Below are 57,671 nucleotides of genomic sequence, written 5' to 3'. Positions count from 1 at the left end.
TGCCAGGATATTTTAAATATAAAGTCGATCGGGACAGACGACAGCTACTTTGATATCGGAGTAACTTCCTTGCAGCTTGTTCAAATTGTGGACCAATTGGAGGATCAATTAGGGATTCATATTGAGGTGACGGACTTCTTTTCCTATCCGACCATCGCCAAGCTGGCTGCGTATATCTCCAGTCAAAATCTAAGCGGAGATGCAACTGCAACAGCAGAGTCCAAAGCCAAGGAAGAAGCAAATGTCCGAGATATCGCCATCATCGGCATGTCAGGCAGGTTTCCTCAAGCGGAAACATTGGAGCAGTTTTGGGCGAATGTAGCATCAGGCGCTGATAATATCGGCCCGTACAGCGACGAAAGAAGAAAAGATGCCGAAGCTTTTCTTTCGCGTCTGAATACGGAAGGACGGAATATGCAAATTGCAGAAGGCGGTTATCTGGATGAAGTAGACAAGTTCGATTACTCCTTCTTTAAACTGACTCCAAGAGAGGCTTCGCTCATGGACCCGAACCAACGGTTATTTCTAGAAACAGCCTGGAGCACGATTGAGGATGCAGGGTATGGAGGAAAACAACTGGCGGGCCAAAAGGTCGGTGTATATGTCGGCTTCTCCAAGACCAGCTTTGAATATGTGCGTTTGTTGTCCGAGGTAGAACCAGGCGCGCTGCCGAACTTTGCCATTGGTAATTTACCGTCCATTATTTCCAGCCGGATTGCATACTTGCTCGATCTGAAAGGTCCGGCAGTAACAATTGATACAGCATGCTCTTCTTCACTCGTGGCAGTGCATTTGGCCTGCAAGTCCATCCTTAATGGAGACTGCGACATGGCCTTGGCAGGTGGAGTGAAAACGATTTTGCTGCCGCTGAAAGCCGGTATTGGCATGGAATCCTCCGATGATCGGGCACGCGCCTTCGACGACCAGTCGGACGGAACAGGCTGGGGTGAAGGAGTTGGTGCTGTTTTCCTGAAACCGCTGCGCAAAGCGGAACAAGACGGCGACCACATTTTAGCCGTGATCAAGGGTAGCGCCATCAATCAGGACGGCAGCACGATTGGTATTTCCGCGCCTAATGCGCTGGCTCAGGCAGAAGTCATTTTGCAGGCGTGGCGCGATGCACGGACTGATCCTGAAACGATCAGCTATATCGAAGCGCATGGAACCGGAACCAAATTGGGCGATCCGGTTGAGATTGACGGCATTACCAAGGCTTTCCGCAAGCATACACAGCGTAAGCAGTTTGCGGCGATCAGCACGGTCAAAACGAATATCGGTCATTTATACGAAGCCGCCGGGATTGCGGGCTTGATCAAATCCGTGCTGTCCATGAGGCACCAGCAAATTGCGCCGCTTGTTCATTTTCGCACACCAAACCAGAAGATTCATTTTGAGGAATCCCCGGTATATGCCAATACGAAGCTGAGGGAATGGAGGACGGACGGATTCCCGAGAAGAAGCGGGGTGAGTTCCTTTGGATTCAGTGGGACGAACTGCCATGTGGTGCTGGAGGAGTATATAGAGAAGACAAAACCAGATCCAAGTCCAACGGGCAGCAACAATAAATCATCACCGCTGCTGTTGACCCTGTCGGCGCGGAGTGAATCCTCTTTGCGCCAGTTGGTCGGACGATACGCAGAACAGTTCGGGCGCGTGGAAGAGATCGTGATGGAGGATGTATGCTATACGGCTAACACAGGCAGAAGCCATCTGAATCACCGGATTGCTGTGACTGCTGCAGGAGCGGATGCGTTAAAAGCGAAGGTGCTTCAGTTGCATGAACAAGGCAGAGTCGTCGAAGGTGTATACACTAGAATAGCGGATAGCATAGGCAGCGCAGAGATGGTCACTGGAAGCTTGGACACGCTCCAATCCCTGGAGCAGCTGTCTGCCAAGTATGTGCAAGGAGCGCAGATCAATTGGAATGCCCTCTATGCAGGTAAGCGTTATAAAAAGGTTTCTCTGCCTACGTATCCATTCGAACGGAAAAGATGCTGGATTAACGTGCCTGAACAGGTTCGAGCGGAACAGAAAACGTCAGTTCATGAAAACTCAACAGTAAAGGAGTCTGGAATGATGGGGAACGAGTATTCAGCGCCAGCATCTGCTGCCGATGATCAGCATAAATCATCTATACTTCTAAAGCTAGCGAAAATGATCGGTAACGTGTCCCAGCTCAGCCTGGAAGAACTGGAGCCGCAGACACATTTTCTCGAGCTTGGGTTGGATTCCATTAATTTGTCCCAGGTTCGCCACAGTATCAAGGATACCTTCGGACTGGACATTCCAATGAACGAATTTTTCGAATCGTTGACCACGCTGGAACGGTTGGCCAGCTACGTAGCCGAACGGGCGAGCATTTCTACTTCTGTTGAACTCCCGGGTCAGTCTATGGAAAATCGTCCAGAAGCAACGCTGAAACAGTTTCATCATGCAGCTTTTCCGTTAAGCCAACCGACTCTTAAATCCGCCGTTCCGGCTGGACCCACACGGGCTCCAAACTTTCCAATCGCTACAGCTCCTACGGCTGTAGAGCGAATTGTGCAGCAACAGCTGCATCTGATGTCACAGCAGCTTGACATTCTCCAGCATCAGCCGGCTACATCCGTAATAGCTTCCGAGTCATTAAGCCCTCAAACAAGCGCCTCTCCATCGGGAATTAGTGAAAGCACGCAGATCATCCATACTGAACCGAAGCAGAAAGTTGCGGCTGGATTAGCACCAGTTCCATCCGTAAAGGCTGCTTCCAAGCAGGCAGGACATGAAGCCAAGCCGTATACGCCCTATAAAAAGCTGGATGTTAAAGCAAGTGAATTGCTTTCACTCCGTCAGGAACAACACCTGCAAGAGCTGATAGAGCGCTACACGGCCCGTACGTGCAGCACCAAAAAATACACTCAGCAATACCGCTCCGTATACGCAAATAACCGGAATGTGGCTGGCTTTCGGCCTGTTTTGAAGGAAATGGTGTACCAAATTGTATCCCAACGTGCAGACGGGGCTAAAATCTGGGATTTGGATGGCAATGAATATGTCGATTTGACGATGGGCTTTGGCGTAAATTTGTTCGGGCACAATCCGGCCTTTATTCGTGAAAAAATTGAGGAAGAGCTGAAGCACGGCATGTGTATCGGCCCCATGTCCAACATAGCCGGACAGGTGGCCGAGCGAATATGCAAGATGACCGGGGTGGAACGGGTTGCCATGTATAATTCCGGCACCGAGGCCGTTATGGTCGCGCTCCGTTTGGCGCGTGCTGCCACAGGACGAGCTAAAGTCGTCATTTTTGCTGGCTCGTATCACGGTACATTCGACGGGGTGTTGGCACTGGGGAGTGCGGGTGACAACAAGGAACATTCGACGCCTCTAGCTCCAGGCATCTTGCAGCATATGGTAGACGATGTCGTCGTGCTTCCTTATGGGACGGACGATTCCCTGAATTATATTCGCACTCATGCGCATGAATTGGCCGCGGTCATGGTGGAGCCGGTGCAAAGCCGCCGACCCGATTTTCAGCCCAAAACTTTTTTACAGGAAATTCGCCAGATTACGGAACAGTCGGGCACTGCCTTCATTTTTGATGAAGTCATCACAGGCTTTCGAATTCAGCCTGGAGGGTCTCAAGCGTGGTTTGGAGTACATGCGGATCTCGTGACCTACGGTAAAATCATTGGCGGTGGGCTACCTATTGGGATCGTTGCCGGAAAAGCCGCCTTTATGAACGGGATTGACGGAGGCACATGGAGATTCGGGGACGATTCCTATCCACAGCATGAGCAGCAGCGAACCTTTGTCGCAGGAACTTTCTGCCATCATCCGCTGGCCATGGCTGCATCTTTAGCGGTGCTGAACCATTTGGAGAAAAATGGCGAGCAGCTGCAAAATCGCTTGAACAGCCTTACCTCGGCGTTAGCGGCGGAGCTAAACAGCTATTTCACTGACGAACACGTACCTATGAAGATCGTTCACTTTGGCTCCCTTTTCCGCTTTGTGCTCAAGGGCGATCTGGAGTTGTTCTTTTATCACATGCTGGACAAAGGCATCTATATTTGGGAAGGACGCAACTGCTTCATGTCCACGGCCCATACCGAGGAAGATATAGCGAGAATCGTACAAGCCGTCAAGGATAGCGTGGACGAGCTGCGCAAAGGTGGCTTTTTACCGGACCCGCCCCCGAATGGGAACAGCCCGGGGCCGGGCAGGCAGCCTATAATGGAACCTGCAGAATCTTCAGCTGCAGACACTGTTATTGCGTTAACGCCAGATCAAAAACAGCTTTGGTTCGCCTCTGTTTCAGAACGCGGCGATTCTCTATCTTTACACGAAACCGCCTTGTTGCGGTTTCGTGGTACGCTTCAGCAGCAGGCGTTCAACGAGGCTGTCCAGACCATTGTAAACCGTCATGAAGCCTTACATATCTATATGAGCGGAGATGGAGAAACTCAGGTGATCGCTCCTGAGATGAAAGTGGAAGTCCCGCTCTATGATTTTACCACTCACCATCCCGATGAACAGGAGCAGCATCTCCGGGCATGGATGATCAAGAACAGCGAAACCCCGTTTAACATGATACCAGGTGAGCCACTATTCCGGATTCACCTACTAAAAATATCAGATGAGGAGCATCTGAGTGTCTTTACGTTCCATCACTTTATCGCGGATGGTTGGTCAATCGGTGTATTTATTGAGGAACTGGAACACATCTATTCTGCGCTTGTCCGGCATGCTGACTACAACCTTCCTGAACCGATACCTTTTCGGAAATATGTGGTTTGGCAGCAGGACCAGTTGAAAGCAGGAAAGGAAGAGGCGTTGGCTTTTTGGTCGGCGATGCTGGAAAAACAGCAGCTTGTCCTCCAGCTGCCATCTCCAGTGAGGGGAATGCAGATTCTGTCCTCTAGAGGAAGCAGACATACCCTAATTCTTGAGGCGCCGCTTGTTAAACAATTGAGGTCCGCTAGCATAAAGCTTGGCAGCAGTCTTTTTATAACGCTGTTATCCGCCTTTCAGATTTTTCTGCATCGCCTTACAGGGCAACGGGAAATAACGGTGGGGGTTCCCACCGCAGGACAATCCCATATGGACGCATTCTCTTTGATCGGCAACTGTGTCAACCTGCTTCCGGTCATCAGCGAAGTGCGTCCTGATTCTACTTTTATGGAGCATGCTCACACGGTCAAAAAGCGCATGAATGAACTGGAAAGCTATCAAAAGTACAGCTTTGCCGGACTCGCTCAGCTGGGGCTAAAACATTTGCCTGTCATAAAGGCTGTATTCAATATGGATCGACCGATTCCGCGTTTTCAATTCCATAAACTGGAGACGAAGCTCGTTGAACATGAGGTATCATTCAGCAAATATGAGTTGTTTTTGAACGTGACAGAGGCGCAGAAGCAATTACGTCTTGATTTTGACTATAATGCAGATCTTTTTCAGCCAAACATAATCTTGGCCTGGTCAGGATATTTCCTGAATCTGCTGCATTCCCTTGTAGAGGAAGAAGGGGCTCGCGTTTCCGCGCTGACGTTACTCCGTGCGTCGGAGACCGAACAACTTCGAGCCGCATGGGCAGCGAATACCGATGCCACCGGGAACTATCTTTGCGTTCTTGATGCGTACAAGCATTTGGCGCCTGTCGGGACAGCAGGGGAGGCATATCAAGCCTCAGCAGCAGGTCTGCTGGGAACGACCCAGGAATGGGTTTATGTAGAGAACGATGGCAAGCTGCGGCATATCGGAAATTTGAATCGGGTCATCCATATTCACGGGCATCAGGTTAATCTGGAGCAGTTGGAGAAGCACCTGCTGCAGGTTTTCCAATTGGAGTCCTGCGTCATTACACCGCAAACGGACGAAACTGGAATCGTCTCATATATAAGCGCCTATGTGGTGGCAAACGCATCGAAGCCTTGGGAAGCAGACGCATTAAAAAAGGCTGTAATTGAAATGCTTCCAGATTATACGCAGCCCCGTTTTTGGATTCTGATGGATCATATTCCTCTTCTGCCGAATGGCCAGCCTGATCTACAGGCTTTGCCAGCACCGGGACAAGCAGGCGTATTCGCTAAAACAGGCATCGCTTCAGAGAACCGAGGTATGGAAGATCAACTTGTGGACATTTGGAAGGACGTTCTGAATGTAACGGATATCAGCCATGACGATAACTTTTTTCAACTGGGCGGTGATTCGCTAAAAGCGACGGTTATTCTGTCGAGAGTCGGTAAGGAATTGGGGGTACACATTCCGCTTAGCCGCATTTTTGAGCTGCAAACGATTGCTGATCTGACTGCATATATTGCGGGTGGGAGCAAGAGGGCCTACGAACCGATTGTAGCTGTGAACACACAAGCCTTTTATCCGGTATCTTTTGCCCAAAAGAGAATGTACGTGCTTGAACAGCTAGGAGCCGGAATGGCCTATCATGTCCCTGGCCAGCTTTTCATAGAGGGAGCTCTGGAGGTTCCCCGCTTCATTGAAGCCGTTAAGGAAGTTATTTCTCGTCATGAATCTTTTCGGACATACTTCGATCTGGAAGACGGGGAAGTGGTGCAAAAAGTTCGGGACACCATTCCATTCGATATCCCGCATACCCGTATTTCCAAGGAAGAAGCAAAACAGGCCAGGACCTTGTTTGTTCAGCCTTTTCAGCTGGGAACAGCTCCTTTATTCCGCGCCGAACTGCTCGAATTTATCGAAGGTGGCTTCAATCTGCTCGTGGATATACATCATATCGTGTCTGATGGTTTTTCCATGGCTGTACTGCTTAATGAAATCATTCAACGGTACCAGGGTAGACAACTTGCGAACATTCAGCTTCATTATAAAGACTTTGTTGCTTGGCAGAAGCAGCAAATAACTGATGAGGCATGGAAAGCGCATGAATCATATTGGCTTCAGAACTTGAATGGGGAGCTTCCTATTCTAAATATGCCAACAGACTTTCCACGTCCGCAAGTACAAAGCTTTGAAGGTGACAGCTTGACCGTCACATTGGAATCCAAACTAGCGAGCAGACTCTATAAATTGGCCCAGGATACAAAGTCCACGATCTTTATGGTGCTTTTGGCGGCTTATAATGTCCTGCTGGGCAAATATGCGGGTCAAGAGGACATCATCGTAGGTACACCTGTTGCCGGAAGACGGCATGTAGACACGCAAGCGATGATTGGCATGTTCGTCAATACGCTGGTGCTTCGTAACCAGCCGCAATCTTCTTTAACGTTCCAATCCTTTTTGCAGGAGGTTAAGCAAAACTTGCTGCTGGCACTGGAGCATCAGGAATACCCGTTTGATAAGCTTGTAGACAAGCTGGAGCTGGTACGCGATGTAAGTCGAAATCCGATATTCGATACGATGTTCAGTTTGCAAAATGTCGGCACAGATGTTGTGGAAGCAGGAGGTATTCGTTTTAAACCGGAGGAATTCAACGCGGGCATATCCAAGGTGGATTTTTCATTGCATGTGACCGAAGAAAAAGAACGATTGTCCTTCACTTTAGAATATGGCACAAAGCTGTTTAAACCGGAGACCGTCCGGCAGCTGGCAGAGCATTTTGTACGAATTTTGGAAAAAGTAACGCAGGATGCCGGGATGCGGTTGGCCGATATTACGATTATTTCAGATGAGGAGAAGCAATTACAGCTAACCGTATTTAATCGTACCGTCGTACCTTTCCCGTTTAATGAGACAGTACACGGGCAGTTTGAAAAGCAGGTTGAACAGACGCCGAGTCATACAGCATTGGTGTTCGGAGACCAGCGTCTGACCTACCGGGAATTGAATGAACGTGCTAACTCACTGGCACGGGTGCTTCAAGCGAATGGTGTAGGACCCGATAAGCTAGTCGGTTTGATGGCGCCGCGTTCAGCGGAAATGATGATCGGCTTGCTTGCCGTGCTAAAAGCAGGTGGTGCTTATGTGCCTATCGACCCTGAATATCCGTCAGCCCGTATCGAATATATGCTGAGTGACAGTGAGGCTGCCGTACTCCTGACCAGCCACGATCTGGCAGGAGAACACCATTATAACGCCAACATCCTGTTTATTGAAGATGAGGAATTATATCAAGGAGAAAAGACCAATCTGGAAGTTACGACTCAGCCGGAGCATTTAGCCTACATTATCTACACCTCTGGCTCAACCGGAAATCCGAAAGGAGTGATGCTCCAGCATCGCTCGGTGCTGAATTTTATCACTGGGATGCGTGAAGTGATTGACTTTGCAGCGAATAAAACGATTTTATCGCTAACTACCATATCGTTTGACATTTTCGTTTTGGAAACGATTCTGCCCCTGTTGGGCGGCATGACCGTCGTGCTGGGCGATCGTCATCATCAGGTCGATCCTCAGACACTTGGCGAATTGATTACTACACTCCACGTTGACATGCTGCAAATGACACCATCCCGGCTGCAATTGCTGCTGGGCTATGAGGAAGCTTTCCGTGCGCTGCAAGGTGTGCAGGAGATTATGGTCGGGGGAGAAGCGCTTCCGTCTAGGCTGCTGGAAGCATTGCAGAAATTGAACGGTCCCCGCATTTATAACATGTATGGACCTACGGAAACAACAGTTTGGTCGGCAGTGCAGGAACTTACCCATGCCAAACAGATCGACATTGGGCGCCCTATCGCGAATACGCAAATGTATGTCATAGATGCGCAGGATAGATTACAACCCATCGGCATACCGGGCGAGCTATGCATTGCAGGGGAAGGGCTAGCCCGCGGCTATTGGAACCGCGAGGAGTTGACGGCGGAAAAATTTGTGGTTAATCCATTCTCCACAGGCACACGAATGTACAGAACGGGTGACCTGGCTCGCTGGAAAGCAGATGGGAACCTGGAGTTTATCGGCCGAATCGATCATCAGGTAAAAGTACGCGGATTCCGGATTGAGCTGGGTGAGGTTGAACATGCCTTGATGAGCCATTCTGCAATTCAGGAGGCTATTGTCACTGTCAATGAAAGCCAAAATCATGAATCCGTACTATGTGCCTACATTGTACTGAATACAGAAGAAGCACCTAGCTTGGCGGCCATTCATGAACATGCTGCCAAACTGCTTCCCTATTACTCGGTTCCGTCTCACTTGGTTTTTCTGGATCAGATACCGTTGACACCGAACGGCAAAACTGATCGAAAAGCATTGCCAGAGCCTGAAGAGCTATCCCGGCCGGGTGTGGCCTATGCAGCGCCACGAAATGATGTGGAAGAGGCTTTGGCCGCCGTATGGCAAGATGTTTTGGGACGCGATCAGGTAGGCATTCAGGATAACTTCTTCCTGCTCGGAGGCGACTCTGTTAAAGCCGTTCAAGTCATCGCGCGTATGCGTCTTCACGGGTATTCGCTGGATATCCGGCACGTATTGGAGCATCCGTCCATTGAAATCCTGAGCGGCTATGCAGAAGTACTGGCCCTTCCGATTGAGCAAAGCCCAGTAGATGGGGAGGCGCCACTGACACCGATACAACGACATCTAATCCATTGGTTCGAACGGTGTTCAGCATCCGAGGCACTTCCTGCTACAGCGTCAGTACTACTGTTAGCAAAGTCGGGCTTTGAAGAGCCGCCCTTGCGTGCCGCATTGAAGAAAATTGTAGAGCACCACGATGCTCTGCGCCTTGGCTTATTACAAGAGGCTGACGGATCAGTTGTGCAAACTCACAAAGAGTTGAATGAGGAGCTAATGACTTTGGAGGTGCTGTCGATAACGGGAACGGAAAGCGAAGCACGCAGCCAATTGGCAGCTGAATGTCAACGTCTTCAAAGCAGCCTGCGGCTGTTTGAAGGACCGCGAGTTCGAGCAGGGCTTTTCCGAATGGGTAGCGGTGATCATCTTTTCCTTGCTATAGACCCGCTAGTGGCTGACGCCATTTCATGGAATATTTTGCTGGAAGATCTGGAAACAGGCTACAGGCAAGCGCTGGACAAGGAAACGATTGTCTTACCGTACAAAACGAACGCTTACCAAACGTGGGCAGAGCATCTAGAGCATTATGCGAATAGCAAAGAGCTGCTCAAGGAGCAGGATTATTGGAACAAGATAGAGGTCTCTGAGTGGGGGACGCTTCCCAAAGACCATGGAGTCATTACGGATTCTGGATCGGAGAGACCGACACACCAGCTCCACCTGCAATTATCACCAGACGAAACCCGGCAACTGATGACACAAGTTAATCATGCCTACAACACCGTGCCAGATGAAGTGCTGCTGTCCGTACTAGGTCAGACAGTATCCGAATGGTCAGGACTAGAACGGATTGCGCTCTGCGTGGAAAAGCCGGTCCGAGAGCCGGGAGAACAGAGTTCGCTGGATTTCTCTAGAACGGTGGGGCAGTTTACGTCCGTGTATCCAGTTGTACTGGACATCAAATCTGCAGATGATATTTCGATGCTGCTCAAACGTGTGAAGGAGACCATTCGACAGGTTCCCAACCAGGGGCTGGGCTACGGTGTATTAAAATATCTGACCGAAGTCAGTAATCAAACGAATTCCAGCATTTCTCGTTATCCGGAAATCGGGTTCCGTTATATAGACTCCGTGGACCCGGAAACGGTATATTTTTCAACATCGCCGCTGGAAGCTGAGGTGGCATCAGGTTCCCAAGCTGCAAATAGCGCTTCACTTTATGCTCTCTATATAAGCAGCCGAATGGAAGATGGAAAATTAAACATCCGACTAACCTATGACCGAAATGCATACGAAGAGTGCACGATCAAGCAGCTTCTCTCTCGCTTTAAAACTCACCTGTTAAATGTCATCCGTCATTGCCTGGATCACTCCGGTCAGGAACTGACACCAACAGACGTAGGCGCGGATGATCTGGACCTGGAAGAGTTTGAAGAGATGAAGCACTTCTATGAAAGCCTATAATATTCGGCCGAGGGGGAAATCCGATGAGTAAAAGCCTTGAAATCGAAAAAGTGGCTAATTTAACGCCTTTGCAGGAGGGGATGCTCTTTCATACAGTGATGGAGCCGGAATCACAGGCTTACTATGAGCAAGTACGAATGACCATCCGGGGTGAACTGAACCTGGAGGCTCTGCAAAAGAGCTTCCAGACTCTGGTGCAGCGTCATGAGGCGCTTCGTTCGAATATTTATCATCAAAGCGCCTCCCGTTCGCGGCTCATCGTGTTTAAGGAGCGAAATGCGGTGCTTCGTTACGAGAATTTGATAAATATTCCCGAGGCAGAGCAAGCTGCAGCCATTCGCAGCTATGCAGACACAGATCGGAACCAGCGTTACGATCTGAGCAAGGATTTACTCATTCGTCTGACGGTGCTTCAAACCAAAACGCACGTATATACGCTACTTTTAAGCTTTCATCATATAATTATGGACGGTTGGTGCCTCGGCATCGTTATGGAAGAGCTGTTCGCGGCTTATGAAGCACTGAAAGCGGGTAAGACTGTACAACTGCCGACACCGCAGCCTTATACGGGCTATGCCCGTTGGCTGGATAAGCAGGATAAGAAGGCGGCGAAGGAGTACTGGCAGTCCATTCTGAACAGCTATGATCAGCCAGCCGTGCTGCCAACCCTGCCTGTAGCACATTCACTCCTGGCAGATACCGGGTACCTGCTACATGAGCATAAAATAACACTCACGGATGAAACAACCCGTCATTTGCGAACGGTGGCAGAACACAACGGCACAACCCTTAGCAGTCTGTTTCTGGCCGCATGGGGAGTGGTGCTTGGAGGATACAACCAAAGTGAAGACGTCGTTTTCGGCACCGTTGTTTCCGGTCGGCCGCCGGAGCTTGCAGGTGTAGAACAGATGTTGGGACTTTTCATAAACACCATACCGGTACGAATCAAATGGGATGCAGACCAGCCGTTTTCAAGTCTGCTTCGTGAAGTGCAGCGCAACATGGTTCAATCACGGGCATATGACTATTGTTCACTCGCTGAAATACAGGCCCAGTCTGTGCTCAAGCAGCAACTTATGGATCATTTTGTTGTATTTGAAAACTACCCACTGGAGGATATAGTTGGTCGGCCTGATTTGCAGGAACGGCTTGGATTTGTCGTAGAGGACGCCCAGTTATCTGAAGAAACGCCTTACCACTTCAATATCGAAGTAGAAGACGGAAAAGCACTGGGCTTTATGCTGTCCTACAACCGCTATGTCTACAGCGATGAAGCCATGAAACGGTTAGCCGGACATTTGGAGCACGTACTCGTTCAGATTGCACATGCACCTGAACTCCCGCTGGAGGACATTCGCCTGCTGACTGCTAGCGAGAAGGCTGAGCTCACCAATGTATGGAGCGGACCGGTTGCCGCCTATCCTGCTGGGACGTTCCATGGAATATTTGAGGCGCAGGCAGAACGTGTCCCGAAACGGACTGCTGTCATCTACGAAGATACCGCACTGACCTATCATGAGCTGAATGAGAAGGCCAATCTGCTTGCTCAAGCGCTACAAAGTCGCGGGGTCGAACACGAGCATCTCGTCGCCGTGATGCTTGAGCGTTCAGCAGATATGATTATCGCTGTGCTAGGCATTATGAAAGCGGGAGCTGCCTACGTACCTGTCGATCCGACCTACCCGAAGGAGAGAATTACTTACATGCTGCAGGATAGCGGGGCTACAATTATGCTCACGCAATCTTCCCTGACTGAACTACTGGCAGATGTGGATTTTGCAGGTGAAGTGCTGGATTTGCCAGTATTACTTCAACAAGCTTCACAAGCGGAGCAGGCCTACCAACAGGGGCCCACTTACACACCTATCCATGATCCTGAGGCTTTGGCTTACGTCATTTACACATCGGGAACGACGGGCAACGCCAAAGGCGTGATGATCGAGCATCGCCATTACGTAAATACGGCGTGGGGCTATAGAGAAGCTCACCAGTTAAAAGAATTTCCAGTCAAGCTCCTTCAGATTGCCAGTATGTCGTTCGATGTCTTTGCAGGTGATCTGGCCAAAACATTTGTGAACGGGGGCACCATGGTCATCTGCCCGCAGGATGTGCGCAACGATCCTCCAGCTTTGGCCCAGGTCCTCGAGCAGCATAAAATTACGACGGTTGAAGCTCCGCCAGCCTTGTTGACGCTGCTCATGGACTATGTATATGAACACGGTACAGATGTCAGTGCCATGAAGCTGCTTACTACAGGCGCGGACAGCTTTGGCGTTGATAATTATCGGACACTTTTGAATCGCTTCGGTGATACGATGCGCATCATGAATACCTATGGTGTAACCGAAGCGGCAATTGATTCCAGCTTTTATGAAGAAACTGCTGAGCGTCTGCCTTCATCCGGTATCGTCCCAATTGGAAAGGCACTGCCCAATCATAAAGTATATATCCTGGATGAGGCTTTGCGTCCGCTCCCGATCGGTGTAGCCGGGGAGCTGTGCTTGGGCGGTGCCTCAGTAGCCCGCGGATATTTGCACCGTCCTGACTTGACGGCGGAGAAATTTGTACCGAATCCTTTTGTGAACGGAGAGCGTCTGTACCGCACCGGAGATCTGGCACGCTGGCTGCCGGATGGCAACATTGATTTCATCGGCCGAGTTGACTTTCAGGTGAAAATTCGTGGCTACCGGATCGAACCTGGGGAAATTGAGTCGGCCTTACTCCAATTAGACGAGGTACGCCAAGCGGTAGTTACGGATAGAACGGATAAGACCGGACAAAAGTATTTGTGCGCCTACGTAGCAGGAACAGCCGACAAATCCTTCCTGCGGACAGAGCTGGCCAAGCAGTTGCCGAGCTATATGATGCCCCAACATATTATCGTGCTGGATCAACTGCCTTTGACCCATAATGGCAAAATTGATCGTCATGCGCTTCCGGAACCCGAAGATTTTGTGTTGACCGATACCGAATATGAAGCGCCGCGGAGCGAACTGGAGCAGACACTCGCTTCCATCTGGCAGGAAGTCCTTGGCGTTAAACCGATTGGCCTGCGCAACAACTTTTTCGAGCTTGGCGGAGATTCTATCAAAGCACTGCAAATTGCGGCCCGGTTGAATGCAAAGGGCCTCAAAATGGACATGAAGGATTTGTTCCGTCATCCGCAGATTGATTTGATCGTTCCTTATATTAAGACAATAACACGGATCATCCCGCAAGGGGCAGTCCAAGGTGCAGTGGAGCTGACGCCAATCCAGTGGGAATTTTTTGAGTATCATCAAACCGAACGTCATTATTACAATCAGGCTGTCATGCTCCAGAACACCGAAAGATGGAATGAAACCTGGCTGAGAAGCGCCATGGATAAGCTGACCACGCACCATGATGCCTTGCGAATTACCTTTGATGAGCGAGAAAAAGAACCTGTCGCCTATAACAGAGGCACAGCCGAAGGTGAATGCTTCACATTGGAAAGCTACAACTTATTACATGCTGATCAGCCTGAGGCAGAAATCTTACAATTGGCTGACGCGTTACGACGCGGCTTTGATTTGCGTAACGGCCCGCTTGTGCGTTTGGCTTTATTCCGGCTGCAGGAAGCCGACCATTTATTAATCGTCATTCACCATCTTGTCGTAGACGGTGTATCGTGGAAAATTCTGTTGGAAGACCTGGAAAAAGCCTATCAGCAGGCTGCTAACGGTCAAAAGCTACAACTGCCTGCCAAAACTGATTCCTATAAGGAATGGGCAGCACGTTTATCCAAGTACGCGCATAGCGCGCAGGTGCGTCAGGAAATAAACTATTGGAATGAGGTAGAAGCCCGTGAGATACGTCCTCTGCCAAAAGATCATGAGGTTTCGGTTAGCCTCATCCGTGACGTACACCAATCAGAAATGACACTCAGCCGGGCAGAAACCGAAAACCTGTTGAAACACGCGCACCATACCTACAATACAGAAATAAATGATATTTTACTGACGTCGCTAGGATTAGCTTTTTATGAATGGAGCGGACATGCTGAAATTGCAGTCCAGGTGGCTAGTCATAACAGGACGGATTGGATTAAAGACATTGACGTATCCCGTACAGTTGGCCGGTTTACGTCCGTATATCCGTTTGTGGTACATGTGAGCAAGCCCGAAGATCTGGCCTATCAAATCAAGCTGGTTAAAGACAATTTGCGGCGTGTACCCAACCAGGGTGCTGGCTATGGTATTTTACGCTATTTGACCAACAGGGAGCAGCAGGATAAAGCAACCCTTTTTTCTGCCAAGCCACCTGAGATCAGCTTTAGCTTTGACGAAGAAGCCAGAGAAGTTACAACATGGCGTACCTCGGCACTATCCATGTTTGCCGGTTCTGCAATCAGCCCTCTGACTGAAAAAGCACCCGGCTTTGGTATTCATGGTGTGGTGGCTAATGAAAGACTCAGCATTGTATTCGAATATAACGCGCGTGAATATGAAGCATCGACGGTGGCACAACTTACAGCCAGCTTTAAGAATCATCTGATCGAACTTATTCGCCATTGCTGTGCTAAGGAAACAGCAGAACAAAGCCCGACGGATTTTACATATGGGCAATTGTCTTTGGACCAGTTTGAAAATATTGCAAACCGCTTGACGGATAAGCTGTTAAACCACCAAGTGAAAGTTAAAGACCTCTATCCGCTTTCCCCGATGCAGGAGGGAATGCTATTTCATGCCATAGCTGATGAAAAGTCAGAGGCTTATTTCGAACAAACGATTATTACCATTCATGAAGCTATGGATACCAACCTAATCAGCCGAAGCCTACAAAGGCTGATTGACCGCTATGATATTTTCCGTACGGTATTCGTGTATAAGGAGACGGATCGTCCGCTTCAGGTTGTACTGGAGGAACGATCAGCTACTCCTGTGCATACCGAAGATGTGCGCGGTCTACCAGAGGCGGAAAAGCAGAGACGACTCCAAGCCATTTTACAGGAAGAGCGGCAGAGAGGCTTTGATCTGGAGAAGGAAGTACTCATCCGGTTAGCGCTTGTGCAGTGGGATGAGGATATCTCAAAGCTCATCTGGATTTCTCATCATATAATTATGGACGGCTGGTGCCTGCGAACGGTAGCCAAAGATTTTTTTGAAATTTACACATCACTTCGGGACGATACGCCTTTAACATTAGAGCCCGTCTATCCATTCAGTAGCTTTATTCAGTGGTTGGAAAGACAAAATAAAGAGGAAGCAGCAGCATACTGGAACCATTATGTGGATGACTTTGAAAATGAAACCGTCGTGCCCGGCTATACCCGCTCCGTTGATTCTTCGTTTCAGGCAGAGCAGCTCATATGCACATGGGGAGAGCAGCTGACCCAAGGCATGGAGCAAATGGCCAAGCAAAACTGTGTTACCGTCAGCACTTTATTTCAAACCGTATGGGGCTTGTTACTACAAGCGTACAACAATAGTAATGATGTCATTTTCGGGTCCGTTGTGTCGGGCAGACCTGATGAAATCCCTGGGATTGAAAATATGATCGGATTATTCATTAATACCATACCTGTACGTATTAAAAGCTCCGCAGAACTTCGGTTTTCCGACTTGCTTACGTCTATACAGGATTCCTTGATGGAGTCCAATCGGTATTCCTATTTTTCCTTGGCTGATATTCAAGCCCATAGTGTACTAAAACAAAACCTGATCCAGCATATTGTTGCATTTGAGAATTTCCCCGTTTCGGAAGAACTTGTGGACACGGAAGTAAAATCCAAATCTCTCCGTGTTGGTAAAGTTGAGGATATTGAACAGACCAACTATGATTTAAATGTAATCGTCATGCCTGGGCGCGAGCTGGAAATCAAATTTAGTTATAATGCATTGACGTATAACAAAAATGCGATCAAACAATTGGCTGCCCACCTCATCCAAATCATGGAGCAAGTGATTCAGAACCCAAATATCCGGGTTTCGGAGATTGATCTTTTGACGGCAGAGGAAAAACAACAGATTTTGTTTGAATTTAACGATACACGAAGACCGTACCCATCGGATCACACTATACATCGCGCCTTTAAAGAACAAGCAGAGAAAACACCGGAAGCAGTAGCGGTTGTATTTGAAGATTGTGAGCTAACCTACCACGAATTAAATATAAAAGCTAATCAACTGGCCTCGAAACTGCGGAAACTGGGCGTTGTGACGGATACCATCGTAGGCATTTTGACTGAACGTTCACCAGAAATGATTATCGGTATTCTTGGTATTTTGAAGGCGGGTGAAGCCTACTTGCCGCTGGAGCCTTCTTATCCGCAGGAACGGATTATGTTCATGCTTCAGGATAGCGGCAGCGAAATTTTGCTAACCCTGTCCGGCAAGGGAAAACAGATGAACACTTTCAATTTCTCCGGTATGGTTCTGGATCTGGCAGACATCAACTCCTACGATTCAGACGACTTCATTCTTTCTGAATCGATGACAGCAGACGACCTGGCGTATGTCATGTATACATCCGGTTCAACCGGGCGTCCCAAGGGTGTCATGATTGAACACCGGAATGTCATACGGCTAGTGAAGAACACCAATTACATGCCGTTTGCCGAGAACGAACGCATTTTGCTAACAGGGGCGCTCGTGTTCGATGCCTGTACTTTTGAAATTTGGGGAGCTTTGCTGAACGGATTGCGCTTGTACATTGTACCGGAATCCGTAATCTTGGATGCTGTTCAGCTTGGTGAAGCGCTGGATCGATATCATATTACAACGATGTGGATGACATCGCCTTTGTTTAATCAGCTCACCCAGCATAAACCAAATCTCTTTGCTTCGCTAAATCACCTGCTGGTGGGCGGGGATGTGCTTTTATCCGGGATCATTGATACAGTGAGATCACATTCTCCGGGACTGAACGTTATCAACGTTTATGGCCCTACGGAAAACACCACCTTTTCTACTTATTTCCCGATTGATAAGGAATATAACAGCATTCCTATTGGCCGTCCGATTGGCAATTCAACCGTTTATATTATGGATTCTTCAAGCAGGCTGCTGCCCATTGGTGCTCAAGGAGAAATATGTGTTGGCGGGGATGGTCTCGCGCGTGGCTACCTGAACCGGGATGATCTGACCCAGCTAAATTTTGTCCCTAATCCATTCATTCCGGGCGAAAAAATGTATCGGACAGGTGATTTGGGCAGATGGCTACCCGATGGCAATCTGGAGTATCTCGGACGGATAGACCAGCAGGTTAAAATCCGCGGATTTCGTATTGAACCTGGGGAAATTGAAACCCAGCTCATGAGGCATGATGCAGTTCAGGAGGCGCACGTAACGGTAAAAAGCACAAACGATGGTCAAAAAACGCTCTGTGCTTATATCTCAACCGACGTACCGCTATCTAAGAGTGATATGAAGACCCATTTGACTGGCCAGTTGCCGGATTATATGATTCCTGCCCAGTATGTGTTCCTGCGGGCTTTTCCTCTGACAACGAACGGTAAAATCGACCGCCAAGCATTGCCTGAACCAGAAATGGCCAGCGGTACCGATATGGAATATGTTGCTCCGACTAATGAAGTGGAACAACAGTTGGCGGACCTGTGGCAAGTAGTGCTTGGCGTTGAAAAGGTCGGCATTGACGACGGCTTTTTCGAGCTTGGAGGTCATTCATTGAAGGCCATTCAGCTGGTATCCAAAATGCAGGAATCGAACATTCCACTGGATATACATCAATTGCTGCGATATCAAACGATCAGAAACCTGGCCAAGCTGTTACAACGTGGTGAAGAGGGCGGAGAGAACACGGATACGCTTATTGCGAAAACTCAGGAGGTTGAGCAGGCAATTGCCGATGCGTTTGGTGTACAGGCATGGCTTCATTTCGTATCCGCCGATAAGCAAGACTACTTGTTCCTGCAAGTTAAGCCTTTTCACACAGAACAAGTTCAGGCAATCACAGCGTTTATCCAATCTCGTATCCATCCAGACCTTCATCCCCATTATATCGTTCGCTGGGGAACCGACGAACCAGATAGAATTTTTGGGACTCTACCAACTAACGAAGAACAAGAAACCTTACTTAAACTACAAGCCGATGAATGGCTTGCTAGCATTGCCGAGTCAAATATAAGCTGGAATACCAATATATTAAGTCTAAATGCTATTGGGTGCTATCCGCTTGCACCAGCTCAGCAGTATCATTTGCAGCATTTTACAGGCTCGGGCATGGCAATACAGTTAGATAGCTACTTGGACACCGAGCGTTTGACCGCAACAGTTCAGCGGCTTCTTCACCGCCATGAATTGCTAAGAAGTGTGCTTGTTCAATCGTCCGGAGCATGGGAATGGGAACTGCATCCAGCTCCAGAGCATCTTTCTTTACCGATTGTTGATCTCTCGGATCAGCCGATACAAGCACAACGCAGGCTACTTTTATCTATCGCTTCCAGCCTGTTTTTAGAACCTTATGAACTTACACAATCGTTGCAGTACCGGATTGTCCTGGTTCGCTTAAATTTGCGTGAACATCTGTTGTTATTTCCTTGCTCGCACATCATCTTTGATGCTACGAGCAGCGACATCTTACGCAGACAGCTTCTTGATGAATATCATCACCCGCAACAGGAATATACGACAGAAGAGGTGCAGTACCGGGATTATGTGAACCATATCCGTCAAGGCCCTCAAGGAATCAGGGATCAGGAAATCAGCGAGCAATTCGAACTTCAGAGATTTGGTGAGAATAATGAACGTATCCACGCGCTGACCGAAGAACGCAACTATGCTGACACTACTAGATATCGCTGTACGCTGAATTTAAGCGGAATTTCAGAGCAGCACGGCCCTGCGATGATGTGGGAGATTTCGCTTCAAATGGCTGTACGTTTTTTCAGCAGCTATTTCGAAGGCTCTGATGTTCCGCTTTGGCTTACTAATTATGGAAGGCAATATGGCGACCGGAATTATTTTGGAATCGTAGGCGAGTGTATTGATCATATCCCCGTTGTACTGCAGGAAGATGACATGGAACCCTATGAAAAGAGCATCCATACCCATCTGGACTTTGCTTCACGCTATCATTTGAACTTTTTCAACCTGATCTTCAATGCGGAAATGGAGGAAGCTTACCCAGTATCCAGTAGCTTTTTGAAAAAGGGACTTGGACAGCTGCCCATCGTATTCAACTATTTAGGTGAGGGACGCGATAATGCAGAATTGCTCGACAATCTATATACTGAAAGCACACAGACTAATGTCAACAAGGTTATTTTCTTCGAGTCAGAGCATGTAGGGGATATTCTGAAAATTTCACTTACTATTCCATATAAAGAAAACCGGCAGTATATCCATCAAATCTTCCAGACTGCTCGTGACAGGCTTTTGAATGCTTTGACTATTTTGCAGTAAGAAGATGAAGATGTGAATCTATTGTTTAAGGATAGCCGTTTTATCCGTTTCTTCGCATCTCGTACTTCTGCCAATATCGCGGATAGCATTTATTCTATCGTCCTGCTGTATTTTGTTCAGCAATCGACACAGTCGGTGGCGATGACCAGCTTCACGTATACGGCCGTATCTGCGGCGTCGATTTTCAGCTTTCTCGGGGGTCCTTTGGTGGACCGTTATTCACCGCCTTTGTTAGCCAGCATCGCTTTGTTTACGCAGGCTGTGTTAATTTTGGCCGTCTCGTTTCTCATTTAGGGCGGGATGGCCAATCTGGTCGCTATTCTTGTTATTGTATTCATTGCATCATGCTGCCGCAACTGGTAGACTCGCAAAAGTATATTAAAGCAGCTCGGAGGTGCAAAAGTGCAAAAAAAGATATTAATTGTAGATGATGATAAAGATATAGTAAAACTCATAACAAAGAGTTTAAGTTATGAGGGATTTGAAACGATTCCAGCATATTCTGGGAAAGAAGCCTTATGTGCATTGAAAGAAAATCACATTGATTTCATCATTCTTGATATAATGATGCCTGGTATGAATGGTCTTGATGTCTGCCGAAGCATCAGAAATTCTTATAATGCTCCAATTCTGTTTTTAAGCGCTCGGGATAAGGATATTGATAAAATCGTTGGGCTCGAAATAGGGGCAGATGATTATATGACAAAGCCCTTTAGCATTCAGGAGCTTACTTCCAGGATAAGGGCCAACTTCAGAAAAGTTGACAGGCTGCTTAAAGAGTGGAATGAACTTAGTCCCAATAGAGAAGGGACAGATTCTCCTCTCATCTTGAATGATAAGACCTTTGAAGCATTTCTAAATAACAGAAAGCTTAACTTATCAACAAAGGAATTTCAAATATTGTCCATGCTCATGCATAACCCCAATAATGTATTGACTCGTGAGCGGATATATGAATATGTCTGGGGAGACGAATACGGAGAATTAAATACCGTAACGGTTCATATAAAAAATATCCGTAAGAAACTTGGTCCTGAATATGACTTTATTAAAACAATTTGGGGCATCGGATATAAGTATAAGGAAAGAGAGTAATGGTATGAAACTGAAAATAAAGCTGCCTTTACTGTTCCTAGTGATGTTTATAGTTTTTATGGTTTCAATTGGAATCTATTTAAAGTTTATCTTTGCAGCATATTCACCTATATCCAGTTCATTACTGAATCCCTCATATATAGGATTACTCTTTCCTATATTTGCTATTGCCTGTTTCATCTTTATTATTTTGATTATGTATATTTATTTTTTTATAGAAAAACCAATCGGACTGCTTAATACCAGATTGGAAAGAATAAATATTGTGCATCCATTGCCTCCACTTGCATTAAGGAGTAATGATGAAATTGGAGACCTTTATAATCACTTTAATAAGATGGAAAAGAGGCTCCAACTAGCACACAAAGAGCAAACGGATATCATTGCTGCCATTGCTCACGATCTAAAAGCACCATTAACATCTATTAATGGTTTTGCTGAACTGTTAGCTATGCAAAAGGGTCTATCAGAAAATGAAAAGCAGGAATATTATGAGTTGATACAAAAAAAGTCAAAATATATGGCTGAACTCATCAATGACTTTGTAAGCTTCACCAAAGAGAAACAGGATTTAGAATCCATGACTGTGAAACCCGTTGATGCATCAAAATTATTTGAAAACATTGCCCTAGAATATGAATATGAGCTATCAGGACTTGACTGTGAGCTTGTTTACAAACATTTATTCACGGGAAATGTAATGCTTATGGTCAATGAAATTATGATTGGTCGGGTCTTTGGTAATCTCTTCAGTAATGTTGTAAGATATGGAGGAAATAATGAGTTGAAAGTGTATATGACTGGATACTCACAAGGTTCTTATGCCTATTTTGAAATTGAGGATAATGGGACTGGAGTGCCGGATAAGGATATCTCTTCACTATTTCTTAAATTTTTCACTGTGGATAAATCTCGGCAAATTGAAAATGGCGGGATAGGGCTTGGACTTGCAAGCTGTAAATCAATTATTGAACATCATGGTGGAGAAATCTATGCATATTCTTCTGAGTATGGCGGTCTGGGCATAAAGTTCAGCCTTCCACTTGCAAAACATTAATTTTATTTTTTTACAATAATTTAGAGGCCGCTGCTGGTTGAAAGTACAGAACATAGGCAGTGGTCTTTTTGCTTTTTAGTACTTTATGATTTTTTATATTCTCTTTATAAAGATTTATTTTCCTTTTAGAGAAGCTTTATTTTTATATCTTAAAATTTACTTGTAGCTTAAACACTACAAGTAAATTGATAGGAGGAAATGATATGGTAGAAAATTAAGTTTGCGGCACCGACATAGATAGGTGCTCATTTCGAAACATACACCCTTGTGCTTAATCAGAGAAGGATGGGAGTAATCAATAGAGCTAGAAAAGGAGGATACTGCAATGTCAATTGAATTCAGCCGTTGGCCAAACAACTATATGATGTCATATCAAGTAACTAAAGCTCTAGGCATGGCAAGTCTTGGTGCTACTGATGTCACCGAAATTTATGAAGCATGCAAAAAAATAGATCCCAATGATAAGGAAACATGGCATAGGGAATGGCTCATAACAGCAGAGGCCTTGGAAAGACACGGCAAGGAGGCAGAAGCTTTTGGAAACTGGTATACAGCACGTAACTGCTACATTCGTGCTTGCAATTACCACCGAATCGCTGAGTATGCTGTGATGGATAATGACACCGAGAAAATCCGTATATTTAGGAAGGTAAATGAACTCTTCGAAGCTGCCGGAAAGTACTTCGATGTCAAACCCGAGAAAATCCAAGTAGATTATGAGGATGTCAAGTTGGATGGGTACTTTTTCTCACCTTCTTGGATAAAAGGTCCGAAGCCCACAATTTTGGCTCTCAATGGTGGTGATGAGTGGTCAATTGAGAACTATTTCTGGCTAGGGCCTGCCTTTATTTCGTGTGGATATAACTTTATGGTCTATGACCAGCCTGGGACCGGTCTCTCAATGTACGAAAAGGGAAAGGGCAGACGAGCTGACAGCGAGGCTTTTCATTCAAGAGCAATCGACTTTCTTCTGACTAGATCGGAAGTGGATCCTAGCAAGATTATTGTCCATGGTGAGAGCTTTGCGGCATACGACTCCCTTAGATTTGCTTCCTTCGACCACAGGATTGCTGCCGTCATCTCTGACGGAGGCACCCACGCATTCGACTGGGAAGCAATGCTAAAATGGATGCCGCCGAGTTTGGCTGCTCACGGCATGAGAATCCTGGGTGCAAAAAGCTTGGATGACTTTGCGGAAAATCCTCGTTTTGCCTACAATCTCGAGGGCGTGCTTCACCAGATAGAATGCCCGCTTCTTGTGATGCACGGTGCGGAAGAGATATTAGTTCAGCCCAATCCACTAACGCAAGCTCTTAAAAATTACGAGCAGGCTGGTTCGAAAAATAAGACGTTCTTCGCCATAGAGGATAGAAGACTTGGCGGATTAGAACACTGCCAGGTAGACAACATCAACGTGCTGCACGAGGTAGTACTGAATTGGCTTTGTTCCATTGGTCTTGGCCCTTCTGCACCTAGACCAAGTGATTGCTAGGACATTTTTAAGTTAATTAGAAGGTGGATCTTATGAAACTTACATTAGTTACAGATGGAAATGTGTTTGTTAGAAAACATGTAGCGAGATATTTATAATTTAAGGATCATGAAGTTTAATATAAGGGGGCTCGCTAACATTTTAACCGTTCTATACGCTTATCATTAGCGGACATGCATTTTTGGCTGCAAATATGGAACAAGAGCATCAGCCCATTCCATCTGACATACCCAGGTATCTATTTCATTTAATTCATTAATGTGTGTCTCCATGATTTGATTCAATAAATCATATTTGTCCTGATAATGAAGATAAATCGTACCACGGTTTACGTTTGCTTGGTCTGCAATGTCTTGAATGGTAATGTTATCGAAGTTTTTTACAGCCGTTAGCTCTATAACAACAAGAAAGCAGCCGACCAATGTGATCAGCTGCTTTCTTTGTTTTGTTGCCCATGACGCCAGTCCGCTAGAAGGCTGCGGTTTCTATAAGTTAATTACACAGTATGGTTTGTTCTCGTTAATATGGTGCTCTAAAATGTAGGATATTGTCGATAACTTTGAAGGCAGATTACGTAAGAATGAACCTCTGTTTTGAAATCCGGATAAATTCGGACATAGCTGCAGTTTCATAAGTATCTTTACGACGTATGAATAGAGTCGGGGTTTTATAGAATTCTTCCGAGATTTCTTGAGATCGCAAGTTATATTGAACCGTGGCTCTTTCAACCACCGAGCGAGGTAAAAGGGATACTCCGAGACCAGCATGAATACATCCAAGGATTCCTTCCAATGTTCCGAACTCCATGATCTTAGCAGGAATAATTCCTTGCAAATGTAACCAATCCTCGAGTTTTCGTCGGTATGAACACCCAACACGAAATACTAGTAAAGTCAGATTTTGCAATTGTTCAGGCTGATCTATTGAGGGGAATTGTCCTCCCGATATAAACGCAAGTTCCTCAACCCCTACCTCAGTAATATCGAGCTCAGCATGATCAACTGGCGCAGCTACGAAAGCTCCGTCCAACTCGTATTTCAACACTAAATGGATAAGTTCTTCCGTCGTTCCAGTTTTTAATGCCAAATCCACCTCTGGATAGGATTTATGGTAATCAGTGAGAATAGATGGTAGCCGAATCGCAGCTGTGGTTTCAGGCGATCCGATCCGAAGCGGGCCTCTTGGGATTGAGTTATCTGCCACGACTCGTTCTGCCTCTTGAGTAAGAAAGACAATTTTCTCAGCATAGGACTTGAGTGTCTCTCCGGATGTTGTGAGCCGAACCCCTTGCCGGCCACGACGAAATAACGCTGTTTTCAGTTTCTTTTCAAGCTGCTGGATACGGATGCTTATACTCGACTGAACATATTCCATTTTTTCGGCTGCTTTGGTAATGCTGCCTTCGTTCGCAACCGCCAGAAAAATCTGCAAGTCCCGGATGTCCACCGTCATTCCTCCATTTTATTATTGATAATTTTGATATTACAAATCGTATAAATTCATTTTACACGATATTTTTGAGGAGTTACAATTAGTTTAGTAAACGGCAGGTCTTATGAAGAAAACAGGAGGTTATAGTATGAGGGCTTATCATTCATTAGAGATAGAAGGATTAAACGTATTTTATCGTGAGGCTGGTAATCCCAACAAGCCAGTCATTTTATTGCTTCATGGCTTTCCATCCGCAAGTCATATGTTTAGAGAGCTAATACCTATTTTAGAAAAAGACTACTATTTAATTGCTCCTGATTATCCGGGGTTCGGGAATACCTCATCACCTGACAGAGAAGATTTCCAGTATACATTTGACCATATTACTGAAATTATCGAAACTTTCATCGATAAACTAGGGCTTACTAAATATGCGTTATATGTCTTTGACTACGGAGCCCCTATTGGCTTTCGCATTGCCAAGCACCATCCAGAACGTGTAACAGCAATAATAAGCCAAAATGGCAACATTTATCTTGAAGGACTAGGAGGAAAATGGGCGGCACGAGAAGATTATTGGCGTTATCCTACACAAGAAAAAAGGGAAAGTTATAGGACAGCATTTGCGCCTAACACAATCAAGGGCCAATATGTTGATGGAACAAAGGAAAGTCAAGTTTCCCCAGATGGGTATACTCTTGATATTGCTTATATGTCCCGGCCGGGAAATGATGAGAAACAATTGGATTTAATTTTTGATTACCAAAATAATGTAAAAATGTACCCGGAGTTTCAACAGTATCTCCGTGAATATCAGCCGCCCTTGCTAGCAGTCTGGGGTGAAAATGATGTTTCCTTTATTCCGGCTGGTGCTGAGGCTTTTAAGAAAGATTTACCTAAAGCCGAGATTCATTTATTAGATACTGGGCACTTTGCATTGGAAACACATGCATATGAAATTGGAGAACTAATGTTGGATTTTTTAGGAAAACAATAGAATTTGAAGATTCAAAAGTTGGTAAATCCCGGATGGTGTCTACCGTCATTTCTTTGTTATAAGAATTGATTTTTTTAATGTTAACCAGGACTTATGTTCATATTAATTGATGTATTAAGAGGTAAATTGAATTTAGAAGGGTGACAGGTCAGTCTCATGGAGAATTCAGGAGCTAAAAATGCGAAATTGTTTAATTCCACAAAGACCATGATCGGTGGTTTAGTTATGCTCATTATTGCAATGGGAATCGGACGTTTTTCATATACTTCCATTGATGCAATCACAAGCTCATCTATCCGCTACGGAATCCGGATATTTGGCAGGGAGTAATAACTTGGGTTACCTTATCGCTGCCTTTGGTGCAGGTTTCATAACCTGGGGATCCCGAAGAGCCTATCATCTTCGGATGCAATTGGTACTCTGCATCATTTTAACGGGACTTATGGGAATCACTTCATCATTTTTGTGGTGGATGATTTTGCGCTTTCTTGCTGGAATTAGTAGCGGCCTTATTTTCGTTCTATCATCAAGTTTAGTGTTGGATGCGTTGTTTTCAGATAAGCGTGAAAATTGGGTAGGTATATTTTACGGAGGAGTTGGCGTTGGTATTGTTTTAGTTGGTTTACTTGCGCCTTTTCTTAGCATTTTCACTTGGAGGGGGCCTTGGATCGGCCTTTTGATCATTAGTATCATCCTTATCGTACCCGTTTGGTCATTTATCCACGATAAAGAGCCGAAACCTATAACTCAAAATGCTGAATCCCTGAGTTCATCAGCGGAAAATCCATCTATTTTCGGCTGGCTACTTATTGCTTATGGACTTGAGGGGTTAGGTTATATAGTAAGCGCGACGTTTCTTGTAGCAATGGTTAAGCAAATGCCTCATATGTCAAGTTTTGCTGACTTTAGCTGGATTATCGTTGGGATAGCGGCGGTACCATCAACAGTGATCTGGTCCTGGTGGGCGAGTAAAGTCGGTTACATCAAACCATTGATTATTGCGCTTATCCTGCAGGCTGTTGGGGTCATACTACCGGTATGGCTTCCCAATATATTCGGCGTGACGTTAGGATCTGTCCTTTTTGGAGGCACTTTTATGGGCATTTCCATGCTCGCTATCGCCGCAGCACGTATGTCTAGACCATTTAGTGGTAATAGAGCAATTGCTTTGATGACAGGATTTTTTGGTATCGGGCAAATACTCGGTCCAATCGGAGTCGGAATCGTTTTAGAAGTGGCGCATAGCTATAGCCTATCACTACTTCTTGCCACTTTGGTGCTTGTTGTTGCTGCTATAATATTGCTATCCGGTGCAGTCATTTCAAGTCAAAAAGGAGCGATAGGAAATTTGAACCATGCTCGTATTCATCCTGATCAAGAGCTTTAGTTAGATCCTGGGTAATTTACATTGGAACCAGATACAATTGGAATTGGTGAATTAATTCCTTATTGGAGGAATAGAAAAATGCAAATAGGTTTTTTTGATTCTGGTATTGGAGGCATTACTGTATTGCATGATACATTAAAAGTTTTACCTAATGAAGATTATATGTATTACGCAGATACAATAAATGTTCCATATGGGCACAAAACGAAAGATGAAGTTAAAAAGTATGTTTTAAATGCTATAGAATTTATTAGCCAGCAAAAAGTAAAAGCGATAGTGATTGCTTGTAATACTGCCACAAGCGCAGCAATCGAAGAAATAAGGGCAAAATACAGTATTCCAATCATTGGTATGGAGCCTGCCGTAAAACCAGCTGTTAAAACAAAAAAAAATATAGATAAACGAGTTTTAGTAACTGCTACTGCTTTGACTCTAAGGGAAGAAAGACTTCAAAATCTTATTACTAAATTAGATAACGAACATGTTGTTGATTTATTACCTCTTCCGAAATTAGTTCAGTTTGCAGAAAGTTTTGAGTTTAACGAGCAAATAGTGCTGCCTTATCTTCAAGAACAATTATCTATATATGATTTAAGTAAGTATGAAACTATTGTTTTAGGATGTACTCACTTTTCTTACTATAAAGATATATTTAGAAAATTATTTTCATCGGATGTTAATATAATTGATGGAAATAATGGAACTGCAAAAAATCTAAAAAAAGTACTGGAAGAAATGAATTCTTTAGATGAAGGCAACGGTAATATTTCTTTCTATTGTTCAGGGGCCAAAGTCGAGGATAAGGCTAAATTAAAAGAGTTTAATAAACTGTTCAAAAGATTGGAGGCTATTAACGAATATAATTAAAAAGTCTGCCAGCCTTTCGGAGTAAACTTCTTTCTGCCTGAGCAATCAGAAGTTTCGGAAGAAGCAGTTTACCGGATCACAGATTATCTGAATAAATACCGCATCAAACTTAGAACTGCTCAAAATCCATCTCATATGAAGTTTTCAGAATCATTTGAAGAGCAGCTACTGGTACTGTTGGAGGAGCGTGTACCCTTAGTCCGGTAATTTTCTTTTATTAGAATGGTTGATAATAAATAGGGAAAAATAACTTTTATTAAAGGGAGGAAGTTAAAATGCCATTACTTCGTTTTGATCTTATTAAAGGACGAGATAAAGCAAGCCTGAAAAAACTTTTGGATGTTGCCCACCAAGTTGTTGTGGAAGCTTTTGACGTTCCTGAGCGAGATCGTTACCAAATCGTTCACGAACACCCGGCGGACCATATGATTATTGAGGATACTGGGCTAGGATTTAACCGTACCGATAGTCTAGTTATTCTCTCCATAATAAGCAAAGCCCGGCCAAAAGAGAAGAAACAAAAGCTCTATTCCTTGCTGGCTGAAAGGTTAGAAGCTGAATGCGGCATCGCACCAACCGATTTAATGGTATCTATTGTTGAAAATAATGATGATGATTGGAGTTTTGGACTGGGGGAGGCACAATTTTTGACCGGTAAGTTAAGCTGATTCAATGCTAGTCGTTTCGATCTTAATCGGTAATATCTCTAATTCTAATCGCCCTTAAATTGGTCTGGTAGGTTAGTTGAAGGGCGATTTCCATGAGGTTTGGTATTGAGATGGTAAAATAGGCTTATGTATGGTCCAAAATTACAATTACATCCAATCATTCTGATGTGAAACAACCCAATTCATAGTAAGTATTATTGTTGAAATCAAAGCTTTTAATCACGTCAAGACCAAGCTTTTTGGTATGGGCAGCGTAAGATCTATGATTGATGTGGTTTATAAAAGTTATCAATATCGGATATTTTTTACTCATTTGCATTCTGGAAAAATCAAAAACCTTTCGGAGTACTACCGTCCCCCTGTAATCCATATCAATGCAAATTGGCCCATACTGATAAGTGTTTTCAGTAGAAAGCGTAATCCCCTTATATTCTGTATCTTTCAAATCGCCAATCATAAATTGAAAAAGAGGCCACTTAGCCCAATACTTCCATGAGGCAGCCATCAGATAAGCAATAATCTTCTGGCCATGACACGCAATTGTAATTCCATTTTCTTTTTCAATTAATTCCTTAAATTGTTCTTCTGTAAATAAGGTTGTTACGAAGCCATCGGGTTTGTCTTTTTCACTAATGGTTGTAATGTGATATTTTTTTTTGTAATTCCACTATAGCAGATATATCATCAACAGTAGCGTTTCTATAAATCATTGTTATCCTCCTATATGAAATGAGCTTAAAAAATTTTACTTCAGCATTCGACATATTGCAACCATTTTAAGTTGTAGGTTTTTGCGAGAGGAAGGCTACACTATGATCAGGAGAGCGTTAACAGGGGGAGAGCGACTGGAATTTCTATTATCCTACCTGTCTTACAAGGGAACATTGGAAAAGTTTTTCAACAATTTTCCCAAGAGGGAGAGGATTTTCAGATCGACCCACTGCAGATTAGTGTAGCCCCTGACGAATAAGCAAATGGAGTTAGAATTGATACAGGGCTTGGGATTGATAGTATCAAAAGAATAACAGAGCAGTTGACATCTTTACCTCTAAAAGTTATTACGACACATGTCCACACTGACCACATAGGTAACCATGGCGAATTTGAACGGATCTTTGTCCATAAAGGAGATGAAGACTGGCTAATTAACGGGATTCAAGGCTTAACAATAGAGCAAATCAGGAAGAATATTAGAAGAGATATAACCTTGCCTACTCCAGAAAGGTTTAATCCGGATACATACCAACTCTTTAAAGGAAAGCCGACAGGTTTGTTGAAGGATGGTGATATATTCGATCTAGGGGACAGAAGATTAATTATATATCACACTCCAGGACATTCTCCTGGCCATATTTCAGTTTTCGATGAAACAAAAGGGTATTTATTTACTGGCGATCTGCTCTATGATGAAGCGCCAATATATGCCTTTTATCCTTCAACGAACCCTGTTGATTTAGTGAATTCATTAGAAAAGATTGCAAGAATACCCAACATCAAAATGGTATACGGTTCTCACAATACATTAGGACTTAATCCAATAATTTTAGATGAAGTAAAAATTGCAGTTAAATTTCTGAGGGAACATGATCTCGTCAAATTTGGAACTGGGATTCATAAATTCAACGGATTTAGTGTTCAGTTCTAATAATCTTGTCAAACTAACGGGAAACGTTAGCTCAATAAAATAGCGATAGTCTAGGACTTTATTTCGTGTTATTTAGGTCAATCAGAGATTTCTGGTTGGCCTTTTTTCTTAGGCATCATATGATGGCGGTAGCCGAGAGAACGTTGACTTTATTGGGGCGGGCCCCGTCGTGAAAACAGTTCTCTCACTGCCCTCAATGACCATGTTTGAGCTGGTTGAGACAGGGATCTCGTATCACAAGCGAAGCTATGGGGGAGAACCATCGTGGGAGTGGCCGCAACTTTAATATTAGGGAGTGTGTTATGGAGCCGGTTGTAGGATTAGATGTGGATTAGTTTCCTATTTTAATACGCGAGGAGTGCAAGCATTTTATAATCAATCCACTTCAAACTAAAAACCGACACTGCAGATGTCAAAAGATTGAATTTATCAATAAATAGGCAAAATGTATAAAGTCCCTGGACTCTTAATGCGATGTGCATGCGGATCGGGGACTTATCATGTGAAATACTCAATATAAGCGGTTTGCTTAATTTTTGAAAAAAACACTTAAAAACACTTAACAAAAAGCGTTAAATTGCTTATGATGAATATAGGGAAAGGGGGAGGGATTATATTCACCAAGAGGAACGACTTTTAAAAATTTTGGAGTATCTCCAAAGCCGTAACCAATTATCAAATTCGGAAATTTGCGATTTATTGAACATCTCGAGAGATACGGCAAGAAGGGATATTATTAAGCTTGTTCATGAAGGGGGGGTTATCAGAACCCATGGAGGTATTGCCTTACCCTTATTAAAAGAAGAAATAAGAGCCTACAAGGAACGTGTAACCTCAGCAACAAAGCAAAAGATGCTTATTGCAAAAGCAGCTTCTGAGCATATCGCTGACGGAGATGTATGCTTCATGGATGTATCGACTACCATTCAACTGCTCTGTGGGCAATTGGACAAGAATCTGACGGTTTACACACACTCGTTGGATAATGCAGAAGCTTTATCAGCAAAAAGTGAAATTAACATAAATTTGCTCGGGGGCAAATTTAATCATGAAAACCGTTTTTTTTATGACTACGACACGGCTATGCAGTTGAACGATGTTTTTTTTGACAAAGCTTTTTTAGGAGCTGCCGCCATTATGGAAGACGGAGTGTATTTTGCGAACCGTGATGATGCTTTAGTTAAAAAGCTGGTATCGAGGCGTGCCAGAGAAGTATTTTTACTTGCCGATTTCAAAAAATTTAATTTAACAAGCCCGTTTAAAGGTCTGAGTTTTTCCGAAATTGATATTCTAATTACAAATCAGGATGCCCCGAAGCATTCATTGCTGTTGTTGCAGGATAGCGGAGTAGAAGTTATCAAGGTGCTTGAGGAAGAAAAGTGATAAAAAATCGCAAGGGAGCATGGGCCATGATACAAGCAATCTTTAGCGATATTGACGGGACGTTGTTAAATTCAAAACATCAAATTACATTCGACACCAAAAATACAATCCAAAAGGTTGTGGGAGGAAATATCCCTTTTGTACTCGTTTCAGCGAGAATGCCAAGCAGCATTTTTCCTCTTCAGCAAGAGCTCAATATTAATGCTCCCGTCATTTGTTATAGCGGTGGTCTAATATTGGGCTGTAATAGGGAAATCCTCCATAGCATCTGTTTATCGAAAAAGAGCATTAAACAAATATACGATATTGTATCGGATCATTATCCTTCTATTAGTTTTAACTTATATGGCTATGACCAGTGGATCGTTGATAACACTCAAAATCCTTGGGTAATTCAGGAAGCGGGAATTATTAATGGCTCTCCCATACAGAAGGTGCTTTCCTCATATATAGAAGAAGATCATGAAACTCACAAAATTTTATGCATGGGACCTCCCGAAGACGTTGAGCGGCTTGTACAACAAATCAAAAATGAAGTTACTGGTATCAGTGTCTATAAATCCAAGGGAACCTATCTGGAAATTATGGATGAGATGGTGTCCAAATCGTATGCCATTCAGGAACTCGAGGGGATATTTAATATTACTTATCGTGAATCGATGGCCATTGGAGACAACTATAATGACATGGATATGATTTTGTACGCAGGCCTAGGAATTGCAATGGGGAATGCGCCAGAGGAAGTTAAGAAAATTGCCGACTGGGTCACATCGAGTAATGATGAAGACGGTTTGAAAATAGGCTTGGAGAAATACATTTTGTCCGTTTGAAATGATCCAGTGACATTGGATATACAAACACCAAAAAACTGTAGGCATTAGAAATAGAACAGAGGGGGACACATAACCCTGAGGATACTGAGTTTGTATCTTCTCGGTCTGCGAGTGACGAGAACGGTAGAAAAAGAAAAGCAGAGTGAGACGACAAAAAGAGATCAACGTGTTTCGACCGTTGATCTCTTTTTGTTGTGCTCACTCAGCACGACAGATTACAAAAGAGATGAGGAAGGTTAGGTTGGGAGTTTGGTCGTCTGGATTTGTAGTGAAGAGCTTATTTACCTGTAATGCAGAAGAGCAGAAGGGATTAGCGATGCACGTGGCATCAAAAGTCAAGTTTATTAAACTAAAGGGCAGGATAGTCAATTTTTTCACAAATACTTTACATTTGAAAGAAATTTGCGAAATTCGTAGATAAGAGGTCATGAGAAAGTGATGTAAGCTTTTGGATGCTAGGTGAACAAGGAGAGCCTGCTTACCTTATGACGGATTTTCTTATAATGGACTGGTTAAAACCCATGAAAACGTGGATTCTTTTTTATGCAACATTAACGTTATCTTTGTGTGATCAAACATAGGACTTTAGCAGTTAGATACCATTCATAGATATAGTGAATAAGTGGATAGTGTATAATGAAGAAAATAGAAACGGAGGACAAATCGGTGAAGATACAACTATTGGTACTAATCATTTCTATTGGTGGAGTAGTATTAGCGACATTCATTTCTGTGTTTGCTGTGCTTCGATTGAAAAAGAGTCATCAAACGGCGAGTGACGAACAGAAGAATAGTAGAAAAGTAAACTTAGCCATACCGTCTAAAACATTTGAAGTTGAACTCCATCAATCACTCTTTCAGGACTGGGGAAGTGGTGTGGAGGAATCATCGTTTCAAGACGATAAATCTAGTGTTTATCTAGAAGTTTATAATCATGGAAATATCCCAGCAGAAAATGTCATGGTTGAGATTGCGGTTGATTTTGATGAATTAAATGATTTTATGAAAGATCATACCGCTTTCAATGATGAAGATAATCATTCATTTTATCTTTCTGAGGAAGAAGAAAAAGTCGTTATTTCATTTAATAAAGTAGAAAATATCAAACATGAAATCAGTTTTCATCTTGAGGAATTGGGAACGATTCATCCTGTTGGCGCAGAAAAACACGGTATAAAAATACATCTTCCTAGATGGTACATATACTTATTGAACATAAAGGCATTTAATGAAAACTTGGATTTATTCAGTTTGAATATCATATTGGTGTACAAAGATCCGAATAATGAAAGTAAATTATGTACAGAAGAGTTTTTGATTGAACCTGAGATACATATGGCGAAGAGGGAAGAAGAGCATTCTAATAATAAGGTGAAGTATAGAATTAAGGGTGAGTTAATAATAGAATAACTGTTTGGCACGGTTTATACGGCTTCCAGTAGGTAGTCGTTCTTTTTTTTGTTTCAAAAGATACTTAACAATATGGCCAGCTACAAGGCAATTAAAATGAACAAATGGACTTCAAGGATCAATGTGAAATCGGTGAACCTATTTAGGTAACTTTGCGTCATTAATGTAGGAACATTTTTGTCATTGGATAAAAATGGGGAGAATATGGACTAAGTAATTGTAGTGACACAAATCTCCCCTAAGTCTAGCCTCAGGGATAAATACAGTGAGATTGATGAATTTTACCTGATTTATATCATGAAGAATCCACGTTGCTATGCGGGTTTTCTAAGACATCTTCACAAAACCCGTATTTCTTTCAGTTTGATTAAATTATTATTTAGTCTTTATTTAATAAGGGTTTTATATATTGTGTCACAATATATGTATATTTGATTGTAAGTATAGGTTTAAGCCATAGACACATCGGCAGAGGAATAGCCACAGAAGCAACAGCGAAAGCGATAGCTCCTATCCATTATGAAAAGAAACATGAATTCATTCATGCTTTTTGCAATCCTGCTTCTAATGTCATTTGTCGCAAGCTTGGCTTCTTCTTATTGGTGAATGTGATTTTGAATACCCTGTTGGTACTACCATACGATGTAATGACTGGAGGCTGAGGGTCGGGGACGGCTTATCTTAGTTGTGTAAAATAGATATTAATTGTAATTTGCAAGAAATATGTCGTACCGTTCGGCACAATAGCATGCAGCGCTTCCATGAGCTTGAGTGAGGAAACTAAATCATTTCCAGGGAGCTTAATGATTAAGTGAATTTATGAATCCCAGTACGGATTAGCATTCAGTTCTAATAATCTTGTCCAACTCACGGGAAACGTTAGTTCAATAAAATAGCGACAGTCGGTAAGAAGTTCTCTTGTTTTCAACTATCCATTCCCCTTTATATATTAATACCAATTACAAAAAAGTCCCAAAAACAAATGTTTTTGAGACTGGGTTAAAAACCAAGTATTCTTGTTTACTGACTGGTATCCTATGCTACATATTCATTTTTTCCTGCGCCTATACCCGTGATAAAGATAATAACAGAAGTTAAAACTAACATCAGTAAGGAAGTATTCCAATTATGTGTCACATCATGCAACCATCCAAATAAGACAGGGCCGATAGCAGACAAAAGATAACCTAATGATTGAGCCATACCGGATAATTCTGCTGCCTCATTCGTATCTTGAGTACGTAAACTAAAAAACATCATAGCTAAACTAAAGGCAAATCCCACTCCAATTCCAACCATAATTATCCATATTGGAATAAGGATCGTGCTTCCGTGTAAGATACCGAATACCCCTCCAATAAGCAAGACGACTGAAACCAGTACTAATGAATGCTGCTTCTTTAAACGTCCAGCTAAAATAGAGACAATAAACGTAGTAGGAAGCATAGCAAATTGCATTAAAGACAACATCCAGCCAGCTGCATGAGTGTTCAGCCCTTTTTGTTGAAGAATTTCAGGAAGCCACGTTATCATGGTATAAAAGATTAAGGATTGAAAACCCATAAATAACGTGACATTCCATGCTAGTTTAGAATGCCATAAGTTTATAGATTTAACTTTCTTTTTAGTTTGTACAAATCTAATAGATTTATGTTGATTTTGTATTAGTGGTAACCAAAAGAAAAGTGTAAGAAGAGATAAGATTCCCCAGCATCCGAGACCTCCTGACCATCCTAATCCTGATAATGAGGAGATGGGGATACTTATACCGGATCCAATAGCTCCACATAAATTCATAGAGACTATATAAATCCCTGTTATCATTCCTACATTTTGTGCAAAGTTATGTTTAATGAGACTGGGGAGTAATACATTACCAATGGCAATACATGAACCAATTAAGATTGTTCCTATAAATAAGGTTATTACACCACCAAAAGAACGTATTCCAAATCCAATGGTTAATAAGATTAAAGAAATAAATAGGATAAACTCCGTACTAAAACGTTGAGCTAACTTAGGGGCAAAAGGGGATAAGAATGCAAAAGTAAGTAAAGGTACTGTAGTTATTGTCCCTGCTAGTATATTAGATATGCCTAAACTGTCACGTATAGAATTTATTAGTGGACCCACTGATGTTAGTGGGGCTCTGAGATTGGCTCCCATTAGGATGATACCTATAATAAGTAATCCTATTCTAGGCTTTAGATCCGGTTTCGGTTGTCCTAGTTGATTGGTTTTTTGTGAAATACCCATGATCGCTATAGATCCTCCGCATTTAATACTAAATCTTTTCTAAATTAGGTAATCAATTCATTTATTGTTTGGATTGCCACACTTCCATATTGTTCCACAATAGTAACCGTAAAGCAGAGAACATAATAAAATGTTGTTTTCTACTTGACGGTTACTTTTAAACATTTTAATTAAATTAAGCGAATTTTTGGACTTCTCCCGTTAGTTAATAGGAGAACGACAAGCCCCTACTTTTATACCTAAAGAATTATAGTGATTTTTTATGTTTATGATGGCTTGACCACTTGTAACTTTATTAATTAATTGTTTTATCTTCCAAAGGTCTACTGGTTTATTCATTAATAAGTCATTAAAAATTTGTTTGATTTCTTGTGGGTAAACATTTCCTACCATACTAGAAAGTCCATTACAGCCATTCATTATCTTTTCTGTAAGATTTACATCTCCACCAGCGAACATGATGAAATCATCTGGTAAGTCAGTATTATGGTGACGTTTGGCATCACTCTCTTCTTTAAGTCCTACAAGGTTAGAGTACTTCTGGTTAATAACAGTCTTTAATGATTCAGCACTTAGCTCAAATCCTGTTCGGAAAGGATTATTATAAAGGACAACGTTTTTGGTGGTATGTTGTAGCAGCTCATTGATATAAGAAATAGCTTGTTGTTGTGTCGGCTGAATGTAAGGTGGAAACTGAATTAGAATAGAATCAAAAACAGATTCCTCAAGCTTTTTAACCAGTTTTATTGCATTTCTTGTTGTTGTAGCTGATACGCCAAACATCAGTTCAACATTTTCAAATTTTTGTTGATTAAAATAATCAATAATATGGATACGTTCTTCAATGCTCATTGAATTTTGTTCGCCTGTCGTAGCAGACACAAGTAGTGAATCTATCCCGTTATCTGTTAAATGTTTAACAATAGGATTGAATCCTTCTAAATATAAGCTCTCATCATCACGAAAGGGAGTTGGAATAGCAACATTAAAATTTTTCATCAGTTATATCCTCCAGTGTATATACATTACAAGAACTAGTTTGTACATAAGGTCAAATACTAAATCCTTTCAGATAATTTTTAAAAGGTATATATTTGAATGACTAAATTGTTCTATGTTCATGTTGTTTAAAGTTTGGTTACATTCTTCAGGCCAAAAGTATTAACTAATCTTTTCTAGTTATTCTTTGTTTGTGTATCTGTTTTGACTATGTGACGAGGTGTACTACCCAAGAACCGGTACATTTTGAAAACGTGTAAATAATAGCATCCTCTGTTTGCTAAGTGTTGCAATGTTCATGAGCAGAGCAAGGAGGAGCTAAGAATAGGTCACCTTTTTTCAATTCAATCTTTTCTCCATCCACGATACTATAACCCTCGCCCTGAAATACTAGATTGAGAGCTACATTAGTATGACGATGAGCTTTATTATGTCCACCAGGTTTAAAAATTTGGACGACTACTTTCATAGTTGATGAAGTTCCATGCGTATCCCCTGTATGATTATGAATGAGTGACAATGTTCCACGGCCACTTTAATGAAAGCCTTCCGATACAGATTAATTGAGTAATGGATAAATGTCTTTCCATTTCCATGAACATGCTCGAACGGCAGGCTTCCTACTCTTTATTAAAAACTCACTGTAGTAGATAATCTCTGTTTTTTGACTACCCATCTCATCACCCCCACAAAATTTTTACACAGTTTAAAGAATTTATACTTTTAGGATTAAAGACTTTACTTGGATCTCTGTGCAACTAATAGTCTAAGACAGTTCAATCAATAGTACAATTCAATTATTTATATAATAACCATAGGTTTAACCTATGATATAATGTGTAATATCTAAGATTGTTTATAGTATTCCTATTGAAATTCATGTTAATGAACTTGCAAAATGCAAAGGTAGGAACTATTACCGTTTAAATCAGGAGGTTTAAGAATGGAGTTAAGACAACTTGAATATTTTTACGCTGTGTGCCAAGAGCTACATTTTACAAGAGCAGCAGAAAAGGTAGGGATTTCTCAACCTTCTTTAAGTCAACAAATTCGTTTGTTAGAACATGAAATTGGCACACTTTTATTTGATCGCATTGGTAAAAAGACGGCTCTTACGGAATCAGGGGAATTACTCTTAAAGTATACACGTAACATTTTTCATGAACTGGAACAGGCAAAAACCTCAATAGATGAACTAAATGGCCTTCAAAGAGGAACCATTTCTATAGGCACCTTGTTAACCGTTGAAAATTACCTCATTCCGCCCACATTACGTAGTTTTCATCATCTATATCCTGGTGTTAAGATATCTGTGTTTGGATTACGTACTGGGGATATTCAAAAACAACTGTTAGAAGATAAGCTGGATATAGGCATTGTTTTTCTACCTATGAAAGGGGATGAATTAGAAACCATTTCTTTATATAGAGAGGAAATGGCGTTTGCAGTGCCTGTTGGACACCCGTTAGAGAATCAGGATAAATTAGGTATAGAAGTCTTGCAAACAACACCTTCCATCTTACTTCCTGAACAATATTTTATAAGACAGCTTATAAATAAAGCTTGTAAAGATGTGGGGTTTATTCCAGAACCGGTCTTTGAAATTACAACCATGCAATCTTTAATTAATATGGTTATAGATAGGATAGGGGTAACTATATTACCGCGACCTTACTTAGAGTACCTTAACCATCCTCGTATCAGAATTATTCCCATTTTAAATGTTAATCTTGCTCGATATATAGGAATTATCTACAGGAAAGATAAATACCTGAGTGCTGCGACACGTATTTTTATTAATACTCTAAAAGAGACTTCACTCCATTTGACTCAGAATTTTATGAAAGGCACTGATTAAACAGTCCACTCATTTTATTAATCTTTATTTATATACTACTGGACATATAAAAGAAAGAAGCTACGACGGTCAGTTCTTTTTTGGATTGGAAAAGTCAGAGGGAATAGCTTCAGGTGCTATTAATATGTAAAGAGAACGGAAAAGTCACCATTTCAAAAATAATAAGGTCACCTTGAATCACTGATTGAATCGTATCAAAGGGCAATCGCGTAGGTAAAGATGCGTACGAAAAACCGTATTGTGATGGTGGGCAGACTTGAATTATCTCGATTCAGGTATGAATTTGACTTTTGAGAAAATAATGAGGTTTATACTAAATGCCATCGCTCCATTTAAGAAGGAATGACCCATTTTGCGTTAACAGACTTGGATCTTAGTCTACAGAACAAATTTCCAAGGAGTGCATTGGTACTTAGGGGAGCGGTCGAGGTTTCAGCCGCTCCAAAAAAGTCAAACAGTCCTCCTTTTATTAATGGCTATGATGTGCATGTGCATCCGGCACACCTGACTCTATAGTGCACAAAATGGATTTATCGTGTCTATGCTGTTCGGACTCGATCTGCAAAGTAGAGTGAGGAATGTTCTTATGCTCCAGCATATGCTCGATACTATGCAGTAGGGCCTCGGTTTCATACACTGTTTTATTTCCATCAACTACAATATGCGCAGTCAGAGCGTTTAAGTTGCTAGTAATTGACCAAATATGCACATCATGTACGGCTTTCACACCTTCGAACTGCGAAATGGCTTGTACGACTTCCTCTACATCAATGTTACGGGGTGTTCCTTCCATAAGCACATGCAGGGAAGACTTACTAACAAAGTAACCACTGCGAAGGACAAGTACTGCGACAATTACACTAGCAAGTGGGTCTGCCCAACCCCATCCCAAGAACATCATCAGAAGAGCGGCAATAATCGCTCCAACAGATCCCAGCATATCGCTGAGGACGTGCAGATAAGCACCTCTCATATTCAGGTTGTGCTCTGTATCGCTACCTCGCATCATAATCCAGGCAACGAGTATATTAATGAACAGGCCAACAATACTGATAACTAGCATCCCTACTGTAGCTACTTCTGGAGGATTTATAAACCTTTCAATCGCTTCGTAAAAAATGTATAAGGCAATCGCAATCAGAGTAACACCGTTTAGCATTGCAGCCAATATTTCAAATCTCCTGTAACCAAAGGTTTTTTCCTTATTGATAGCTTTCTCTCCAAACTTAAACGCGAACAAAGCGATCGCCAACGCAAGAGAATCCGATAACATATGACCTGCATCCGAGAACAAAGCTAAACTATTGGTAATAAATCCACCAAAAGCTTCGACCAGCATGTAAGTAGTGATGATGATGAAGGAGATCAGCAATACTTTTTTATTGTTGTGTCGATGTCCATGATTATGTCCTGCCATACATATCCCAGCTTTCTATTTTATTAACATATGAGCAACTGTTCATATGTTTTATTGACTTTAATTATATGTGGGGAAAATCTACACGTCAAGTGCAGCATGGCGCAACATCAGTATTTAGTTGCCTTTAAGTTTTATAAAGCATTAAAGCACTTCCGTATTAAGAAAGTGGTTAATAGGTCTAACGTTGTTTTAGTGTATCTATTTTATGGTGTATATAAAGAGGGGATATTTTAAACAGTTTAAGAAGTCGAGTAGGAGCGTCGAATTTAAAAAATAGAAACAAGCAATCAAAGCTTATTGTGAACAATATCCTAAGATTAGCTATGCTTTTAATGGTGAGCTACATACAAGTATTTTTGACATGTGGATTCAGTTGAAAGATGGAACTGTAAAATGTTGTGAGGTTAAATATGAATTCGAGTTAACTCCCGAAAATCCGCGTAACTCCCGAACATTGAAACAAATAAAGGCACAGAAAATTTGGTGCGATAATAACGGGATTATACATGAAGTTGTTACAGACAAAGATCTAAGAAAGAACCACTTAGAATTGGAAAATAAATTAAAGGTTATCTCTATAATTTAAATGAATTACGAGGTTTCCCTTATACATATTCACAAAACCCGTATTTTGTACATATGTATTACATGAGCTGCTGAGATAAAACTTCTTCTCAACGATTGTACATCTGTCCAGTGACACAAAGCTTACCTCTTTTTTGACACAAAGTTTGCCCCTTTTGAATTAATGACACAAAGTTTATCCTCTTTTATTGCAAGTTGTTAGCTAGAACTAGGTCGATATAGAGAAACTTGCGCTATTACATCTTGTAAGGGTACCACCGGTATACCCTTGAAAGGCGACATTTGTTTGGAAATTGTCAGCGAAGAGTGTTAACCATTATTCGACGAAGTTCAGGCCTACCTCAGCCAATCCAAGGATGTTATTCCTTTGGAGCAACTTTATCAAGTCATCGTGAGCTATGTTTCCTATTTGGAGTCGAAAGTCCCCTAGCTTTGCGCCGTCAGCCGCGCATCTACTGGACATCGCCCGCTTCATTCGCCGCTATGTCAATGGATGCGTACAACATGTAGATATTTATATAACGAGGCTTCAGCAAAAGGAGATATTTCGGACGTTGATATTGTATACAGCGTAGAAGCTTTACTGGCAACTCTCCACAACATTGATTTTCATTTAAAAGATGAAGGACTTTCGACGAAACAAATTTTGAAAGGAATTCGCAGACTTTACATTGATGGCTTGAAAGCGTCAAAAAGTGGATGACCCTACGATCAAATCGAAATGACACTTAAGATCGGAAACGACAAATAAGCGCCGCATAGTTCGGCGCTTATTTGCATGCGTTGTCATTTAGGTGGCAATTCGCTTAATGAAGTTCTATAAACATTCCAACGACTAACAAATGGGTGCAGTTTTTTGCCTAAATTCAGTTTAGATGAGAAATTCGAGGTCATTCGTAGGTATCAGCGTTGAAATTATTAACATCATTCTGATTGTGCGTCAGTCGGTGTAGTAGTGTATGTATCTGTAAGCACATCAGTCGGTGCAGCCGCAGGCACATTCTCCGTTGCTGATTCACTGTTCTGGATTAGTGCTCTCGGATAGGTCCGTGCACGTTCATTGTACCAGTCAAACAAGAAACGGGCCATCGCCTGACGTCGCGTATCCCCATCCCACTTTAACCCGGCCGTTGGGTCTGCAAATGAACTCCTTGCTCCTGCTTCCAGCAGAAATCCATTCATGTGTGCGGTCATGCTGACATTACCAGCTGCTGTAAAAATCGACTTCGTGTTTTTCCCAAATCCATCATTAGAGCCGTTAAACAAGTTCCAATACTCTGAGTCGCCGGGCTGAGTTTTGAACCAGGTAAACTCTGTAATATTTATTGGATAGACTTGAGCTGCCGCTTTAATGTTGGAATTCCATTGCGATTGTAGCTTGTCCTTGTCATCATGTGCTCCGTAGCCCGGATACCAGTGGACAGCATAGCCGTAGTTGTTCAATGGGTCCATCAGCGGGTGTTTTGCTGCCGGACTGTAAAATTGGTCGTATCCAAGCCCTGCAGCCCATATAACATTATCCGCTCCTTTACTTCTAATCGTGGAAATGATAGAGTTTTGGAATCTTCTGAGATCATTCCAATGGTCAACAAAATCATTTTCGCCGGCATAGCCCCCCCAATGCCCATTCGCATACGACTTAATGGGCTCGTTGATTAGTTCAAACATGACGTTATCCGCGCTCTTAATAGCTGGCTGCGAGGCAAGATACCCCCATATTTGATTGAATTTGTCCAAATTGGATTGTGTGGTAGCTTGGTCGTTAGCCAAAGTGAAATCGAGACCAAGAGTCACATAAATACCCTTTGTTTTCGCATAATTGATATATGGTATAATCACATTTTGTGTAGCTGCTTGTAAACCTGAAAAGTTGTATGAACCTGCGGCCACATCTCCCATATCCTGACGATCAATAAACAATCGAACCTGATTCATATACCAGCCGTGGTTGCTTCCATACTTTGGTCTGGTGTCTGTAAAGGTGTCGGTGATATCCTTCAAATAGGCCAAAATTGCTGCATGACGATTGTTACCATTCAAATTGAGATAATAATTACTGTTTTGATAGGTCCAGTATGCACCAGACGGCTGATGCCAGCCATTCAAAACAATAGGTTTTCCGCTGCTGTTCACCAATTGATTGCCCTTGACATGAAGCTTTCCCATAGGCATACCTGACCATGCATCTACATGTTGACCAAAGGTCGGTGTTAAAGGCGTTAAGAATACAAGTATCAGAACTATTTTACATACCATCCCTAATTTTTTCAAAGAAAGGCCTCCTCTTTAAAAATTAATTGTCCATTATGCCAAAACAATAAAATGGTATAAACATGTAGTAGCCTGCTTCCTGAAGCTACCCCAATCCAAAATCATCATTCCCCCCTTTAAAGAATATTTTAATTCTAATTTGCATTTCTTGTATCTAATTGTATTACTTACATTTACAAACCACAAATTGATAATTTTTTTTTTTTGAAATTATTAGGTTTACCATAGTGTTCGCCCTGATTACAAGCCACGACAACGATACCAAATGTGTAATAACTAAAGACTGTCCTCTTTTGTACGATCGTTATTATCTCAAAAAAATTATTACGTAGTTCGTTAGTTTTCTAAGCAAACGGGACATGATAGTTTAAAAGTAAAAAAACAGGAACCTGCGGTCCGAGTAACGTAGGCGCTGTTGAGGGCTTAACCGTCGGGAGGGGCTGCTCACCAATCGGATCGATCTTGGCATTGTTTATCTACCGCTGGATCACAAGCAGCTAGAGAGCAATTTTGTTGAACCCTTCCATTTAGCATAATGCCGCTATTAGTCTATAACTTTATTTTCACAGTCTCATGTAGTGCTTCCTCTGTTAAGTTCTTTGTTTTTCTATGCAAAAAAACCTGTCATTTCGACAGGTTGAATAATCATAAAATATGCAGCGTAAAAAACATGGAGCGCATCATTTCTGTTAAAGAAGTCCAGAGGGATGTCCTGCCGGCTCCAAACCTATGTTTCTTATTGGCTATTCAATAACTCTTTAAAAGCTTTTAGATTTGTATCAAAATTAGGCACAGTTTGAGATTCTTCTGCAGATTTGACTTGGGCTACAACTAAATCATTAAATGGTGTTGAAATACCAGTCCCTTCTGCCATTTTGGGAACCACACCATTAATGTAATCAATTTCAGTTTTACGTTTCTTCTCAAGATCCTGAAGCATACTTGCTCTTAGCAGCCTGGACGGTTCCATGACTACCCTAAAGGTTTGGATACGTTCAGGAATATCATTTTCGCTTCTTAATTCCAAAGATTCTATATCAAATCCACCCATTTTAGCAAATTTGACACCCTTTGCGTGTCCAATCTTGATCGTCTCATCTGCGATATGAACTGCACAAATAATGCTAATTTCATTGTTAAGAATGTCTCCATATTCTCCGTTTAATGCTGCAGATAAACCACTGAATGCATTATTGATCAGTAATTTTGACCACTTCGTTCCAACTAAGTTATCGGAAATGTGTGTTCCGCCGACAAGGTCTAAAGCCGATTTAATACGTTGTATTCTTTTTGTGACTTCGCCGTTTAATTCTCCAATTTGAAAAGCGTACTTTTTAAATTGCGTATACTCGGTTGTAAGGCTAGATACGCCTGGTTCAATAAACGTAGCACCAAATTCAACAGAACCTGCAATAACACGTTTTTCACCAACAATTGAAGCAACGTTCTTTTCGGGTATACCGTTTTGTAGAGAACATACAACACTATCGTCCCTTAGAAAAGGAAGTAACTCTTTAAGAACAGAGTCGTTATATAATTGTTTTGTTAGCAGTAAAACTAAATCATACTTGCCTGACTTGTTTTCAGGGATGATGGCTTTTGCCTTTGCTTGAAATTCCGTCCTACCCACTACTTTAGCACCTATTTGATTTAAAGTATCTACATGTGCTTTGTATGCATCAATCAACTCAACATCCATTCCGCCAGCAGCAAGATATGCTCCAACTATGGTTCCTAAAGACCCTGCTCCTAAAATTGCAATTCTCATCTCAAAGTCTCCTTATTTTTCCTCTAAGTAGTTGTATACAGGTTGTGCAGCGTTTAAGGTTAAATCCGTAAGGATATGAGATGCTGAAACGACTTCTAATACAGGCAAATCTGCAAGAGGTGCCAGTGCATGCTCAAATAATTGAAGTCGAGCAGGACCTGTCCAAGCCCCTTTAACCTCTATATTCGTTATTTGTGTTCGTACCAAGTCGCAAATTCTTAAATCTCCATTGTAATCAGTAGCAATCTTAACCATAAAGTTAGGTCGACAAATTTCATTTTTAGCTAGTTCCTTATCCATCTCAAAATGCTTGTACCCCATGGTGGCTGTGGCTACGCGAAGTGTACCGTAATCAAGTGTGCCAACAAGAGTATCTGAATCTACATAAAGCTTGGGAGCACCTAACTTCTTCGGATATGCAGTTAGCTCCCGACCACTTGCAATCGCTGGAAAGTTGTCAACGTACATCGAATGCACATAATCTCCGTCCTCTCCATTAAATCGGACAGGAATTACTTGTCCAGCCTCAGTATAAGCACCTAGTCCGGAAACATCGGGCATCCACATCACTTCGAATTTAACCAAGGGATCACCGATTTCTAGGGGTTCCGGCACTGCTGTCCGTAAAGCTTTTTCATCCGTTCGGTAAATAATGTTAAGATATTCACGATTAACAAATTTATAGGTTGGCACCGAATATGCCGGTGCTGTTAATGGTGTATTGAAATTTTTGAATGTGTTATTTACATCAATTATCATAGAAAGTACCTTCCTTTCTTGCTCAAATTTTGCACTTTTCATTATATGTCGCTTGAGTTTGATCTTGTTCACTTCACTTGATGACATTATCTTATATCTATATTTACATTTAATCTAATACATAATAAGGTATGTATATATTTATCATAATAAATAAGGAGACAAGCTAAATGGAGTTGCTTCAACTCAAATACTTTCAGACAGTTGCTTATACCGAGCACTTTACTAATGCAGCCAGACAATTGAATATTGCTCAGCCCTCTTTAAGCCTGACTATTAAAAGACTTGAAGAAGAATTGGGAACAACCTTATTTGAAAGGAAAGGGAGAAATATTCAACTGAGTTCGTCAGGAAAGATTCTTTTGAAACACGTAAACAGGATTTTTACGGAGATTGAAAATGCGCAAATGGAAATTAGATCGGAGGAACATCAAATTGCCAACACCATAAGAATATCAATTTCCAATTCAAGATTCCTTACAGGACTCATCAGTGAATGTATTACCCGCTTTCCTGAATAAAAATACTTCAAACCATCGGAGTCAAAAGCGAAATATTGACAAGTTTAAAAAAAGGAGAAATGGATTTAGGAATAACAGGTCATCCTATTCAAGATGAAGAGCTAGAGAGTTGTTTACTGGTAAATGAAGATATTGTTCTGGTTTTACCTTCGAACCACAAACTTACGGGTAAAAACGAGATCTCATTAAGTCATGTAGCCAATGAACCATTTATTACTCTTGCTAATAATGTAGAATATAGTGACTTTACAACCATGCTTTGTGAAAAAGCTGGATTCATCCCAAATATTTCCTTTGAAGTCGATTCTTATTTATTGGTTGAAATTTTAAAGGTTAATCAGGGAGTGGCTTTACTCCCTATTTCAATTTGTAGAACACTAGGGTTGAATTATATTAAAATTACGGATAAAGCTTCAAAATATCCTGTCAGCTTATCTTGGAAAAAAAATAAATTGTTATCTTCTTCAGTGAGAAATTTTCGTGACTTTATTATTTTGTTCTATAAAGATAATTATGTAATTTTCAAGATTTAAAAAATATAGTTACATAATTATCTTAGATTATCCTACATTTCCCGGATTGTTCCCGAAAACTTCTCTTAAAAATGAGGCACAAAAACCTCATATTTGATAATCCTCTTCAATTACGGTTAACCATACATGTTCTTGTTTTTTCGGCTAACGATATCTGTTCTTGGCTTTTGGTTTGGACAAAAACAGATATTGTTAAAACAAAAAGCCGCTGCAACGCGACTATTAAGCTTGTATTAACTTGTCGTCTTATATATAACAATAACTGTAAAATCCGTCCCTCAAGTTGTCATACGTATACGAAAACCTCATCCTCATCATAGACCAGTTCATAGAAGATCAGGTCACCTTCAACTGATTCGGCACACCCATGTCGAGCTTCGCCAGAAAAAGCTTCCACTTTTCGAGATTGTACATCTTTCCGTTTAAGTGGTAAGTAGTTGCATTTAATTAAACTTCCTCATTTATCCATTACAGAATTTCGATATATCCTTCAGTTCCATGCACGCGAATTCTTTGCCCATCTTTTATCGATTTGGTCGCATTTTCCACTCCCACAACGGCTGCAAGCCATATTCACGTGCAATAACGGCTCCATGGGTCATTAGTCCGCCCACCTCTGTAATCAAGCCTTTTATGGATAAAAACAATGGAGTCCAGCTCGGGTCGGTAAAAGTGGTGACTAGTATATCGCCATCTTCCAGTTCAGCCCCTTCTATATTCAGGATCACACGAGCCCGCCCCTCTACAACGCCTGAAGAAACAGCAAGGCCTACAATAGCTTCACTGGGAATATTTTCTCGTTTGTACTGACCCGTAATGATTTAGCCGTCAGACGTGATAACACGTGGTGGAGTTAGTTTTTCATATAATCTGTACTCATCTTTTCGTTTGTCGATGATCTGGTAATCCAGTTTATTTGTGCGTATGGTTTCCTGCAATTCTTCAAAAGCAAGATAGTAAATATCTTCTTTTTTATGAAGAACGTTAGCCTGTACGAGTCGTTCCGCTTCCTTTAATAAAGCCTGTTTATAGATGAAGTAGCGACTGACAATGTCGTATTTCGGATATTCACGATAACCGATGAAATTCCGGATCTGGTCGATCATTTGTTTTGTCTCTTTGGCTTTTTGTTCACCATTCGGTAATTGTTTCAATCGAGCTAATAAGTCCTTGGACGAGGATAATCCTAATTGCTCACGGCATTACGTGCATCAATAAGCATAACCCTTAGGAACTGAGTAAGATCTTTCGTTTGATTGACGCACAAATCTACGTTCTCATATTGGTCGTCCTTTTCTACTTCAGACGCAGATCCAGCACGGAAACACCAATGCTCCGCATGATTATCAAAATCGATTCCATACCTTGCATTCAGAATAGACAAATCTCCTCGTTCGATTTCCTCCAATTGACTGCTATCGGCATAGGTAGATACGAGTTTATCAATTGAACGTTCTAGCGGCGACCTTAAATCTGGTTTCATTTCCATACCTCCATTTAATCAGTTAACTGTTAGTTAGAATAGCTTACTGACCGACACTCATTCATAGTCCGTTCACGAAAACTGTCCGTTAACTTAACCAACGCGAACCAGTCTAATACTTCATTTTCTCAGTCTACAACTTTATTTGCCGAGTCTAACACTTTATTTTTCAGTCTAGAACTCTATTTTCATTTGACAGTAGGACAATGGTGTAATTTCTGTATCCGCTGCAGCCTTGTTTGTAATAAAAGAAAAAGGTGGGAGCTGCAAAAGTAGCAGTACCCCCACCAGCAATACGGCCAGAATTCGTTGCGTCTTCTTCATAAGCTTAGCGTCCTAATTCCTTAAATGCTTGATAGAGTCGATTTTTCTTACTCTCGTTACTAAGTTTCCGAAGTAAGGTTGACGGTAGAATTTTACCCTCCTTGATTGACAGAACTACCTGTAAGAGATCTTTCCAATGGGTTTCAAGTAAATCCCAATCCACAGTATCACTGAATAGTGGATCTATGTGTTCGTATACGGTGTCTTCACTTGGCCTGAAAAATATGAGATCTTTCCAATTTCGAATTCTAGGCATTAGGTTGATCCCTAACAGGTACGCTAATGCGAAAACAGGAGTAGATTGTCCTTGGGTATCAGCGTGCAACGTATCAGGCTGGATGTCTGATTTGTTCTTTAGTAGACCATCTATTATGTAGACAGCTTCCCATACTCCGCAGGGAATGAAGTGACTAAATAAAGCAATGTAGGTATCTGAAATATGATGATAAGCAATTCCGCCATACCCACCATAACGAATATGATATTCAGATAACAAATTTTCTTCGTACAAATCGAACTTCGTTCCGTCTGCAGCAGCTGTCTTCCCGTCTCCCCATAGTTTAGGCAGGCTTAGTGTATTGTATTGATTCAGAATGTCACGTATGGCTGCATCGATCTTCTGGGCAGTTACATGTCGGCGGTTTACAAATGAGAGCATATGGGGTGTAACTAAACTTCGCATATATTTGGATGTTTGGGCTGGCCCAAGATTGCACCCGTATCCATCGGTAATCCGATCAGGAAAATGTCCCATGCGTTCGCGCAGGTGTGAGTTATAACGTAAATTGAGACTGTTTATCTCGGACATTCCGTCGCGGGCAGAGGAAACGGTCGGGGCCGAGATGGCAGCAAGCTGGCACCGGAATAGGAAATTTCCGGTGCCAGCTTGCTGGTGTTCTTAATGTGATGAAGAGCCAATGAGTTGCTCGGCAATGCTTTTGGAAAGAGGCAACGTATTAATTTCAGAAGGCATCGCATTGATATTAAGGGTTTGTACATAATCCCCGCCGCGAGTTCCACCTGCGAACGTTGCGAATCCTGGAAAGTTGCCGCCATGCCCCCAAATCGTAATACCATTCGTCAGCTTTGTTCCAAGGATCCCCAAGCCGTATTCACCTGCTGGAGTTTCAACCCCAGTTAACATCTGATCTAAAGTAGCTGGTTTTAATAGCTTGCCACTAAGTATAGCTTTGAAGAATGTATTCATATCATCCGCTGTGGAGATCATAGATCCCGCAGCATCTGCCCAAGAGGGATTCATTTCAGTTCTGTCTATGAATTGACCGTCGAGTACGAAGTATCCTCGTGCATGTTCACCTGGAATAAACGAGTAGTCGTCGGGTACATAAGTGTTCGTCAGATTAAGGGGAGCTATAAAACGTTTCCTAATATGTTCCCCGTATGTTTCTCCAGTAGCCTTCTTAATAATCATCCCTGCCAGTACCGTATTCGTATTGGAATAAACCCATTTCTCTCCAGGCTTAGAGGTTGCTTTCATGCTCAGTCCGGTACGAACTAATTCGTCTGCAGTAAAGGAATGTAACGGGTTTGGGAGTAATTTATCGAGAATATCCTTGTGTTCTGAATAGTCAGGAATACCGCTTGTTTGGTTTAATAGTTGCCGAATCGTGATATGTTCCCCTTCATATTCTGTACCCTTAACAACATCAGGCAGCCACTTTTCTATCGTGTCATCCAGGCTCAGTTTTTGTTCATCAACAAGCTGAAGAACGACCATTGCAGTAAACGTCTTTGTTAGACTACCGATCCGGAAAGTAAAGTTCGTCTTAACCGGGTCGGTACCGTAAATGCTTGCTTCACCGGAAGCATATGCCCATTTTGATCCTTTGTTTGAGGAGGCTACAATTATGCCCGGTATATTTTGATGGTTAGCAGCTTCATCGATAAGTTGCTTGGCTTTGGTCTGCGAATTTTGACTGTAAGTAGTAACGAGGGGAGCCGCCTGCTTTGCAAAACCAGTTCCTTGTAATGGCAGTAATAGAGCCGCGGTAATCATTGCCGATACAGTGAGCATAGAAATTTTGTTCATTTCGTTTCTCCTTTTGATTAAGGATTCGTATTATTCATTCATTTGTGATGGAGTGACCTTTTTGATATAGAAAAGGATGTCAAATGTCTTGCCGAATGCAGCGTCTACAAACAAAGGTACTTCAGGTCCCAATTTTGTTATTCCGGCAAATGTAGGACGGGTTTCATCTAACCAAGTTTTCACCGAACCGCTTGCTTTGCGCAAGTCTACAAAAAATTGATCATGTTTGACTTGTCCGACGGTATAGTTAATGCTATTAGGGTCATCGATTCTAACCGTTCCGTAAGGACCGAATTTGCCGCTTTCATTAACAACGTTATATGAACCTGAATGGATTGAAGTCCCGATGGATACGTATTTGTCGCCGTAATGTTTAGCCAAATGTTGTCCTGACATCTCCGGATATACGAATGGAAGAGTATTGGTTTTGGATATATGTCCGTTATGACCCCATACAATGGTTTTCCCCCATTGTTCTTGTGTCCACTTCGCATTTTTATACATTGCAATATCATGTCTTAAGAAGAACTCCGGCTGTTGTTCAGCTGAAAGCATATGAATAAATTGCTCGATAATACGGGAGCTATGCAATGCCCATGCGTAAGCTTCTTTTTGCTTGCCGGCATTAGCTTTATTTTTTTCTAGCAGCTCAATAATAGACCGGGCATTGGAAAGATGCTTTTCTTTCTCATCTTTCGGCAGTTTCTCAAAACTTTCTTCATCTTTTGCTGCGGAAATAAGCTCTTTCATTTTGTCATTTAATTGAGAAACCAAATCCGGATGATATTGTTGGATATAGTCCGAAATTTTGTTAAACACAGGTTCATCTAATTTTTTTTGATCCATCCCGATTACACGTATTTTGTTGGGATGTTTGGGATTGGCATTGTAGTCACGAATCCATTCCAACATTTGCGTCATTTCTTTATTGTTAAACACGGGGCTAAGAATTTTGTCTGGATGCCCTTTACCTGTAAGAACATATTGATCAAGCATCAATCCTTTCCCCCAGTCCTCCTCTAAGACGAGGTTTGTAAACCCCAATTCCGTAACCATATACTGTACGATACGGTGTTTCATCGTGAATACTTCATGCATGCCATGAGAAGCTTCGCCTAAACCAACAATAGAAGCAGACCCTATCATCTCTTTAAGTGGTTGTAAATCTTCCAAAGAAGCACGAGGCTCTGTTGTTGTTAATTTGCTTGCATTCTTCTCCAGCCACTGTAATGGAGTCTGGTTGTCCTTCATGGCAGTTTCAAGTTTAGATGCAGGCGTATTGCCCGAACTGGATGGTGTTGATGGGATTTCTTCTGTGGAACAACCGGCCAAACTTATACTACATATTGTAGTAAGTGCCAGCCTCGTTAATAATTTCTTGTTCATTTTTTTCCTCCCCAGGGTTATTGTTTGACATTCGTTGCGAAGCGATTTGTCTCCCCGAGTATTGCAAAGTAATTGTCATACTGCCAAGATGCCATTATGTCACCATGATGCGTTTTTACTGTCATATGACGGCTTATCGCCCGATTAGGACGGGATTATGATGGTCCTGACCAGCATTTTGTCCAACAAGTCCTCCAGCTCGGTTGACGGTCGTTGTGACTGAACCCGTTGAATAAGAATTGCTCACGATTCCGATAGAATTGTATCCGACTAAACCACCAACGCGGGATAGTCCATCCACTTGGCCAGTTGCATAACTTTGGCTGACGGTGCCCCGCACATTATAGCCTGCAATTCCTCCAACGTATCCAGCAGATTTTATATGCATTGCAGTATCGACATACATTTAATAAATATTTATATGAAACAATGCTGCTTCCCTGTTCACAATCACTCTCTCTCCTTATGTAGGTTTTGGCTGTTATTTTGATACGAAGATTTTAGCATGGTATGACTGAACAAATTCTGAACATTCACACTCCTGTTTCTTCGAAGAATGCACTAATCCAAAATCTGGCTTAGATTATAGAATATTTGAGAAGAACAATAAAACTCTTTCTAAGAAGCCAAAGACTGGTGAGGATTTATATAAGTTTTTAGTTGATATTTACTATCAGCGATACAGCAGTATATCCCCTGTAAAGGATAACCTTCCCTACATCAATGATGATCAGAAGAATGCACTGACCACGTATTATGGTTCAGGACAGCAACAACATCAACAGAGAAAATGCACGCACGAGGCATTTGGTTGTACAAGGGAACTGTTTAGAACAATTCCAGGAGAGCCTGAGAGTTAAGATTAATCAATTTGGAGGGGCATTAGAGGAGTTGGTGATACAACCTGACGTGGAGTTCAGTGAACCTAATGTGGAGATTGATGGAGTCATTCCGTGGCCAATTAATGAAATCACCGAGCTAGTTCTTAACGGGTTGGCAGTCGCGCTTTAGACAAAATGAAGGGTAACATCAATAGCAACATGACGATTAGCCTATTGTTCCCGCGGCTTAATGGGGTAGGATACTTTAATTTTGGATTTGATCATGTGGATTTTTTGAGAATAGTTTAGTAATCGTCACAGGTATTGCAAGTGATGATTAACATCCTTGGAATATGATATTTCTTTAGAATTAGTGGAAGCTTTGAATGGAAAAAATTCAGAGTACCGCCTTTTTTTTGTTTTTGAACTGTTGATCAAACTCACATGTATGTCAGTTATCCGTTGAAGGCGGGCAAAGGGAAAGAAAGTAAAGAACTGCCTGCGGTGATGAATTTTTAAAGTTCATATCATTTAGACGTTTCAGGCTTTGAGCCAGCAACTCCCCATGTTTCCCCGTCAACTTTATAATCACCGCCTCTCCAATGAAGTATGTAGTCTCCAGAACGCAAACCATCGCTGAAACCTTGGTCGTTGGAATTCCAAGTCACTGTATCGTGAGGAGCGATTACTAAACTTTCGATATATAATTTGTTTGAATCAATGTGAGTTAAACTTACCTTTACTGGATGATCAGAATGATTCTTCAAACAAAGTTTAACATGACCCCCGCCTTTAGGGACACTAAACACTTCTCTTACTGTTGCGCTTCCGCCGATCTTTGAGAAATAATATTGTCTCCGCTATTTTTACTTGGTGAGGCTGCAGCTTTTTCCTTCATGGTTTTCCACACCTATCTCTTGATATGGTTTACCAATTAGGGACTAGTGAATACAATCTGGTAGTCGCTTTTCTTATCTTCTCTATATTCAAATGCACAACTCTATAGACAAAAACGCCAAGGATAATGAATGCGATTTTTGTTGCCCAGAATACCACTTTTCCACTTTTTGAAAACACAAATAGGTCACTCTGAGCCCAAGTGACCTATTTGTTAAACAGTTTTATACCAGACGATCTAATACAATCATTGGCTCAGTCTCTTCCCACATCGGGTGCACGATTTATCCACGAACGCTCTACTTTGCGAAATATTTTGAACATCGGAAACCGGTGGAATGTCTTCTTCTTTCAGATGGGCAAGAGCAGGGTTTTTGGCCCACTCCCGATATGAGGCTAAATCCTTCCATCCCATCTGCCAGGAATCAACAGCATTAACAAAGCCCTAATTAATGATTACGCTTGAAGATTTGCGGAGTAGTTCTGTGTAAAAAACCGACAATATTGCACCGGGCTTAACGCTTAATTTTATTTCCCGAAAATATCGTTTAGTTTTGTACCGACCACTTCCTTTATGGTAGAAGCCATTTTGCATTTTTAAGCGTGCAGCGGAATTTACAATGCTTATCCGGTACGACAGCGACATCCGATAAAAAGGAAAGTTTGAAAGTTAGCGTGATTAAATTTTTATTGCCCTGCAACCGCCGGTGTAGTATTCTACATCCTGAGTATTTTAACCACTTCATTACCGAACCTCAGGGGGAAGACATCATGATGCTTCGAACACGCACGAGACGATTCGCCGCGCTTATCGCGGCGGCAGTAACCTTCACTACACTAGTCCCAGGACTCCCGGCAAGCGCGGACGCAAGCCCGAACCCGATGGAGGGGATCGTGCTCACGAAGCATGAACGACTCGGTCCCGAAGGGTTTGGGACCATCAGCTATGAGGATGGGATCTTCTACCTCACTGGAAAGAACAACCGTGCGTACTCCGACGACGGTGGGTCGAGCTGGAAGAAGCTGTACGGCAATAACGCCCAGATGGACACGGCCGGCGACGGCAACGGGAATTTCCTCACCGTCGTCGGTTCTGGCGGATATATTCGCTGGGATACGACCACACGGGCATTGGAATCGTTCGAAAAAACCATCTACTACCCGGGATTTAAGCCGTCCATGCCAAGCGTGGCCTACTTCAAGGGGTCTTTTTATGCGGCAGGCTACGAGACGGCCACGATGCCGCAGCTCGGCAGAATCTTCAAGCTGAACGACGACGGCGAATCCTGGGAACACATCGCGGTGCAAGGTCCTGCGCTGGAGAACAAGCGGTTCAATAAAATCAGAACGAACGGAACCACGATGGTCGCCGTCGGGGAGTACGGTCTGATCGCGACCTCGACGGACGGCGTCACGTGGACCCAAAGAGAATCCGGGTCGAGTCAGCACTTGGTGGACGTCACGGTCCCGGCCGACGGAAGCCCTATCATGGCCGTGGGCATGTACAATACGATCACGATCTCCGAAGACGGCGGGGAAACTTGGCAAGCGTATGGCTTCAAATATGATGACCCGGATATTTACAGCGTTACTTATGCACGCGGGTATTACGTCATCTCCAATGAATACGGAAAAATCCTTTACTCAACCGATGCTCGGAATTGGTCGGAATTCAATCACGGCTTCGGAAGAATAGGGATTAACGCCATTAATATCGACCTGCCGGGGCAGATGGTGCTTGTCAGCGGAGGTGGCTTGGTATATTCCGTAAGTAAGGCTACTACCTCTACGGCGTTAGCAAGCAGCGCGAATCCGGCTTCGGTCGAACAAGAAGTCGTCTTTACGGCAACCGTGTCGAAGCCGTCGAATTCCCCGGTGACGGCCGCGCCGACGGGGACGGTTACGTTCAAGAACGGCGAATCGGTACTGGGCAGCGCTCCGCTCACGGTAGGACAGGCGACTTATTCCGTGTCGGATTTAAGCATCGGGACGCATCAAATTACTGCGGTATACAGCGGCGATGGAGCGTTTGGGACAAGCGCCTCCGCTCCGCTTGGTCAAGTCGTGACCGACGCAGTGCCGAAGAAGTCCACGACCACGACCGTGACGAGTACGCGAAATCCGTCTACGGTAGGTCAGTCCGTCACGATTCACGCGACGGTAACGGGACCCTCCGGTACGCCGACAGGTACCTTGACCTTCAAGGATGGCGACACGGTGTTGGATGCCGTACCGATGACGGTAGGCGCGGCAACCTACTCGACGACGCAGTTCATGGTAGGCGTGCATCCCATTACTGTGACGTACAGCGGAGACATTCAGTTCGAAGGCAGCACCTCCGCCACGCTCCATCAGACGGTAAACGCCGACGATTCCGGCAACTCCGATAACGGGTCCGGCGGAAGCAGCGGCGGAAGCGACGGCGGAAGCAGCGGCGGAAGTGGCGGTGGAAGCGACCCGACGACGGGAACGACCCCGACGGCGCAGCCAACGACCCCGACGGCGCAGCCAACGACGCCGGAACAGCCGGATGCGCAGAAGCCGGAAGGAAACGGGGAAATCCCCCAAGACCCGAACGATATTTTCAGAAGCCAAGTCGTTCGTGCGGACAGCAACGTCATTGCCGGCGTTCAAGCGAGAACGGCAGAAATCTTAGAAAACGGCGGACAATTCGCGTCGATTCAATACAACGATCTCGGGGATCACTGGTCTATCCCGAACGTCGAGAAGCTGACTAAGCTCGGCGTCATCCACGGGTACCCTACCGGTGGCTTCGAGCCCGATGCGGTCATTACGCGGGCCGAATTCGCGGCGATGATCGACAGGGGCTTCGTGGATATGGCTAGTAGAAAAGTTGAGATCAATGAGGAAGATTTCGCGGCCTTCAGCGATATCGAGGGGCATTGGTCTTCCGATAACTTAAAGCAGCTTGTAGCGGTCGGCGTTATGACGGGATACGAGGACGGCACGATCCGTCCGGAGAAGTTGATAACGCGCCAAGAGATGGCCCTCATGATCACTCGAGTACTGAATGCATATATTTTGAACCGCGATACATCTGATGTAGCGTTTAGCGATTTGGACGGCGCGTACGGCGCGGAGGCGATTAAGAAGGCTACGGCACTGGGCATCTTCACTGGGAAGACGAAACAGCGCTTCGACCCGCATGCGGGTGCGACGCGCGCCGAGTCCCTCCAGACGATCATCAACACTTATACGT

The 57,671-nt window shown here is 42.9% G+C and carries 30 protein-coding genes and 6 pseudogenes (2 of these 36 running past the window's edge); 19 read left to right on the top strand and 17 right to left on the bottom strand.

Features of this window, described 5'->3' with window-relative positions:
- From ACU1JV_RS17010 to ACU1JV_RS16985, 6 genes and pseudogenes are all read left to right on the top strand, one after another.
- A protein-coding gene (locus tag ACU1JV_RS17010) for an amino acid adenylation domain-containing protein (protein WP_446724605.1) crosses the window boundary here: on the top strand, nucleotides 1-10,872 show its 3' portion. It extends 1,776 nt beyond the left edge of the window; only the last 10,872 of its 12,648 coding nucleotides appear in the window; its start codon lies beyond the left edge, outside the window; its stop codon occupies nucleotides 10,870-10,872.
- A 23-nt stretch (nucleotides 10,873-10,895) separates the two neighbouring features.
- Nucleotides 10,896-20,255 carry an amino acid adenylation domain-containing protein gene (locus tag ACU1JV_RS17005; protein ID WP_413986162.1) on the top strand — a complete coding sequence of 3,120 codons (9,360 nt, stop codon included), beginning with the start codon at nucleotides 10,896-10,898 and terminating at the stop codon, nucleotides 20,253-20,255.
- 12 nt (nucleotides 20,256-20,267) lie between these two features.
- A pseudogene (locus ACU1JV_RS17000) lies at nucleotides 20,268-20,546 on the top strand (hypothetical protein); the annotation flags it as partial.
- A gap of 111 nt (nucleotides 20,547-20,657) precedes the next feature.
- Nucleotides 20,658-21,350, top strand: coding sequence for a response regulator transcription factor (locus tag ACU1JV_RS16995; protein WP_413986163.1), 693 nt, complete (start codon nucleotides 20,658-20,660; stop codon nucleotides 21,348-21,350).
- 4 nt (nucleotides 21,351-21,354) lie between these two features.
- Nucleotides 21,355-22,407: a HAMP domain-containing sensor histidine kinase gene (locus ACU1JV_RS16990; RefSeq protein ID WP_165083924.1), complete on the top strand. Its 1,053-nt coding sequence runs from the start codon at nucleotides 21,355-21,357 to the stop codon at nucleotides 22,405-22,407.
- Nucleotides 22,408-22,732: 325 nt separating this feature from the next.
- Entirely contained in the window at nucleotides 22,733-23,899 is a 1,167-nt protein-coding gene (locus ACU1JV_RS16985) for an alpha/beta hydrolase family protein (protein ID WP_413986164.1), read from the top strand.
- A gap of 185 nt (nucleotides 23,900-24,084) precedes the next feature.
- Here ACU1JV_RS16985 and ACU1JV_RS16980 read toward each other — a convergent pair.
- Both ACU1JV_RS16980 and ACU1JV_RS16975 read right to left on the bottom strand, forming a co-directional pair.
- A pseudogene (locus tag ACU1JV_RS16980) lies at nucleotides 24,085-24,330 on the bottom strand (TetR/AcrR family transcriptional regulator); the annotation flags it as partial.
- A 139-nt stretch (nucleotides 24,331-24,469) separates the two neighbouring features.
- Complete coding sequence (locus tag ACU1JV_RS16975; protein ID WP_090739100.1) at nucleotides 24,470-25,345, bottom strand: LysR family transcriptional regulator; 876 nt, start codon at nucleotides 25,343-25,345, stop codon at nucleotides 24,470-24,472.
- 133 nt (nucleotides 25,346-25,478) lie between these two features.
- Between ACU1JV_RS16975 and ACU1JV_RS16970 the strand changes: the two genes are divergently transcribed.
- The 5 genes from ACU1JV_RS16970 to ACU1JV_RS16950 all read left to right on the top strand — a co-directional run bounded on the left by ACU1JV_RS16970 (nucleotide 25,479) and on the right by ACU1JV_RS16950 (nucleotide 29,249).
- Complete coding sequence (locus ACU1JV_RS16970) at nucleotides 25,479-26,327, top strand: alpha/beta fold hydrolase (RefSeq protein WP_264217871.1); 849 nt, start codon at nucleotides 25,479-25,481, stop codon at nucleotides 26,325-26,327.
- A 156-nt stretch (nucleotides 26,328-26,483) separates the two neighbouring features.
- On the top strand, nucleotides 26,484-26,657 hold the full coding sequence (locus tag ACU1JV_RS16965; protein ID WP_413987581.1) for a hypothetical protein: 174 nt from the start codon (nucleotides 26,484-26,486) through the stop codon (nucleotides 26,655-26,657).
- Nucleotides 26,602-27,714: a YbfB/YjiJ family MFS transporter gene (locus ACU1JV_RS16960; RefSeq protein ID WP_413987569.1), complete on the top strand. Its 1,113-nt coding sequence runs from the start codon at nucleotides 26,602-26,604 to the stop codon at nucleotides 27,712-27,714. The genes ACU1JV_RS16965 and ACU1JV_RS16960 overlap by 56 nt, the downstream gene beginning before the upstream one ends.
- 78 nt (nucleotides 27,715-27,792) lie before the next feature.
- Nucleotides 27,793-28,581: a glutamate racemase gene (murI, locus tag ACU1JV_RS16955; protein ID WP_413987570.1), complete on the top strand. Its 789-nt coding sequence runs from the start codon at nucleotides 27,793-27,795 to the stop codon at nucleotides 28,579-28,581.
- 275 nt (nucleotides 28,582-28,856) lie between these two features.
- Nucleotides 28,857-29,249, top strand: coding sequence for a tautomerase family protein (locus ACU1JV_RS16950; RefSeq protein ID WP_013371236.1), 393 nt, complete (start codon nucleotides 28,857-28,859; stop codon nucleotides 29,247-29,249).
- A gap of 157 nt (nucleotides 29,250-29,406) precedes the next feature.
- Here the strand turns inward: ACU1JV_RS16950 and ACU1JV_RS16945 are convergent, their stop codons facing one another.
- Complete coding sequence (locus ACU1JV_RS16945; RefSeq protein ID WP_413986165.1) at nucleotides 29,407-29,754, bottom strand: hypothetical protein; 348 nt, start codon at nucleotides 29,752-29,754, stop codon at nucleotides 29,407-29,409.
- A 480-nt stretch (nucleotides 29,755-30,234) separates the two neighbouring features.
- Between ACU1JV_RS16945 and ACU1JV_RS16940 the strand changes: the two are divergent.
- The 4 genes and pseudogenes from ACU1JV_RS16940 to ACU1JV_RS16925 form a co-directional block, all read left to right on the top strand.
- Nucleotides 30,235-30,894: pseudogene (locus ACU1JV_RS16940) on the top strand (MBL fold metallo-hydrolase); the annotation flags it as partial.
- Nucleotides 30,895-31,470: 576 nt separating this feature from the next.
- Entirely contained in the window at nucleotides 31,471-32,277 is an 807-nt protein-coding gene (locus tag ACU1JV_RS16935; protein WP_446724607.1) for a DeoR/GlpR family DNA-binding transcription regulator, read from the top strand.
- Between the two features lie 26 nt (nucleotides 32,278-32,303).
- The gene (locus ACU1JV_RS16930; RefSeq protein ID WP_413986166.1) at nucleotides 32,304-33,107 is read left to right on the top strand and encodes a Cof-type HAD-IIB family hydrolase; all 804 of its coding nucleotides are present in this window, start codon (nucleotides 32,304-32,306) and stop codon (nucleotides 33,105-33,107) included.
- Between the two features lie 669 nt (nucleotides 33,108-33,776).
- On the top strand, nucleotides 33,777-34,520 hold the full coding sequence (locus tag ACU1JV_RS16925; protein WP_231124630.1) for a hypothetical protein: 744 nt from the start codon (nucleotides 33,777-33,779) through the stop codon (nucleotides 34,518-34,520).
- Between the two features lie 1,035 nt (nucleotides 34,521-35,555).
- On the opposite strand, the gene ACU1JV_RS16920 is transcribed toward ACU1JV_RS16925, so the two are convergent.
- The 3 genes from ACU1JV_RS16920 to ACU1JV_RS16910 form a co-directional block, all read right to left on the bottom strand.
- Entirely contained in the window at nucleotides 35,556-36,776 is a 1,221-nt protein-coding gene (locus ACU1JV_RS16920) for a CynX/NimT family MFS transporter (protein ID WP_165083945.1), read from the bottom strand.
- 201 nt (nucleotides 36,777-36,977) lie between these two features.
- On the bottom strand, nucleotides 36,978-37,775 hold the full coding sequence (locus ACU1JV_RS16915; RefSeq protein WP_102163732.1) for a dihydrodipicolinate synthase family protein: 798 nt from the start codon (nucleotides 37,773-37,775) through the stop codon (nucleotides 36,978-36,980).
- A 280-nt stretch (nucleotides 37,776-38,055) separates the two neighbouring features.
- Nucleotides 38,056-38,244 (bottom strand): cupin domain-containing protein, encoded by a 189-nt coding sequence (locus ACU1JV_RS16910; protein WP_165083947.1) that lies wholly within the window; start codon nucleotides 38,242-38,244, stop codon nucleotides 38,056-38,058.
- A gap of 474 nt (nucleotides 38,245-38,718) precedes the next feature.
- On the opposite strand from ACU1JV_RS16910, the gene ACU1JV_RS16905 reads away from it, so the two are divergent.
- Nucleotides 38,719-39,633, top strand: a complete 915-nt coding sequence (locus ACU1JV_RS16905) for a LysR family transcriptional regulator (protein WP_413986167.1) — start codon at nucleotides 38,719-38,721, stop codon at nucleotides 39,631-39,633.
- A 469-nt stretch (nucleotides 39,634-40,102) separates the two neighbouring features.
- Here the strand turns inward: ACU1JV_RS16905 and ACU1JV_RS16900 are convergent, their stop codons facing one another.
- Nucleotides 40,103-41,050, bottom strand: coding sequence for a cation diffusion facilitator family transporter (locus ACU1JV_RS16900; protein ID WP_165083949.1), 948 nt, complete (start codon nucleotides 41,048-41,050; stop codon nucleotides 40,103-40,105).
- Nucleotides 41,051-41,339: 289 nt separating this feature from the next.
- On the opposite strand from ACU1JV_RS16900, the gene ACU1JV_RS16895 reads away from it, so the two are divergent.
- Complete coding sequence (locus ACU1JV_RS16895) at nucleotides 41,340-41,639, top strand: TnsA endonuclease N-terminal domain-containing protein (RefSeq protein WP_165083974.1); 300 nt, start codon at nucleotides 41,340-41,342, stop codon at nucleotides 41,637-41,639.
- A 923-nt stretch (nucleotides 41,640-42,562) separates the two neighbouring features.
- Here the strand turns inward: ACU1JV_RS16895 and ACU1JV_RS16890 are convergent.
- The 3 genes from ACU1JV_RS16890 to ACU1JV_RS16880 form a co-directional block, all read right to left on the bottom strand.
- Complete coding sequence (locus ACU1JV_RS16890) at nucleotides 42,563-43,909, bottom strand: cellulase family glycosylhydrolase (protein ID WP_413986168.1); 1,347 nt, start codon at nucleotides 43,907-43,909, stop codon at nucleotides 42,563-42,565.
- A 736-nt stretch (nucleotides 43,910-44,645) separates the two neighbouring features.
- Complete coding sequence (locus ACU1JV_RS16885) at nucleotides 44,646-45,677, bottom strand: ketopantoate reductase family protein (protein ID WP_413986169.1); 1,032 nt, start codon at nucleotides 45,675-45,677, stop codon at nucleotides 44,646-44,648.
- A 12-nt stretch (nucleotides 45,678-45,689) separates the two neighbouring features.
- On the bottom strand, nucleotides 45,690-46,436 hold the full coding sequence (locus tag ACU1JV_RS16880) for an acetoacetate decarboxylase (RefSeq protein ID WP_413986170.1): 747 nt from the start codon (nucleotides 46,434-46,436) through the stop codon (nucleotides 45,690-45,692).
- A 170-nt stretch (nucleotides 46,437-46,606) separates the two neighbouring features.
- Between ACU1JV_RS16880 and ACU1JV_RS16875 the strand changes: the two are divergent.
- Nucleotides 46,607-47,490 (top strand): annotated as a pseudogene (locus ACU1JV_RS16875) (LysR family transcriptional regulator).
- A 468-nt stretch (nucleotides 47,491-47,958) separates the two neighbouring features.
- Here the strand turns inward: ACU1JV_RS16875 and ACU1JV_RS16870 are convergent.
- From ACU1JV_RS16870 to ACU1JV_RS16840, 7 genes and pseudogenes are all read right to left on the bottom strand, one after another.
- Nucleotides 47,959-48,656: pseudogene (locus ACU1JV_RS16870) on the bottom strand (PEP-utilizing enzyme); the annotation flags it as partial.
- Between the two features lie 20 nt (nucleotides 48,657-48,676).
- Nucleotides 48,677-48,973 carry a hypothetical protein gene (locus ACU1JV_RS16865; protein WP_040103706.1) on the bottom strand — a complete coding sequence of 99 codons (297 nt, stop codon included), beginning with the start codon at nucleotides 48,971-48,973 and terminating at the stop codon, nucleotides 48,677-48,679.
- A gap of 174 nt (nucleotides 48,974-49,147) precedes the next feature.
- Nucleotides 49,148-49,297 (bottom strand): hypothetical protein, encoded by a 150-nt coding sequence (locus ACU1JV_RS16860; RefSeq protein WP_155617192.1) that lies wholly within the window; start codon nucleotides 49,295-49,297, stop codon nucleotides 49,148-49,150.
- A gap of 10 nt (nucleotides 49,298-49,307) precedes the next feature.
- Nucleotides 49,308-50,018 (bottom strand): annotated as a pseudogene (locus ACU1JV_RS16855) (Tn3 family transposase); the annotation flags it as partial.
- Nucleotides 50,019-50,195: 177 nt separating this feature from the next.
- Nucleotides 50,196-51,347 (bottom strand): serine hydrolase domain-containing protein, encoded by a 1,152-nt coding sequence (locus ACU1JV_RS16850; protein ID WP_058830793.1) that lies wholly within the window; start codon nucleotides 51,345-51,347, stop codon nucleotides 50,196-50,198.
- 30 nt (nucleotides 51,348-51,377) lie between these two features.
- Nucleotides 51,378-52,733: an erythromycin esterase family protein gene (locus ACU1JV_RS16845; RefSeq protein ID WP_413986171.1), complete on the bottom strand. Its 1,356-nt coding sequence runs from the start codon at nucleotides 52,731-52,733 to the stop codon at nucleotides 51,378-51,380.
- A gap of 133 nt (nucleotides 52,734-52,866) precedes the next feature.
- Entirely contained in the window at nucleotides 52,867-53,121 is a 255-nt protein-coding gene (locus tag ACU1JV_RS16840) for a GLUG motif-containing protein (protein ID WP_231124633.1), read from the bottom strand.
- Nucleotides 53,122-55,222: 2,101 nt separating this feature from the next.
- Between ACU1JV_RS16840 and ACU1JV_RS16835 the strand changes: the two genes are divergently transcribed.
- Nucleotides 55,223-57,671 carry the 5' portion of an Ig-like domain repeat protein gene (locus ACU1JV_RS16835; RefSeq protein WP_058830795.1) on the top strand. The gene runs 41 nt beyond the window's last position, so 2,449 of the gene's 2,490 nt are visible here — the first part of the coding sequence; it begins with the start codon at nucleotides 55,223-55,225; its stop codon lies beyond the right edge, outside the window.

The sequence above is a fragment of the Paenibacillus sp. T2-29 genome, from assembly GCF_052921365.1.
The sequence above is the reverse complement of the archived record's forward strand: the minus strand, read 5'-3'. Positions and strand labels throughout refer to the sequence as shown.

Bases quoted from the DNA above. Each gene is read 5' to 3' on its own strand.
- ACU1JV_RS17005 (WP_413986162.1), top strand. From the start codon at position 10,896: ATGAGTAAAAGCCTTGAAATCGAAAAAGTGGCTAATTTAACGCCTTTG.
- ACU1JV_RS16990 (WP_165083924.1), top strand. From the start codon at position 21,355: ATGAAACTGAAAATAAAGCTGCCTTTACTGTTCCTAGTGATGTTTATA.
- ACU1JV_RS16985 (WP_413986164.1), top strand. From the start codon at position 22,733: ATGTCAATTGAATTCAGCCGTTGGCCAAACAACTATATGATGTCATAT.
- ACU1JV_RS16970 (WP_264217871.1), top strand. From the start codon at position 25,479: ATGAGGGCTTATCATTCATTAGAGATAGAAGGATTAAACGTATTTTAT.
- ACU1JV_RS16965 (WP_413987581.1), top strand. From the start codon at position 26,484: ATGGAGAATTCAGGAGCTAAAAATGCGAAATTGTTTAATTCCACAAAG.
- ACU1JV_RS16960 (WP_413987569.1), top strand. From the start codon at position 26,602: ATGCAATCACAAGCTCATCTATCCGCTACGGAATCCGGATATTTGGCA.
- murI (WP_413987570.1), top strand. From the start codon at position 27,793: ATGCAAATAGGTTTTTTTGATTCTGGTATTGGAGGCATTACTGTATTG.
- ACU1JV_RS16950 (WP_013371236.1), top strand. From the start codon at position 28,857: ATGCCATTACTTCGTTTTGATCTTATTAAAGGACGAGATAAAGCAAGC.
- ACU1JV_RS16945 (WP_413986165.1), bottom strand. From the start codon at position 29,754: ATGGCTGCCTCATGGAAGTATTGGGCTAAGTGGCCTCTTTTTCAATTT.
- ACU1JV_RS16930 (WP_413986166.1), top strand. From the start codon at position 32,304: ATGATACAAGCAATCTTTAGCGATATTGACGGGACGTTGTTAAATTCA.
- ACU1JV_RS16920 (WP_165083945.1), bottom strand. From the start codon at position 36,776: ATGGGTATTTCACAAAAAACCAATCAACTAGGACAACCGAAACCGGAT.
- ACU1JV_RS16915 (WP_102163732.1), bottom strand. From the start codon at position 37,775: ATGAAAAATTTTAATGTTGCTATTCCAACTCCCTTTCGTGATGATGAG.
- ACU1JV_RS16910 (WP_165083947.1), bottom strand. From the start codon at position 38,244: ATGAAAGTAGTCGTCCAAATTTTTAAACCTGGTGGACATAATAAAGCT.
- ACU1JV_RS16905 (WP_413986167.1), top strand. From the start codon at position 38,719: ATGGAGTTAAGACAACTTGAATATTTTTACGCTGTGTGCCAAGAGCTA.
- ACU1JV_RS16900 (WP_165083949.1), bottom strand. From the start codon at position 41,050: ATGGCAGGACATAATCATGGACATCGACACAACAATAAAAAAGTATTG.
- ACU1JV_RS16885 (WP_413986169.1), bottom strand. From the start codon at position 45,677: ATGAGAATTGCAATTTTAGGAGCAGGGTCTTTAGGAACCATAGTTGGA.
- ACU1JV_RS16880 (WP_413986170.1), bottom strand. From the start codon at position 46,436: ATGATAATTGATGTAAATAACACATTCAAAAATTTCAATACACCATTA.
- ACU1JV_RS16865 (WP_040103706.1), bottom strand. From the start codon at position 48,973: ATGAAACCAGATTTAAGGTCGCCGCTAGAACGTTCAATTGATAAACTC.
- ACU1JV_RS16860 (WP_155617192.1), bottom strand. From the start codon at position 49,297: ATGAAGAAGACGCAACGAATTCTGGCCGTATTGCTGGTGGGGGTACTG.
- ACU1JV_RS16850 (WP_058830793.1), bottom strand. From the start codon at position 51,347: ATGAACAAAATTTCTATGCTCACTGTATCGGCAATGATTACCGCGGCT.
- ACU1JV_RS16845 (WP_413986171.1), bottom strand. From the start codon at position 52,733: ATGAACAAGAAATTATTAACGAGGCTGGCACTTACTACAATATGTAGT.
- ACU1JV_RS16840 (WP_231124633.1), bottom strand. From the start codon at position 53,121: ATGCATATAAAATCTGCTGGATACGTTGGAGGAATTGCAGGCTATAAT.